Source organism: Winkia neuii subsp. neuii DSM 8576 (genome assembly GCF_000420405.1).
GTDB lineage: Bacteria > Actinomycetota > Actinomycetes > Actinomycetales > Actinomycetaceae > Winkia > Winkia neuii.
This window is the reverse complement of sequence record NZ_ATUW01000002.1, coordinates 1-57202: the sequence shown is the minus strand read 5'-3', so window position 1 is coordinate 57202 and position 57202 is coordinate 1. Positions and strand designations below refer to the sequence as shown.

General features: G+C 56.7%; 53 protein-coding genes, 3 tRNA genes and 1 pseudogene (1 of these 57 cut by a window edge). 43 read left to right on the top strand and 14 right to left on the bottom strand.

The window, feature by feature from the left end:
* Positions 1-455 (bottom strand): annotated as a pseudogene (gene aroA, locus G437_RS0102010) (3-phosphoshikimate 1-carboxyvinyltransferase) (its annotated part extends 712 nt beyond the left edge of the window); the annotation flags it as partial.
* 90 nt (positions 456-545) lie between these two features.
* Complete coding sequence (locus tag G437_RS0102005) at positions 546-1040, bottom strand: DoxX family protein (protein WP_024330928.1); 495 nt, start codon at positions 1038-1040, stop codon at positions 546-548.
* Positions 1041-1176: 136 nt separating this feature from the next.
* On the opposite strand from G437_RS0102005, the gene G437_RS0102000 reads away from it, so the two are divergent.
* From G437_RS0102000 to G437_RS0101995, 4 genes are all read left to right on the top strand, one after another.
* Entirely contained in the window at positions 1177-1761 is a 585-nt protein-coding gene (locus tag G437_RS0102000) for a sigma-70 family RNA polymerase sigma factor (protein ID WP_024330927.1), read from the top strand.
* A 2-nt stretch (positions 1762-1763) separates the two neighbouring features.
* Positions 1764-2054: a mycothiol system anti-sigma-R factor gene (gene rsrA, locus G437_RS11640; RefSeq protein WP_081638879.1), complete on the top strand. Its 291-nt coding sequence runs from the start codon at positions 1764-1766 to the stop codon at positions 2052-2054.
* A 71-nt stretch (positions 2055-2125) separates the two neighbouring features.
* Entirely contained in the window at positions 2126-2197 is a 72-nt protein-coding gene (locus G437_RS11635) for a 50S ribosomal protein bL37 (RefSeq protein WP_391592316.1), read from the top strand.
* A 317-nt stretch (positions 2198-2514) separates the two neighbouring features.
* Positions 2515-3507 carry a bile acid:sodium symporter family protein gene (locus G437_RS0101995; protein ID WP_024330926.1) on the top strand — a complete coding sequence of 331 codons (993 nt, stop codon included), beginning with the start codon at positions 2515-2517 and terminating at the stop codon, positions 3505-3507.
* Between the two features lie 45 nt (positions 3508-3552).
* On the opposite strand, the gene G437_RS0101990 is transcribed toward G437_RS0101995, so the two are convergent.
* Together G437_RS0101990 and G437_RS0101985 are read right to left on the bottom strand one after the other, a co-directional pair.
* Positions 3553-4137, bottom strand: a complete 585-nt coding sequence (locus G437_RS0101990) for a GDSL-type esterase/lipase family protein (protein ID WP_024330925.1) — start codon at positions 4135-4137, stop codon at positions 3553-3555.
* A gap of 76 nt (positions 4138-4213) precedes the next feature.
* Positions 4214-7867, bottom strand: a complete 3654-nt coding sequence (locus G437_RS0101985) for a multifunctional oxoglutarate decarboxylase/oxoglutarate dehydrogenase thiamine pyrophosphate-binding subunit/dihydrolipoyllysine-residue succinyltransferase subunit (protein ID WP_024330924.1) — start codon at positions 7865-7867, stop codon at positions 4214-4216.
* A gap of 184 nt (positions 7868-8051) precedes the next feature.
* Here G437_RS0101985 and G437_RS0101980 point away from each other — a divergent pair, with 184 nt between their 5' ends.
* The 7 genes from G437_RS0101980 (at position 8052) to G437_RS0101950 (ending at position 13011) form a co-directional block, all read left to right on the top strand.
* Positions 8052-9368, top strand: coding sequence for a hemolysin family protein (locus tag G437_RS0101980; protein ID WP_024330923.1), 1317 nt, complete (start codon positions 8052-8054; stop codon positions 9366-9368).
* On the top strand, positions 9365-10402 hold the full coding sequence (locus tag G437_RS0101975; protein ID WP_024330922.1) for a hemolysin family protein: 1038 nt from the start codon (positions 9365-9367) through the stop codon (positions 10400-10402). Before G437_RS0101980 ends, G437_RS0101975 begins: the two co-directional genes overlap by 4 nt.
* Positions 10403-10494: 92 nt before the next feature.
* Positions 10495-11289 (top strand): M23 family metallopeptidase, encoded by a 795-nt coding sequence (locus G437_RS0101970; RefSeq protein WP_141739491.1) that lies wholly within the window; start codon positions 10495-10497, stop codon positions 11287-11289.
* Positions 11283-11993, top strand: a complete 711-nt coding sequence (locus tag G437_RS0101965) for a glycerophosphodiester phosphodiesterase family protein (protein WP_024330920.1) — start codon at positions 11283-11285, stop codon at positions 11991-11993. The genes G437_RS0101970 and G437_RS0101965 overlap by 7 nt, the downstream gene beginning before the upstream one ends.
* A complete protein-coding gene (locus tag G437_RS10440) occupies positions 11994-12407 on the top strand; it encodes a helix-turn-helix domain-containing protein (RefSeq protein WP_024330919.1) in 414 nt (137 codons plus the stop codon).
* A gap of 26 nt (positions 12408-12433) precedes the next feature.
* On the top strand, positions 12434-12883 hold the full coding sequence (locus G437_RS0101955) for a ribose-5-phosphate isomerase (protein ID WP_024330918.1): 450 nt from the start codon (positions 12434-12436) through the stop codon (positions 12881-12883).
* 55 nt (positions 12884-12938) lie between these two features.
* Positions 12939-13011, top strand: a tRNA-Arg gene (locus G437_RS0101950).
* A gap of 118 nt (positions 13012-13129) precedes the next feature.
* Here the strand turns inward: G437_RS0101950 and G437_RS0101945 are convergent.
* Entirely contained in the window at positions 13130-13948 is an 819-nt protein-coding gene (locus tag G437_RS0101945) for a formate/nitrite transporter family protein (RefSeq protein WP_231782339.1), read from the bottom strand.
* A gap of 117 nt (positions 13949-14065) precedes the next feature.
* On the opposite strand from G437_RS0101945, the gene argS reads away from it, so the two are divergent.
* From argS to G437_RS0101835, 22 genes are all read left to right on the top strand, one after another.
* Positions 14066-15748 (top strand): arginine--tRNA ligase, encoded by a 1683-nt coding sequence (argS, locus tag G437_RS0101940; protein WP_024330916.1) that lies wholly within the window; start codon positions 14066-14068, stop codon positions 15746-15748.
* 1 nt (position 15749) lies between these two features.
* The gene (gene lysA, locus G437_RS0101935; protein WP_024330915.1) at positions 15750-17129 is read left to right on the top strand and encodes a diaminopimelate decarboxylase; all 1380 of its coding nucleotides are present in this window, start codon (positions 15750-15752) and stop codon (positions 17127-17129) included.
* 23 nt (positions 17130-17152) lie between these two features.
* On the top strand, positions 17153-18433 hold the full coding sequence (locus G437_RS0101930) for a homoserine dehydrogenase (RefSeq protein WP_024330914.1): 1281 nt from the start codon (positions 17153-17155) through the stop codon (positions 18431-18433).
* 1 nt (position 18434) lies between these two features.
* On the top strand, positions 18435-19349 hold the full coding sequence (gene thrB, locus G437_RS0101925) for a homoserine kinase (protein ID WP_024330913.1): 915 nt from the start codon (positions 18435-18437) through the stop codon (positions 19347-19349).
* Between the two features lie 189 nt (positions 19350-19538).
* The gene (gene rho, locus G437_RS0101920; protein ID WP_231782348.1) at positions 19539-21194 is read left to right on the top strand and encodes a transcription termination factor Rho; all 1656 of its coding nucleotides are present in this window, start codon (positions 19539-19541) and stop codon (positions 21192-21194) included.
* Between the two features lie 115 nt (positions 21195-21309).
* Positions 21310-21522: a 50S ribosomal protein L31 gene (gene rpmE, locus G437_RS0101915; RefSeq protein ID WP_004806098.1), complete on the top strand. Its 213-nt coding sequence runs from the start codon at positions 21310-21312 to the stop codon at positions 21520-21522.
* 81 nt (positions 21523-21603) lie between these two features.
* Positions 21604-22695: a peptide chain release factor 1 gene (prfA, locus tag G437_RS0101910; protein WP_024330911.1), complete on the top strand. Its 1092-nt coding sequence runs from the start codon at positions 21604-21606 to the stop codon at positions 22693-22695.
* Positions 22692-24167: a peptide chain release factor N(5)-glutamine methyltransferase gene (gene prmC / locus G437_RS11555; RefSeq protein WP_024330910.1), complete on the top strand. Its 1476-nt coding sequence runs from the start codon at positions 22692-22694 to the stop codon at positions 24165-24167. The genes prfA and prmC overlap by 4 nt, the downstream gene beginning before the upstream one ends.
* A complete protein-coding gene (locus tag G437_RS0101900; RefSeq protein ID WP_024330909.1) occupies positions 24164-25276 on the top strand; it encodes an MraY family glycosyltransferase in 1113 nt (370 codons plus the stop codon). Before prmC ends, G437_RS0101900 begins: the two co-directional genes overlap by 4 nt.
* The gene (locus G437_RS0101895) at positions 25276-25707 is read left to right on the top strand and encodes a Cg1360 family ATP-synthase-associated protein (protein WP_024330908.1); all 432 of its coding nucleotides are present in this window, start codon (positions 25276-25278) and stop codon (positions 25705-25707) included. The genes G437_RS0101900 and G437_RS0101895 overlap by 1 nt, the downstream gene beginning before the upstream one ends.
* 97 nt (positions 25708-25804) lie before the next feature.
* Entirely contained in the window at positions 25805-26614 is an 810-nt protein-coding gene (gene atpB / locus G437_RS0101890) for a F0F1 ATP synthase subunit A (protein ID WP_024330907.1), read from the top strand.
* Positions 26615-26665: 51 nt separating this feature from the next.
* Positions 26666-26887, top strand: a complete 222-nt coding sequence (gene atpE, locus G437_RS0101885; protein ID WP_024330906.1) for an ATP synthase F0 subunit C — start codon at positions 26666-26668, stop codon at positions 26885-26887.
* Between the two features lie 2 nt (positions 26888-26889).
* The gene (locus G437_RS0101880) at positions 26890-27450 is read left to right on the top strand and encodes a F0F1 ATP synthase subunit B (protein WP_024330905.1); all 561 of its coding nucleotides are present in this window, start codon (positions 26890-26892) and stop codon (positions 27448-27450) included.
* On the top strand, positions 27450-28268 hold the full coding sequence (locus tag G437_RS0101875) for a F0F1 ATP synthase subunit delta (protein ID WP_024330904.1): 819 nt from the start codon (positions 27450-27452) through the stop codon (positions 28266-28268). Before G437_RS0101880 ends, G437_RS0101875 begins: the two co-directional genes overlap by 1 nt.
* A 23-nt stretch (positions 28269-28291) precedes the next feature.
* Positions 28292-29923 (top strand): F0F1 ATP synthase subunit alpha, encoded by a 1632-nt coding sequence (gene atpA / locus G437_RS0101870; protein WP_024330903.1) that lies wholly within the window; start codon positions 28292-28294, stop codon positions 29921-29923.
* Entirely contained in the window at positions 29924-30850 is a 927-nt protein-coding gene (locus G437_RS0101865; protein WP_029769166.1) for a F0F1 ATP synthase subunit gamma, read from the top strand.
* 15 nt (positions 30851-30865) lie between these two features.
* Positions 30866-32317, top strand: coding sequence for a F0F1 ATP synthase subunit beta (gene atpD, locus G437_RS0101860; RefSeq protein WP_024330902.1), 1452 nt, complete (start codon positions 30866-30868; stop codon positions 32315-32317).
* The gene (locus G437_RS0101855) at positions 32318-32572 is read left to right on the top strand and encodes an ATP synthase subunit epsilon (protein WP_024330901.1); all 255 of its coding nucleotides are present in this window, start codon (positions 32318-32320) and stop codon (positions 32570-32572) included.
* A 23-nt stretch (positions 32573-32595) separates the two neighbouring features.
* Positions 32596-33012 carry a DUF2550 family protein gene (locus tag G437_RS0101850; RefSeq protein ID WP_024330900.1) on the top strand — a complete coding sequence of 139 codons (417 nt, stop codon included), beginning with the start codon at positions 32596-32598 and terminating at the stop codon, positions 33010-33012.
* Between the two features lie 7 nt (positions 33013-33019).
* Entirely contained in the window at positions 33020-33718 is a 699-nt protein-coding gene (gene nucS / locus G437_RS0101845; RefSeq protein ID WP_024330899.1) for an endonuclease NucS, read from the top strand.
* Positions 33719-33727: 9 nt separating this feature from the next.
* Entirely contained in the window at positions 33728-34903 is a 1176-nt protein-coding gene (locus G437_RS0101840; RefSeq protein ID WP_024330898.1) for an N-acetylglucosamine-6-phosphate deacetylase, read from the top strand.
* 5 nt (positions 34904-34908) lie between these two features.
* Positions 34909-35673, top strand: a complete 765-nt coding sequence (locus G437_RS0101835) for an alpha/beta fold hydrolase (RefSeq protein WP_024330897.1) — start codon at positions 34909-34911, stop codon at positions 35671-35673.
* Here G437_RS0101835 and G437_RS0101830 read toward each other — a convergent pair.
* Positions 35670-36962, bottom strand: a complete 1293-nt coding sequence (locus tag G437_RS0101830; RefSeq protein WP_034490160.1) for a coiled-coil domain-containing protein — start codon at positions 36960-36962, stop codon at positions 35670-35672. The genes G437_RS0101835 and G437_RS0101830 overlap by 4 nt on opposite strands.
* 436 nt (positions 36963-37398) lie before the next feature.
* Here G437_RS0101830 and G437_RS0101825 point away from each other — a divergent pair, with 436 nt between their 5' ends.
* Genes G437_RS0101825 through G437_RS0101815 form a run of 3 tightly spaced genes read left to right on the top strand, consistent with a single transcriptional unit; the run spans position 37399 to position 40231 of the window.
* A complete protein-coding gene (locus tag G437_RS0101825) occupies positions 37399-38397 on the top strand; it encodes a hypothetical protein (RefSeq protein ID WP_024330895.1) in 999 nt (332 codons plus the stop codon).
* The gene (locus G437_RS0101820) at positions 38397-39398 is read left to right on the top strand and encodes a DUF8094 domain-containing protein (RefSeq protein ID WP_024330894.1); all 1002 of its coding nucleotides are present in this window, start codon (positions 38397-38399) and stop codon (positions 39396-39398) included. Before G437_RS0101825 ends, G437_RS0101820 begins: the two co-directional genes overlap by 1 nt.
* Entirely contained in the window at positions 39398-40231 is an 834-nt protein-coding gene (locus tag G437_RS0101815) for a tetratricopeptide repeat protein (RefSeq protein ID WP_024330893.1), read from the top strand. Before G437_RS0101820 ends, G437_RS0101815 begins: the two co-directional genes overlap by 1 nt.
* Before the next feature lie 43 nt (positions 40232-40274).
* On the opposite strand, the gene glgB is transcribed toward G437_RS0101815, so the two are convergent.
* The 6 genes from glgB to glgX form a co-directional block, all read right to left on the bottom strand.
* A complete protein-coding gene (gene glgB / locus G437_RS0101810; RefSeq protein ID WP_024330892.1) occupies positions 40275-42458 on the bottom strand; it encodes a 1,4-alpha-glucan branching protein GlgB in 2184 nt (727 codons plus the stop codon).
* 53 nt (positions 42459-42511) lie between these two features.
* Positions 42512-43705 (bottom strand): phosphotransferase, encoded by a 1194-nt coding sequence (locus G437_RS0101805; RefSeq protein ID WP_024330891.1) that lies wholly within the window; start codon positions 43703-43705, stop codon positions 42512-42514.
* On the bottom strand, positions 43698-45395 hold the full coding sequence (treS, locus tag G437_RS0101800) for a maltose alpha-D-glucosyltransferase (protein ID WP_024330890.1): 1698 nt from the start codon (positions 45393-45395) through the stop codon (positions 43698-43700). The genes G437_RS0101805 and treS overlap by 8 nt, the downstream gene beginning before the upstream one ends.
* A complete protein-coding gene (locus tag G437_RS0101795) occupies positions 45392-47491 on the bottom strand; it encodes a maltotransferase domain-containing protein (RefSeq protein WP_024330889.1) in 2100 nt (699 codons plus the stop codon). Before G437_RS0101795 ends, treS begins: the two co-directional genes overlap by 4 nt.
* A gap of 139 nt (positions 47492-47630) precedes the next feature.
* On the bottom strand, positions 47631-48731 hold the full coding sequence (gene trpS / locus G437_RS0101790; protein ID WP_024330888.1) for a tryptophan--tRNA ligase: 1101 nt from the start codon (positions 48729-48731) through the stop codon (positions 47631-47633).
* Positions 48732-48740: 9 nt separating this feature from the next.
* Positions 48741-50987 carry a glycogen debranching protein GlgX gene (gene glgX, locus G437_RS0101785; RefSeq protein WP_024330887.1) on the bottom strand — a complete coding sequence of 749 codons (2247 nt, stop codon included), beginning with the start codon at positions 50985-50987 and terminating at the stop codon, positions 48741-48743.
* Between the two features lie 171 nt (positions 50988-51158).
* Here glgX and G437_RS0101780 point away from each other — a divergent pair, with 171 nt between their 5' ends.
* The 7 genes from G437_RS0101780 to G437_RS0101750 all read left to right on the top strand — a co-directional run bounded on the left by G437_RS0101780 (position 51159) and on the right by G437_RS0101750 (position 56596).
* Positions 51159-51944 (top strand): electron transfer flavoprotein subunit beta/FixA family protein, encoded by a 786-nt coding sequence (locus tag G437_RS0101780; protein WP_024330886.1) that lies wholly within the window; start codon positions 51159-51161, stop codon positions 51942-51944.
* A gap of 4 nt (positions 51945-51948) precedes the next feature.
* Positions 51949-52926: an electron transfer flavoprotein subunit alpha/FixB family protein gene (locus G437_RS0101775; protein ID WP_024330885.1), complete on the top strand. Its 978-nt coding sequence runs from the start codon at positions 51949-51951 to the stop codon at positions 52924-52926.
* Positions 52926-54068, top strand: a complete 1143-nt coding sequence (locus G437_RS0101770; RefSeq protein ID WP_024330884.1) for a cysteine desulfurase family protein — start codon at positions 52926-52928, stop codon at positions 54066-54068. The genes G437_RS0101775 and G437_RS0101770 overlap by 1 nt, the downstream gene beginning before the upstream one ends.
* Positions 54065-55156 carry a tRNA 2-thiouridine(34) synthase MnmA gene (gene mnmA, locus G437_RS0101765; protein WP_024330883.1) on the top strand — a complete coding sequence of 364 codons (1092 nt, stop codon included), beginning with the start codon at positions 54065-54067 and terminating at the stop codon, positions 55154-55156. Before G437_RS0101770 ends, mnmA begins: the two co-directional genes overlap by 4 nt.
* A 70-nt stretch (positions 55157-55226) precedes the next feature.
* A tRNA-Leu gene (locus tag G437_RS0101760) sits at positions 55227-55311 on the top strand.
* A 236-nt stretch (positions 55312-55547) separates the two neighbouring features.
* A complete protein-coding gene (locus G437_RS0101755) occupies positions 55548-56135 on the top strand; it encodes a flavin reductase family protein (protein ID WP_024330882.1) in 588 nt (195 codons plus the stop codon).
* Positions 56126-56596, top strand: coding sequence for a peroxiredoxin (locus G437_RS0101750; protein ID WP_024330881.1), 471 nt, complete (start codon positions 56126-56128; stop codon positions 56594-56596). Before G437_RS0101755 ends, G437_RS0101750 begins: the two co-directional genes overlap by 10 nt.
* Here G437_RS0101750 and G437_RS11295 read toward each other — a convergent pair.
* Complete coding sequence (locus tag G437_RS11295) at positions 56593-57057, bottom strand: MerR family transcriptional regulator (RefSeq protein WP_060797940.1); 465 nt, start codon at positions 57055-57057, stop codon at positions 56593-56595. The genes G437_RS0101750 and G437_RS11295 overlap by 4 nt on opposite strands.
* Before the next feature lie 52 nt (positions 57058-57109).
* Positions 57110-57182 (bottom strand) — tRNA-Lys (locus G437_RS0101745).
* Positions 57183-57202 lie beyond the last annotated feature (20 nt).

Genomic DNA, 57202 nt, shown 5'->3' with positions numbered 1-57202 from the left:
GGGGCTCCTACGGCGGGGCTGGCAAGTAAGAGCGCCGACAGGAACTGGCTGGTTGCCGACGAATCCACGCTAACTGGGCCGTGGAGCGGACCTCCTTCGAAGCGTAGGGGCAGCTGGTCGGGTTGTCCCAAAGAAGTAATCTTGGCGCCCATCTGGCGAAGGGCCCGCACGAGCCCGGCCATAGGGCGCACCCTCGCTCCCGAATCTCCGTCCAGTACGCAACTGCCAGAAGCTGCCGCAGCGAGAGGAGCGACAAAACGCATCACGGTTCCTGCCAGGCCACAATCGATTGTGCCTGTTGATTCCAGAGGCCCGCCCCTCACGGTCCAAGTTGTTCCGGAGCGGACGATGCTTGCCCCGAGCTGGCTCAGCGCGGCAGCCATCAACTCGCTGTCACGGCAAACAAGTGCCCCAGTCAAAACAGTTTCCTGCTCCGATAGGGCTGCTAGCACTAGATGGCGGGCAGTAAGAGATTTAGAACCGGGAATGCTAATAGTGCCTGAAACCGGCTTTTTAGCTAAAGGAGCTACCCACCAATCAGTCAATTAATCCCCAATCTGTGCTATCTGCTGCGCGGCGGCGTTGGCCTCGGCCTCGCGCAGAGCCTTGTAATTTTGGTAGCGCCACCCCAGCGAAGGGGCGCCCTCGCGGTCATATGCGGCCAGAATCAGCCCGCCGGTCAAGCCTAGCCGGGTCACAGCCATCGAGAGGTTGTGCTTCCGTTTGGCGGACGGGGCAAGCAACACCGGGTAGTTGACGGCGGTAATAGGAAGATTTGCCAGAGCGAGCACTAGGGCGCAGGTGCGCGGCTTAATCCCGAACACCAGGCCTAGTCCAGCCGCGGTAGTTACAGCCCCGGCAACGCGGGTTGCCATGCGGGCATCAGAATCTAAAACTGGCGGGACTCCCCATTTTTCAAGCTTGGGTGCAAGCGCGCGGAAGCGATTTACATGTTCGTCGGTATGAACGAGGGCGTCCACACCGTCGGTAACGAAAACAGTAGAGATTAGACTGCGGGCGAAGGTACGTAAAATGCTCATAAAACATTGGTACCGCACCCGCTGTCTTTTCGCTAGCGTATGGGCCAAAAAATGGGTGGGAATAAATGCGAGGGCGTGTACGTTCACTACTTATTGAAGCAGATTTGAGCTAGGGGCTGCGATAGGCTGGCAGGTGATGACACAAACAACTAAGAGGGCACCTGTAGAGACTCTGGCGCGTAGGCGCCAGCGTTTTGAGACGGATGCTCTTCCTCACCTTGACGAGCTCTATCGAGGGGCCTTGCGGTTTACTAGAAATCCGGCAGATGCCGAAGACCTGGTTCAAGATGCCATGGTCAAGGCGTACGCGTCTTTCGACCAGTACCGTCCTGGCACAAACCTGCGGGCATGGCTGTTCCGAATTCTGCGGAACACCTACATAAACAAATATCGCAAGCAAGCCAGGCGGCCACCTACAACCGATTCGGGTGCGGTAGAGGATTGGCAGTTGGCAAAAGCAGCGAGCCACGATTCTGTGGGGCTGCGCTCTGCCGAGGTACAGGCGTTGGCGAACATGCCCGAGGGGACGGTGCGTGATGCCCTCATGGATCTACCTGAGGACTATCGCATGGCCGTGTTCCTAGCTGACGTCGAGGGGTTTTCTTACAAAGAAATCGCCCAGATTATGGAGACCCCTGAGGGGACAGTAATGTCCCGGCTGCACCGGGGCCGAGCACGCCTGCGCAAGGCACTGGCGAACTACGTAGCGGAAGGGGAGTAAAAGTGAGTTGTGGCTGTGACAATGACGACTGTCGCTGTGACGAAGTGATGGCGAAGCTATATGAATTCGTGGACGAAACACTAACTGCGGCGCAAATCCATAAATTAGCGGCCCATATTAGCGCTTGTCCGCATTGCGCGGGTCGCGCTCAGGCCGAACGCGACTTTAGAGCACTGATGGCACGGCAATGCTGCGAGTGCGCTCCGCCTAGCCTGCGGGGGCGAATCGTGCAAACGATAGCCGCTTCTGACGGTGAAAATGGGATGTCTATTACTATTTCGCAATCCTATTAGATGTTTGGCTTGGGTTTCCGACCTCGATATGCGAAACTGGGTTGGTTGTCGACCCGGAAGGAGTGTGTCCCATGTCTAAGCGTGGACGCAAACGTAAGGATCGCAGGTTCAAGCCTGCCAACCATGGCAAACGCCCTCAGTAATTGAGTTTTAGAGCCCCGCAGAATGTGGGGCTCTTTTTTTGTGTAATTTTGGGTATTGCTCCGGTGCTAGCCACCAGTTTTGGCTGCGAGCACCAATTATGACGTTATTGTCTGCTGAATTTATTAGAAATTTTCCTTTTATGAGGCCGCCTTATACGCCTTTGGTGGGATGATGAAAGGCGGTTGAAGTGGGCTAATCTATATTGTGGTTCAGATAGTGGACAAATATTCTCGTTTTCTGGGCTGGAACTTAAAGTTTTCACAACGTTTGCGCCTAGCAAACGCAATTCTCAGAAATATGCAGAATAGGAGTGAAAATGTCTGCTACGAAACAAGCAGTAGCACCGCAGACTAATGCGCAGAGCAATAAACAAGATCGCGCAGCTTACATTGCTGCCCTAGGATTTCCTATTCTGGTAATTATTGGCGGCGTAGTTGGCTATGCAACCCCCTCACTGGTACTCCCGCTCAAAGAATGGGTAAATCTTCTACTCGGCCTAGTCATGTTCGGCATGGGGCTAACCCTGAAACCCGCGGACTTTGCGTTGGTTGTCAAACGCCCGCTGCCCGTCCTACTCGGGGTCGTAGCCCAGTACGTTGTGATGCCGTTTCTGGCGGTAGTGCTAGTGCACACCCTTTCCCTTTCCCCCGAAGTTGCCGCCGGCGTAGTTCTGGTCGGCTGTGCCCCGGGTGGCACCTCTTCAAACGTGGTTTCGTACCTCGCTCGCGGCGACGTGGCACTGTCTGTAACCATGACCTCGGTTTCGACCCTACTTGCCCCCGTCCTCACCCCCCTTCTGACCCTATGGCTTGCCGGTCAGTACATGCCGGTTAGTGCCCCGGCAATGGCCCTGTCCATCGTCAAGGTCGTGCTTGTGCCCGTAGTTGGGGGCCTGATTCTGCGCGCCTTCTTCGCCTCCGCAGTAAAACAGGTGGAACCGGCATTGCCCTGGGTGTCGGTGGTTGCCATCTCGATCATTGCCTCGACGGTAGTGGCGGCCTCAGCAGAAAAAATTGCGTCCTCGGCAGCTATTGTCTTCGTTGCAGTTGTACTGCACAATTGCCTAGGATACGTACTCGGCTACCTGGCCGGTAGGGTCGCAGGAGTGAACAGGGCGGCCCAGCGTACCACCGCTATCGAAGTGGGCATGCAAAACTCTGGCCTGGCTGCCACACTCGCCATGAAATACATGAGCCCCACCGCAGCCCTACCGGCAGCAGTCTTCTCGGTATGGCACAACCTTTCCGGAGCCGTGGTAGCTGCGCTGTGCAGGACTTTGGACAAGCGGCGCCTAACTAACGCGCGCTAAAGGACTTAAGTTAGAAAAATGCCACCCGCCCGGGTGGCATTTTTCCTATTCCAGCCCCAACCAGGAAGCAAAACCTGCGTGCAAAACCAGCCAGGCAAGTAGGCCATAACCGACTTGCGCGGGCAGCCCTGAGGCGGATTGGTTCACCTCCGAAAGCCAGCCATCGTGCGAGCTAAGAGGAATGAACGTATCTACGTAGGTTACCGAGCGCCGCGAGCACACATCGGAAAGTGCATGGTTTAGCTTTGCCAGTCCCGTAGCGTCGATACCCGGAAGGGGAGGAGGGCCAACAACAAACGCCGGCATATTTGCCCCCGCTGCCTTGTCTAATATGTTCGCCAGGGAAAGCCTAGACCGCGGAGAAGTTAGCCCTGCGGGAATATCTGCCCCTCCGAAACCGACTACCAGCCTGTTAATCGAGCCCTTGGGGCAGCGCCTTGCGGCCTCCTCTTCCCATCTAGCAGACAATTCCGTAGAGGTCTCCCGAGGTACCGCCAAAGTGTAAGTCTGCATGAACTTACTCGCCTCTGTACGGGCCATAACCCGGCCCACCCAGCCCAGAGCGCGCGGATCGCCAGCTCCGGCCACAAGTTCGTCGCCAATCACAATCAAGTTCTGAGGAGTGTCCACCCCTATATTCTACCGATCAAAACGGCAATGCCCGGCAAGAAACTACCCTGCCGGGCATCGCGCATTAGCTAGCTACTTACCGCCTAAAAGCACTTTCTACAAGCTGCCTGTTTTGTTCGGCATGCTTCTTGGCAGTACCCGCCGAGGGCGCAGCCGAGCTCGGGCGCGAGACGACAGTCAGTTTCCTTCCGCCAGTGCCAGCCTCCTCTAGATTCATTGCCAAGAAAGGCCAGGCCCCCATATTTTTGGGTTCGTCTTGGACCCACACCAGCTCGGCCTTGACTGGGAAAGGAGAGAGAGCCTGCGCCAGTGCCTCTTGATCCAGCGGATAGTATTGTTCCAGACGCACAATAGCTGTCCTGGTATCGCCCCTCTTGGCGCGCTCCCTGATCAGGTCGTAATACACCCTGCCGGACGTTAGCAAGATCCGCTCCACATTTTGCGCGTTCCGCAAAACCGTCGCTTCGGCCTCGCCTATGACTTCCTGGAAGTGCCCCTTAGTGAAATCCTCTACTGAGGAAGTGGCAGCAGCTAGGCGCAACAGTTGCTTTGGCGTGAACACAATCAAAGGCTTGCGAGGACGCACGTAGGCCTGCATGCGTAGCAGATGGAAGTGCTGGGCAGGGGTAGATGGCTGCACGATGCGCATGTTGTTTTGCGCAGCGAGTTGCAAATACCGTTCGATCCGTGCCGAAGAGTGATCCGGGCCCTGCCCCTCGTAACCGTGAGGCAGCAGCATCACCAGCGAGGCATGCTGGCCCCATTTTTGTTCTGCAGAGGAGACGAACTCGTCTACTACTAGCTGGGCTCCATTGACGAAGTCACCGAACTGAGCCTCCCACAAAACTAGGGCTGCAGGGCGTTCTACCGAGTAGCCGTATTCGAAAGCTAAGGGGCCATATTCCGACAGAGAAGAATCGAAAATAGAAAGCATCTTCTGGTCGGGAGTCAGATAGTCTAACGGGGTCCATTCGCGCCCGGTGTCGTGGTCGTGTAAAACCGCGTGACGCTGCACAAACGTGCCCCGTCTGCAGTCTTCTCCCGACATGCGAACAGGGGTACCTTCTATAAGGAGGGATCCAAAAGCAAGCAATTCCCCAAAGCCCCAGTCGATCTGACCTTCCCGAGTCATCTTGTAACGGCGTTCCATAAGCTGCTTCATCTTGGGGTGGGGAGTGAAATCGTCGGGGAGATGCAAGTAGGCATCGCCAATGCGCTCGATTACCTGTCTGGGCACAGCAGTGTCCCAGCCGACCATCATGCCGGCGCCTGGGCGTTGCGACTCGGGTACCTCCAAAGCCGCAGGGGCCCACCCGTGTTCGCGCGTCTCTTTTAAGATCACATTCATCTCGTTGTTATATTCAGCAAGTGAAGCGCGGGCCTCCTGCTCGGTGATGTCGCCACGCCCAATCAGGTTCTGGGTGTAGACCGAGCGGGTCGAGGGCAGCTGCTTTATCAAGTTGTACATTATCGGCTGAGTCATCGACGGGTCGTCGCCCTCGTTATGGCCCCTGCGGCGATAGCAGACCATGTCGATGATTACGTCTTTGTGGAACTGCTGCCTAAACGCATAGGCAAGTTTGGCTGCCCGTACCACCTCTTCAGGGTCGTCGCCGTTTACGTGGAAGACGGGAATCTGCAGACCCCTAGCCATATCGGTGCAATAACGAGTTGACCTGCCCGAAGCCGGCCCAGTGGTGAAGCCAATCTGGTTATTTACAATGATGTGCAAGGTACCGCCAACGCGGTAGGCGGGTAGCTGGGACATGTTGAGTACCTCGTAGACCACACCCTGGCCAACAAAGGCAGCGTCGCCGTGGATCAAAATGGGGAGCACGGGGTAGTCGTCGCCGGCCCCCAGCTTGTCGAGCTTAGCTCTACAGATCCCCTCGAGTACTCCGTCAGCTGCCTCAAGGTGGGATGGGTTTGCCGCCATAGTTACGCGAATGGCAACTCCGTCCTCGACTGAGAACACGCCCTCGGTACCCAGGTGGTATTTGACGTCGCCGCTGCCCTGAACGGTGCGTGGATCCTGATTGCCCTCAAATTCCGAGAATATTTGCCCGTACGACTTGCCGCCAATGTTGGCCAAAACATTTAGGCGGCCACGGTGGGCCATGCCGATGACGGCGTCCGAGAGACCCTCGCGTGCCGCCATAGTGAGCGCCGTGTCGAGCAACGGGATGAGGGACTCGCCGCCCTCTAGCGAAAATCGCTTTTGTCCCACGTACTTAGTTTGCAAGAAGGTTTCGAAGGCCTCTGCTCGGGAAAGGGTGGAAAGGATATGACGTTGTTCTTCCTTAGAGGGCTTCTCGTAGGGAGTTTCGATTTGGCGTTGCAGCCAAACCCGCTGGGCAGGATCTTGAATGTGCATATACTCGATCCCCATCGAGCGGGTATAAGTATCGCGCAGACGGCCCAATATTTCGCGTAGGGTCATTTTGTCAGCCCCGCCGAATCCCCCCGTGGGGAACGGGCGATCTAGATCCCAAACCGTAAGGCCGTAGTTAGCCAAAGACAGATCTGGGTGGCGGCGCTGCCGGTAGGCAAGCGGGTCGGTGTCGGCTGCCAAATGCCCACGCGACCGATAGGCGTGAATCAGCTCAGCAATACGGGCGGGCTTGCCCTTCTCGGTTTCGAGGGAATACTCGTAATCTCGTTGGAACACGAACGGTTCATAGGGGACCTCCATAGCCTGGAAGACCCTCTCGTAGAAACCATCAGCACCGGTGAGCTTCTGTTCTACCAAACGCAAGAATTCGCCCGAACCGGCCCCCTGTATCACCCGGTGGTCGTAGGTGGAAGTCATATACATGACCTTGCCCACTCCCATGCGCGCCAGCACAGCATCTGAGGCGCCTGCCCATTCGGCAGGATAGGTGGTGGCGCCCACCCCAATGATGGTTCCCTGCCCGGCCATTAGTCGCGGTACAGAATGGGTGGTACCGAGTGTTCCCGGATTCGTGAGCGTCATCGAAGCGCCCTGGAAATCGGCAGGAGACAGCTTGCCCTCGCGCGTCTTCTTTACCAGCGCCTCGTAGGCGTCTACAAACTGGCGGAAGTCAAGCATGTCGGCCTCGTGGATAACAGGCACCATAAGCGAGCGGGTGCCGTCTTTCTTCGGAAGGTCGATTGCCAGGCCGAAGCCCACGTGACCATAGCGACGCACGTGCGGTTTGCCGTCGACCTCCTCGTAGCGGACGTTCATAGCGGGCATCTTCGTAAGTGCTTCTACCACCGCGTAGCCTATTAGGTGGGTGAAAGAAACCTTTCCGCCGCGAGTGCGCGAAAGGTGGTTATTAATTACAGCCCTGTTCTCAATCAGTACTTTTGCCGGAATTTGCCGTGCCGAAGTGGCAGTTGGAACCTGCAGGGAGGCCTCCATGTTTTTCACTACGGCTCCGGCAACGCCGCGCAGTCGTTCAACTTGGTCTGTACCAGCTTGGGTCCCCAAAAGCGCGCCGTTTCCTTTCAAGGCGTTGGCAGCGTAGGGAGAGGTTGGGGGCTCAACTTTGGAAAGCGGTAAAGGTGGCAGATCGGAACGGGTTGTGTCTGTTGCATGTGAGGGGGGATTATCTTCGGAGCCTAGGGAGCCCTTGTCTAACGCGTCGACGGCTTTGAAATATTCCTGCCAATCGGAAGGCACGGAACTGGGATCTGAATCGTATTGCTTTCGCATCTGGGCTATTACGTCGCTGGTAGCGGCCTGCTCGTTGTGCTCTTCCGGCATGTGACACCTCGATGTGGACTTTAAGGAAACCTCTCGTAGATAAGACTAGGCAATGAAAGAAGAATTCACAGCATTTCCTCTCGATTTCGAGACGCTTTTAGCGGGTTTTGGAATGTCATTGCGCCCGCGTGCCCACTACAATGGAAAATCATGTGCATAAAAGGATTGGACGGACTACTTCCACATGCTCTATGACCTCTTGATGATTGGAGTGGGGGTGGTCCTGACAGTAGGGACCGCGCTCTTTGTTTGCTCCGAATTTTCGTTAGTGGCGCTAGATCCGGCAACCGTCGACCGCAGGGCGGCAGCTGGTGACAAACGGGCTGGTAGCGTTTCAAAAACTCTGCACCATTTGTCCACCCATCTTTCGGGAGCGCAGGTGGGGATTACCCTCACCACTATTTTGCTTGGTTACACCACTCAGACGGCCGTAGCGGACATGGTCGAGCGCTCACTGCGCTCGGCGGGCCTCACGGTAGCGCTCTCGACCACAGCTGGCGTGGTAGTGGCGATTGTTCTTGTAAACGCTTTTTCAATGGTTTTTGGCGAGCTTGTTCCCAAGAATTTGGCGCTCGCGGAGACCTTGCAGGTGGCAGGCATTGTTTCTCCGCTGCAGCGGGCTTTCACCTTTGTTTTTCGCCCCCTTATTTGGCTGCTGAACGGTTCGGCGAACGTAGTTTTGCGGGCGGTGGGGGTCGAGCCCATGGAGCAGATGTCCTCGGCGAGGTCGGCCTCAGAGCTGGCAGCAATGGTTCGGCACAGTGCCGAGGAAGGAACACTCGATACCTCCACGGCTTCGATGTTCACTAAGTCTGTGCGCATGGGGCGGCTTACCGCTGCAGACATTATGGTAGATCGAGGGCGAATTGATTCTTTGGATGCTACCGATTCAGTGGAAGACTTGCTTGAACTCGCGCGCAAAACGGGGCGGTCCCGCTTTCCGGTAATAGGCGAAGACAGTGACGATATTTTAGGTATTGCCCACCTGCGTAGGGCCGCTGCGGTCCCATTTTCTAGGCGGGGTGAAGTGCCGGTTACCAGCCAATCGATCATGTTCGAGGCATTGCGGGTGCCCGAAACTGTTCAGTTAGCTCCCCTGATGGTGCAGTTGCGCGAAGAGGGCCTGCAGATGGCTATCGTAGTTGACGAATACGGAGGCACCTCCGGGTTGGTGACCTTGGAGGACATTGTCGAAGAAATAGTCGGCGAGATAGCAGACGAACACGATCCCAAACGCCGGGGCATTAGAATTGCGGGTTCTGACGGCTGGTATGCGGCGGGTGGGCTGCGGCCAGACGAATTGCACGACTACACGAAGATCAGGGTGCCAGACGACGGCCCCTACGACACCCTCGGGGGGCTCATAATGTATCGTCTGGGGGCAATACCTGCTGAAGGGGATTACGTGGACGTGAACCGGGTACGTCTGCAGGTTACAAAAATGGACGGTCGACGCGTCGAGCAGGTGCTCGTTACCCAGCTTCCCGGGGAGGGCGAATGAGTATCGGTACTGGCATGGTAATTGCCGCAATACTACTTTTGGTGAATGCTTTCTTTGTGGGCGCAGAATTTGCTGTCACGTCTTCGCGAAAATCCCAGATTGACCCCCTGGTCGAAGAGGGGAGGGCAGGAGCCAAGGCAGCGCAGTGGGCTCTGGAGCACGTCTCGCTAATGCTGGCCGTGTGCCAGTTGGGGGTAACGCTGGCTTCTACTGCGCTCGGGGCCGTAGCGGAGCCGGCTATCGCCAGGGCGGTGCACCCGCTGCTCTCCCGTTTTGGTTTTGCGGCAGCTACCTCGCACCTAGTGGCAGTGGTTGTAGCCCTGTTGGTCGTGTTGTACCTGCACGTGGTGGTAGGCGAGATGATTCCCAAGAATCTGTCGGTGTCTGCTCCCGCGAAGATGGTGTTGATCATGGCTCCGGTTTTGGTCAAATTGGCGCGCTTGGTTCGCCCCATCGTCGAGGGGATGGATCATTTTGCAAACTGGGTAATTAAGCTGTGCGGAGTTGAGCCCAAACACGAGGTGGCCGCTACCTTCACTGCCGAGGAAGTGGCTACTATCGTGGAGCTGTCTGAGGCCGAGGGGAAGTTGCATGACGACCTAGGCCTGCTTTCTGGAACGTTGGAATTCTCGGAGGAGCTAGTGGGTTCCGTAATGGTGCCGCCGCAGCGGCTGGTTACGCTGCCTGTCGACGTTACACCTGCAGCCTTCGAGAAGGTCGTTTCGCAGACCGGTTTTTCTCGGTTCCCTCTAGTCAATGAGCAGGGCGAATATGTGGGTTACCTGCATCTAAAAGATGTTTTGAATGCCGATTCGCGTCCTGAGCGAGAGCGCCCTATACCTAGTTGGTGGGTTAGGGCTTTACCTACCGCCTCCCCCCAGGACGAGGTCGAAGACGCGTTGCGAATTATGCAGCGCACCGGGGTGCATCTTGCTAAAGTTGCAGATCACGGCCAGATTGTGGGGGTGATCTTCCTAGAGGACATATTGGAAGAATTGGTTGGGGAAGTACGAGACGTAATCCAGCGCCAATAGAACTGTCTGTAGAATGCCTAACATTTCGATGCCTTCGTGTAATATAAACGTTATTGTTTCGTGATGTGACAGTTTCGAGCGAAAGGGAAACAGTGGAAAGTCGGATTGAGCGCAGGAAGGCTCAAAGGCGCCGCAGGCATCCGCAGGGGATGGGACGCAGACTTGCGGTTCTAGGTGCCCTGGGAGCAATCACTGTGGCAGCCCCGCTTTCGGGTTTTGTTGGCGCCGACATGTCAATTGCCATGCCTAAGGAAGCCGGCTACCACGCAGGTGACACCTGGGCGAAAGTGCGTTCAAACGTTTCCGCAGTCGAGTCGACTTCCCAACTTACCGCAGTTGCCGCGCCCGTCTCTGTGGCCAGGGTCCGCACCAGTAAAGATATAGGGCGCTGCAGTGCCAAATATGCCAGTTCAGGGGAACGTTCGGTGTATGCCACTTCTGACTCGATCGTGGAGCCTCTGCCGGCTAATTCCTATTCGATAGCTTCTCCTTTTGGCTATCGCACTCATCCGCTATTTCATACTTCGAAGCTGCACGAGGGTACTGACATGTCTGCCCCCTCAGGCACTCCCGTCTACGCTACTGCACCCGGCATAGTGAAGACTGCCTCCGAGATTGAAGGCGGTGGTTACACCGTCGAGATAGAGCACAAACTCGAAAACGGCGAGACTTTCTCCTCCGGTTATATGCACCTTTTGGCTGGGTCCATATTGGTGAAGGTGGGGCAGAAGGTCGAAGCTGGGCAGATGGTTGCCCAGGTGGGGTCCACCGGTAACTCCACAGGTCCGCACTTGCACTTCGAGATTCGTCCGGTCAAGGATCCTATAGACCCGTTGCCCTGGTTGAAAGAGCATCACGCAGTTCCGGTGGGCCAGGACGCGTGCTAAGGGCGTTTGCTCACCGCGGCGGGGCTAAAGAGGGCGAAGAAAATACGGCGCAGGCCTTTGCTAGAGCGGTCGACCTGGGGTACAAGAGGCTCGAGACAGATGCGCACCTCAGTAGAGACGGCCAGGTGGTGCTCCACCACGATCCGAACTTGCGTCGTACTTACGGCGTTGACGCGAATATTGCCGATTTAGATTGGGCCGATCTGGCTGATTTCCGTATGCCGCAAGGGGGCCGGCTGCTGCGCTTTGCCGAGGCGCTAGAACGCTTTGACAATGTGGAGTTCAATGTTGACGCGAAGGTGGAACCGGTTGCGCTGCCTGCTTTGGCTGTAGCGCGCGGCCAGCTCGAGAGGGTTCGCTTTGTGTCATTTTCGTCTGCAACTGTAAAGCGGTTGAGGCGTGCAGGAGCTATAAAAACCGCCCTCACCATGCCCGAAATTGCCCGCCTTCGTCTGGGGCTGGGCGTGAACGTGGGGCGAATCGCCGATGCGGTGCAGATTCCGCCCTCGTACGGGCCGGTCAAATTAGCCACCCCAACGTTTATTGCCCGCGCCCACGAGGCCGGATTGTTTGTGGATGTATGGACGGTTGACGATTCAGAAACTATATTGAAAATGATTGACGCTGGGGTCGATGGATTAATGACAGATTCGCCCTCGCTTCTGAAGAAACTATTGGTCCAAAGGGACTTGTGGGAGGGCTAAATGCCTTGGATCAGAAAGCCGGTTGACAAGAAGCTTGTCACGGCGGCTAAACGGGCGCGCGCAGCCGAGGAGGTTGCCCACATTGATTATTTGCGCGCAGTTCAAAATGCTGTTGGGCAAATGAACCAAACCCAGCTCGCTGAGGAGCTGGGGGTGTCGCAGTCTTCCGTTTCTCAAGTGCTGCGTTCTGCTAAACGCCTCCCTTCCCCAAGGGCGGGCTGTTGTTCAGGTTCCCCCGATGAGGCGGTAAAGCGCTTCGTAGCGGGGGGATTGTCTCGCAAAGAATTGGCTGGCGAACTCAAGCGGTGGGTTACTTTGGGGGCTGACGTGAGGGCGGCTTTAGAGCGGGCCTGCGCAGAGCAGGCCATTTCTGAGCACCTGCGCAAGGGGCTCGAGGAGGAGGCGATCCACTGAAGAATTCTTGGTGATAGTGTCTAGCCATGAGGATTCACATTGCATCGGACCACGCTGGGTTCGAACTCAAAGAAGCGTTGAAAACCCACTTTTGCGATCGCGGTTTCGAGGTAGTGGACCACGGTCCGCTGGCCTATGATCCTGCAGACGACTATCCACCCACGTGCCAAGCCTGCGCTGAAGCTGTTTTGGCTGACGAAGGCTCTCTTGGTTTCGTTCTGGGGGGATCGGGCAATGGCGAACAGATCGCAGCCAACCAGGTAAAGGGCATCAGGGCGGCGCTGTGTTGGTCTGAAGAAACGGCTCAGTTGGCTAGATTGCACAACAATGCGCAGGTTGCCGGAATTGGAGCGCGCATGCACTCGCAGGAACAGGCCATAAAGATAGCAGACACCTTCGTCGACACTGCCTTCACTGGGGAAGAGCGCCATGCTCGACGGATCGGGCTACTCGAAGATTACGATCGCAAACATTAGCTCATCAGCGGATTTCTGTTTAGCGGCCTAGCGCTGGTACAGTATTAGGCCGTAGGCCCCGATAGCTCAGTGGATAGAGCGTCTGCCTCCGGAGCAGAAGGTCGCAGGTTCGAATCCTGTTCGGGGCGCTTCGAAAGCCGTGGAATAACACGGAAAAGTAGTGCATAAACAGTTGCGTGACACAGTAGAACAAAAGTTTGAGTGAAAAAGGCGGCCCGCGGGCCGCCTTTTTCACTAAGGTTCACGCTACTTTTTTGGTGCGTTTACTATCCAGTAGAACAGGCCTACGAATACGCCCCCGCCAAGCATGTTGCCGATTGTTACAGGGATGAGGTTGACCAGAAGGAAGTTGCCGAGCGTTAGCTCCCCGCCTGCGCCAAGTATTAACCCGTAGGGGATCATGAACATGTTCGCTACCGAGTGTTCGAAGCCTGCGGCCACAAACAGGGAAATTGGCCCCACTATGGCCAAGATCTTGTCTGCCACTGTTTTGCCCGCGAAGGTCATCCAGATGGCCAGACAAACTAGTAGGTTGCAGCCAATTCCCAACACGAAGCATTCCAGGGGAGTGTGCGAGACCTTAGCTGTGGCGGTCGAGACGATAATTTGCCCGAAGGCGCCCTTGCCGCCGGATTGGAGATTGCCGAAGTAGGCTAGGGCTACAACGAGCAGTGCCCCTACGAAATTGCCCGCATAGACAATTGCCCAGTGCTTTAGAAGTTTTGCCCACGAGAGCTTGCCCGAGGCTTTGGCGATAAGAGTCATTGTTGTCGACGTAAAGAGGTCTGCCCCGGTCATTACGACCATCATTAGACCTACAGAAAAGACTAGACCGCCCATCAGCTTTGCCACTCCGAGAGGCAGCGCGCTAGCCCCCATCTGTACGGTGGCGAAGAAGATGAATCCGAGCCCAATGTAGGCTCCGGCTGCGATGGCTAGTAGGAACGTGTGTGATGGTTTCGAGTTGGCCACGTTTGCCTTTCCACTCATGGCGCGGGTAGCTGCCGCGAGTGTTTCGGGTGGGGTAGCCATGGAAGTTGACGGGGAATTCAGTTGTGTACTCACCTGGCAAGTGTATGCGATAAATTACCAATCACGGTATTTGGTCCTAGGACTTTAGTCGCGGGCAGCTGGGCTGATCGCGATTGCGTGCTGGTGGCAATTAGCAGGTATTCTAAGGGCGTGACTCCAGAAGAACTTTCAGAACTTATTCACAACTGCCTAGCCGGAGCGGCAAAACGGGGCGATATTGCACTCACTGCCGAAGAAATCCCGGCTGTAAAGGTAGAGCGTCCTCGAAATCGTGAGCACGGGGATTGGGCAACCAACGTGGCAATGCAGCTGGCGAAGAAGGCCCAGACTAATCCGCGTGCACTAGCAACGTTGCTGTCCGGTGAACTGGAAACCGTCGACGGCATTAGCAGTGTCGAGGTTGCCGGGCCAGGGTTTCTAAATATCAGGCTCTCGGCAGCGTCTGCGGGCCAGTTGGCTCAAACAATTTTGGAGCAGGGGCCTGCCTACGGGCGCAATCAGAGCCAAAAGGGCGCAAAGGTGAATCTAGAATTTGTCTCTGCTAACCCCACCGGCCCTATTCATATAGGTGGAGCACGGTGGGCTGCTGTGGGCGATGCTATGGCTCGTGTTCTGGAAGCTGCGGGCGCGCAAGTGACGCGCGAATATTACTTCAATGATCACGGTAACCAGATAAATAATTTCTCGGCTTCCCTTCTGGCCGCCGCCAAGGGGCGTCCCACTCCCCAGGATGGCTACGGCGGCAAGTACATTGGCGAGGTCGCAGAGCAGGTAATTGCCCAGGTTTTAGAAGAGGGCGGCGCAGATCCGCGCGAACTACCTGACGAGCAGGCCCAGGAGGTGTTCCGTGAAAAGGGCGTTAAGGCCATGTTTGCCGAGATTCAGGAATCTCTGCATGAATTCCGCACCGATTTCGACGTCTTTTTCCACGAGCAGACCCTGCATGAGTCCGGTGCTGTTGACGAGGCTATTGACAGGCTTCGCCATGCTGGAGTTATTTTCGAAAGTGAGGGCGCCCTCTGGCTGCGCTCTACTGAATTTGGCGATGACAAGGACCGGGTGCTTATAAAGTCCGACGGTAATGCTGCTTATTTCTCGGGCGACGTAGCCTACTATTTGAACAAGCGCAATCGCGGTTTCGACCAGTGCATTTACATGCTGGGAGCTGATCACCACGGTTACATCGGGCGCATGTATGCCATGGCGCGTGCCTTCGGGGACGAAGCTGGTCCTGGTAAGAACATGGAGATCTTGATTGGGCAGCTTGTCAATCTGGTCCGCGGTGGCAAGCCGGTGCGCATGTCAAAGCGTGCTGGAACCGTAGTTACTCTCGAAGACCTTGTCGAGGCTGTGGGAGTGGATGCGGCGCGCTATTCGTTGATTCGCTCGTCTGTAGATACCACGTTGGAGCTGGATCTGGACGTGGTTGCCTCTAACACCAATGAAAATCCTGTTTACTACGTGCAGTATGCGCACGCTCGCACTTGTGCTGTAGCACGCAATGCGAAGGAACACGGGGTGCGTCGCGAGGACGGGTTTGCCCCGCAGGCATTGGACTCTACCGCTGACGGTGAACTGCTGGGAACGCTAGCGCGTTATCCCGAGATTGTGGCGCAGGCAGCGAGCTTGCGTGAACCGCATAGGGTGGCCCGCTATTTGGAGGAGCTCGCTGGTGCCTACCATGCCTGGTACGGTCAGTGCCGCGTGACCCCGCGCGGAGACTCCCCAGTTGAAGCCTCTCACGTAGCTAGGCTCTGGCTAAATGACGCCGTGGGGCAGGTTTTGCGCAACGGTTTGGATCTGCTAGGCGTTCAGGCACCTGAAAGGATGTGAAATGGCCCAGGTGGCGAACCACTATGCTGGCGATCCCTCCCAGCGGCCTGACCTGTGGCCCTGGAGCGCGCAGCGGAAGCAGGGAGTGCTTCAAATAGGCGGTGTGCCTTTGCCGCAAATAGGACGTGAATATGCCAGTCCCGCCTATGTGTGGGATATCGACGATTTCGCCGGCAGATGTCAGGTGTGGGCTTCGGCCATGGCCGAGTCGTTTTGGGAAGGCTATGGGTTCGCCGGAGCCACGGTCAATTATGCTGGTAAGGCCTTCCTTTGTGCCGAGGCAGTGCGCGTTGCTACAAATGCCGGGCTAGGCATTGACACCGCCTCCCTCGGGGAGCTCACATTGGCCCTAAAGGCGGGGGCTCCAGCCTCGGGACTTGGTTTGCACGGCAACAACAAGTCTGAAGCGGAAATTGAGTTAGCGGTTCGCTCCGGAATCGACAGGATTATTGTCGATTCTCCCTTCGAGGTCGCCAAAGTAGAAGGCGTTGCCGCTCGTTTGCATAAGCGGGCTAGGGTAATGATTCGTTTGGTCACCGGAGTCCATGCGGGTGGGCACGAATATATTTCTACAGCTCACGAGGATCAGAAATTCGGGGTTTCTATAGCTACTGGGCAGGCTGAAGCGGTAGCCGATGCTATTGCGCATGCAAAACATCTGGAATTGGTCGGCTTGCACTCTCACATCGGCTCTCAAATTTTGGATCTGAATGCTTTCGTAGAGTCCGCCGGGAAAGTAATGGCCTTCCGCGCCAAGTTGTTGGCAAAGGGAATGAAGGTTCCCGAGGTCGACCTAGGGGGAGGTTACGCCATCAGCTACAACGCTGCAGACCCAATCCCGCCCACCGCCCAGGAGGTTAGTTGCGCCCTAGCCGAGGCTGTGAAGTTGGCCTGCGCGCAGGCAAGTACCGATATTCCTCGAATTTCAATCGAACCTGGGCGTGCTATTGCCGGGCCTAGCCAGGTAATGATTTACAGGGTGGGGACAATCAAAGATGTCACTTATGCGCCTGGTAAGTCCCGCCGCTATGTGTCTGTGGACGGGGGAATGAGCGACAATATTCGCCCTGCCCTCTACGGAGCCGATTACACTGCAGTGCTGGCCAATCGTCCTTCGGAGGGCGAGTCAACGCTGTGCCGAGTGGTTGGAAAACACTGCGAATCGGGCGACGTAGTGGTTCACAACGTCTATTTGCCGGCAGATCTTACCGAGGGCGACATTCTGGCCGTGCCTGCCGTGGGCGCCTACGGGCGGGTTATGGCTTCAAATTACAACATGGTTCCCCGCCCTGGCGTGGTTGGAATAAAAGATGGAAAATGGCGCGAAGTCATAAGGCGCGAGACGGTAGCGGACCTACTTTTATTAGATAAGTCGTTGTAGGTTACTTTTGTTGCGGGGGTAAAATGGGTAGAGAAGTTGTGAAAATTGGGGTTCTCGGCTGCGGTACCGTTGGTACCCAGGTTGTGCGATTGCTACAGGAACGAGGTCGTGACCTGGAGGCTCGCGCTGGGGCTCCGTTGCAGGTCGTTGGCATATGTGTGTCGAATTTGCAGGCTCCGCGCGACGGCGCCGTAGACCGCAAGCTTCTCACTACAGACGCGAACGCGGTAATTGACAGCGCTGACCTAGTGATCGAACTGATTGGGGGGATTGAGCCGCCGCGCACCCTTGTAAAGCGGGCTTTGAGCCAAGGGAAAACGGTGGTTACGGGCAACAAGGCGCTGCTAGCTGCCCACGGTCCGGAACTGTACGAGTTGGCCGCCGCTAAAGGGGCCAACTTGTACTACGAAGCGGCAGTAGCAGGCGCGGTGCCCGTCGTCTATGGGTTGCGCGAGTCGCTGCTTGGGGATCGGATCAATCGCGTCGTCGGTATTGTAAACGGCACTACTAATTACATGCTCGATCAGATGGATGCCGGGCTCACGTACGAACAGGCGCTGGCTAAGGCCCAAGAGCTGGGGTACGCCGAAGCAGATCCTACTGCCGATGTAGACGGTCTCGATGCAGCTGCGAAGTGTGCCATCTTGGCCTCTCTGGCTTTTCACACCCGGGTTTCTCTGGACGACGTCCCTACTTGCGGGATCCGTAATATTTCCCAGCAGGATTCGTTGGATGCAGCCTTTTTTGGCGAGCGCATAAAGCTTGTTGCAGTGGCCGAACGCGTGATGGCCGCAGATGGGGAGGCAATTTCGCTAGGGGTTTATCCGGCACTGGTTTCTAAAGATTCTCCTTTGGCTACCATTAACGGGGCTTTCAACGCTATTGTGGTCGAGGCCGAAGCCGCAGGTACCCTGATGTTTACTGGCCAGGGGGCAGGTGGGGTGCAAACTGCTTCCGCAGTGCTCTCCGATGTCGTGGCAGGTGCCTCACATATCGCCCACGGGGGAAGTGCGCCCGGCGAAAACTCCTACGCTAACCTGCCTTTGTTGCCCGCTTCGAAGGCACTGCGCCGCTATAGGCTGCGCATTGTGGTAGAGGACGAAATTGGTACGCTGGCACGGCTGGCGCAGGTCTTCGCTGACGAGGGCGTGTCGATTTCGGCGGTTCACCAAAGCCCAACAGAAAATCAAATTTCGGTGGTGCTGTCTACCCACTTAGCCTCGGGGGAGGCGATCTTTAGAGTGCGCCAAAAGCTCGAGAAATTGGGTTCGCACGTGGCTTCTACCTTGGTTGTCGAGGGTTAGCATGCGCCTAGCAAATGATTCGGTGCGAGTGCGCGTTCCTGCCACCACTGCGAATCTAGGCCCCGGTTACGATTCGCTGGGCATGGCCTTGGACATGCACGACGAGATTAGTGCGCGGGCAGTGGTCGGAAAAACTCACGTCCGAGTATCAGGCCAAGGCGAGGGGCAGGTGGCCGAGGGGGAAGATAACCTGGTGGTGCAGGCGTTGCGGGTAGCGCTCGAGGCCGCCGGGGCGCCGCAGGTGGGCCTCGAGCTGGAGTGCGTGAATACCATTCCGCACGGGCGGGGGCTGGGATCCTCCGCCTCGGCAATAGTGGCGGGCATGGCTTTGGCTAGAGCGTTTTTGGCTGAGCCTGAGGCATTAGACGATAAGAAGATATTGCAACTGGCAACTGAACTCGAGGGCCATCCCGACAACGTTGCCCCCGCCATCTTTGGGGGTGGAACTGTTTCCTGGCTGGAAGGTGAAACTGCCCAGGCGGCCCCTTTGCAAATAGCAGATAATTTGGTGTGTACCTGTTTTATCCCTGGTTTTAGACTCTCTACAGCTAAGGCCCGCCGGGTACTGCCAAAAATGGTTCCCCACGCAGATGCGGCTTTCCAGGCGGGAAGGGCAGCGCTACTGGTGAGGGCTCTAGCTGGACGGGAAGAACTGCTCTTTGCAGGTACGGAAGAGCGGCTTCATCAAGACTATAGGGAAAAGGTAATGCCTGCCTCTGTGGGGCTGGTACGCTGGCTGCGCGCGGAGGGCTATCCGGCCGTCATCTCTGGGGCCGGTCCCACCGTGTTGGTTTTGGGAACGGTCTCTCCTGGCGTACGCAGGCAGGGCCGAGCAGGCCGCTGGGACGTGCACGAGTTGGCAGTGGACCGGGAGGGCGTAAAGATTGTGGGGAGCGCCTCTTCGCATCACAGCTAAACTTTTGCTATTGTTGTCCTATCGCGGGATGCCGCGTTTCGGGCACTAAGTAAGCCTCTAGCTAATCCAATCTTCTTCTTTTCACGCAATAGCGCGCCTGGATTACGCTTTCCCAACAACAGTTATTGAAGGAATTTCGTGAGCACTAATAATGATTTGAGCTCTAAGCGGCTACCTGAGCTGCAGGCCATGGCTGCTTCCCTCGGCCTAAAGGGAACATCTCGGATGCGTAAATCGGATCTTATTGAAAAGATCCAAAATGCTTCGGCTTCTAATCGCAGCGGATCAGAATCTGAGCCGAAAGCACAAAAAGCGGCCGGGGCGGGCCAGGCAGAAGAAACAGCTTCCAGCCGCGAGTCTAAGACAGAACGTTCTTCAGGTGCCGAGACTGGCTCTGAACGTCCTCGGCGTTCGCGCAGACGCCGGGCATCTTCGGAGGCTGGCGCCCCCAAGCTAGATGTGCGCCAGGAGCTTGCTCGCGAAGGTAAGTCTGAGACTCCCGCACACAAGTCAGAGCCTAAAAACGTCGACGAAATAAAGCTTCCTACCGGTGGCAAGCAGCACGAGGAGGAAGAGCACTCTGGGCGCCGTCGGCGGGGGCGCGACCGCAAGCGCAATAGGCACGATAATTCGAACAATTCGCACGGTCACTCTAATGCGCACAATTCGAATAACTCGGGTAACTCCAATTCTGATTTGCGTGAAGATGATGTGTTAATTCCTATTGCCGGAATCTTGGACGTACGCGACAATCACGCTTTTGTGCGCACCTCCGGGTATCTGCCGGGGCCAAATGACGTGTACCTGTCGCTCGGACAGGTGCGCCGTTGGGGGCTGCGTTCGGGCGACGCTATTCAGGGTGCCGTGCGTCAGCCTCGCGAAGGCGAACGCCGCCGCCAGAAGTACAACGCCTTGGTCCGCTTGGACAGTGCCAACGGACTCACTGTCGAACAGACTAGCGAGCGCCCTCAGTTCAAAGATCTGACTCCGCTGTACCCCGATTCGCAACTGCGTTTGGAGACTTCTCCAAAGGCGATTACGCCGCGCATCATTGATCTGGTCAGCCCCATTGGGAAGGGCCAGCGCGGGTTGATTGTTTCGCCGCCCAAGGCCGGTAAGACCATTATTTTGCAGCAGATCGCGAACGCTATTTCGATCAACAATCCGGAAGCTCACCTGATGGTGGTGCTGGTTGACGAACGTCCGGAAGAAGTTACGGACATGCAGCGCACGGTGAAGGGAGAAGTTATTGCCTCTACCTTTGATCGTCCCGCTTCTGATCACACGATTGTGGCGGAGCTTGCAATTGAGCGTGCTAAGCGCCTGGTCGAGCTCGGCAAGGACGTAGTGGTGCTACTCGATTCGATCACCCGCTTGGGCCGTGCCTATAACTTGGCGGCACCGGCCTCCGGGCGCATACTTTCCGGCGGTGTAGATGCTTCCGCGCTCTACCCCCCAAAGAAGTTCTTCGGGGCGGCTAGAAACGTCGAAAATGGCGGTTCGCTGACCATTTTGGCCACCGCCCTAGTCGAGACCGGCTCCAAGATGGACGAGGTCATCTTCGAAGAGTTCAAGGGCACTGGCAACATGGAGTTGCGACTGTCGAGGGCGCTCGCGGATAGGCGTATTTTCCCGGCAGTTGACGTCAATTCTTCGGGTACTCGCCGCGAAGAGATGCTGCTCCGTCCCGAAGAGATGAAGATCTTGTGGAAACTGCGTCGAATTCTTGGTTCCCTGGACACTCAAGAGGCCACAGAGCTGGTGCTCGGCAAATTGCGGGACACTTCCTCGAACGCGGAGTTCTTACTCACAATCGGCAAGATGAGCACGTCAGGGGACAAGTAGTAACTTCTAGTGAGTACTCTCACCTAGGTTAGTGCCAAATCTTGTGGCATAATCTTTCTGTTCCGGTTCACCGCGAAGCGGACCCGGCGACCTCGAATTCCTTAAGGAGATTATTATGAAACAGGGAATCCACCCTGACTACCACCCAGTAACCGTGACCTGCACCTGCGGCAACGAGTTCCAGACTCGCTCCACCATTTCGGGCGATTCGATGCGTGTTGACGTGTGCAGCGCCTGCCACCCGTTCTACACTGGCAAGCAGAAGATCATGGATACCGGTGGTCGTGTTGCTCGCTTCGAGAAGCGCTACGGCAAGCGCAAGAAGTAAATAGGTCTTGTGGGCGCCGGTCGGGTCTTCCCGGCCGGCGCTTCCTTTGTAGTCGGCACAGCTATTTGTAGGAAAGCGATAATGAGCGCAAGTTTTGAGGCAGGGGAGAAGATTTTTGCCGATCTGGCAGAAGTCGAAAAGAAGATGTCGGATCCGCAGGTGTTGTCGGATCAGGTGCAGGCCCGCAAGGTGGGTCGGCGCTACTCGGAGCTAAAGCGGCAGGCTGAGGCAATTCGTTCCTGGCAGCAGCTCAGCGAGGATTTAGAGGCCGCCCAAGAACTTGCTGAAGTGGATTCCGAATTTGCGAACGAGGCCGAACGTCTTACCGCACAGGTCGACAAGGCACACCAGAAAATGCTCTCCGTGCTTGCTCCTCGCGATCCCGAGGATGCCTCGGATGTAATCATGGAAATCAAGGCTGGTGCGGGTGGCGAGGAGTCGGCGCTGTTTGCAGGGGATTTGTTGCGCATGTATCAGCGTTACAGCGAGAAGCGCGGTTGGACCTTCAAGGTCATGGACATGAACCAGACTGATTTGGGCGGGGTAAAGGACGCTCAAATCTCTATCCGCGCGAAGGGCAATCCCTCCCCTGAAGAGGGGGTGTGGGCTTCCATGAAGTACGAGGGCGGGGTTCACCGGGTTCAGCGCGTTCCTGTCACCGAGACTCAAGGCCGCATTCATACCTCGGCTGCGGGCGTCTATGTTATGCCCGAAGTTGAGGACGAGGGCGAGGTAGAAATCGGCCCCAACGACATTCGCGTTGACGTATTTCGTTCGTCTGGTCCCGGGGGCCAGTCTGTCAACACCACCGACTCGGCTGTTCGCATTACCCACTTGCCTACGGGAATTGTGGTGTCGATGCAGAATGAAAAATCGCAGATTCAAAACCGCGAGGCAGCAATGCGCGTGCTGCGTTCTAGGTTGGCCGAGGAAGAGCGTCGTAAACGCGAGGCCGAAGAGGCTGAAGCCCGCCATTCCCAGGTGCGCACGGTAGATAGGTCAGAGCGCATCCGCACCTACAACTTCCCTGAAAATCGCATTGCGGACCACCGCACGGGTTACAAGGCGTTTAACCTCGATATTGTGCTGGGTGGGGAGCTACAGCCTGTGATCGATTCTGCCATCAAGTTGGACGAAGAACACCAGTTGGCCAAGGCTACCGGGCAGGAATGAGTTCGCCTAGGGGAGCTATAAAACAGGGGGCTTACGTTCTAGCCGAGGCGGGCGTTGCCTCTCCTACTCCTGATGCTCGCGAGTTGATGGAGGCGGTTGTCGGAGACCTGTTTTCTGCCCCGAGCAAGCTGAGTGCTTCCCAGGAGGAGGAATATTTCACTCTAATTGGGAAGCGGGCCAGCCGGGTGCCTCTGCAGTATTTGACGGGAAAAATGTACTTTCGCCGGCGCACCTTGAAAGCCCTTCCCGGTGTATTTGTCGTGCGTCCGGAAACCGAAATGGTAGCTGAGGAGGCCATTCAGGCGGCGCGTGCCGTGGCAGTGAAAGCTAAATACCGGCCGGGGTGCGTGCGCGTGGTGGACCTGTGTACGGGCTCCGGAGCTATCGCCGGGGCTGTGGCTGATGAAATTCCCTCGGCTAGGGTCTGGGCGGTGGAAAAGGATTCTAAGGCGGTGGAACTGGCGCGCGCCAACTTGGAAGACTTATCTGTCAATCTGATTCAGGGGGACGCTACGAGTGCCGATACGCTCGCCGCCCTCGATGGAAGCGTCGACGTGGTGGTGTCAAATCCCCCCTATGTGCCGGCCGGGCAGGTGAGCCAGGCCGAGGCCCTCTATGACCCCGAGATGGCGCTCTACGGGGGCGGGGAAGACGGATTAGCTGTTCCCCTCCAAATAATAAAGAGGGCGAGGGTCCTGCTGCGTCCGGGGGGAACACTTGTTATGGAACACGCCGAAAGCCAGTCGCAAAAGCTAAGAGCGGCCTGCCGGGAGGCTGGTTTTGTCGAGGTCAGTACCGGTCGAGATCTAGCGGGCAGGCAACGCTACGTGCTTGCGCGCTTGCCTAGAATAGGGGCCATGAGTATTTATTCGGCACCGGAAGCTAGTGAGCCCTTGAAGGCGGCTGTGGCTGACGGCGAGTTAGTTGTTATCCCCACCGACACGGTATACGGTATTGGAGCTGATCCTCGCAGCAGTCGAGCGGTAGAAAAGCTTTTAGCAGCCAAGAATAGAAGCGGGCAGATGCCTCCGCCAATTCTCTTGGCGAAACCTGAGCAGTGGCGGCTCGTTGCTTCAACGATGAGCCCCAAAATGGAGGCGCTCGCTAAGGCCTTCTGGCCGGGTGCGTTGACATTGATTTTGCCCGCGGGTGAGGGGCTAGGTTGGGACAGTCAGGCCAAAGGAGGAACAGTGGCCGTTCGCGTACCGGGCTTAGACGCGGCGCGAGTGTTACTAGAAGGCACCGGCCCACTGGCAGTAACTTCCGCAAATATTCACGGTGACGATCCTGCGCAAAATGTTTCGGATGCCGTGAAGTATTTTGGCGATACTGTTGCGGTGTACGTGGACGCTGGTTCCACACCGGGGCCAGTGCCTTCTACCATCGTGGCTGAAGAAGGCGAACACATGCGTATCCTTCGCCAGGGAGTAATTCCTGCTAGTGACTTAGCGCGCGTTTGGGAGAGTGCGTGAAGCTCTATCTCCTTCTTGCCCTCGTCGCCGGGGCAGTGACCTACTTGCTAACGCCCGTTGTTCGGCAGCTGGCGTTGGCTGCCCATGCGCTGACTCCGGTGCGCGACCGAGATGTACACACGGTACCCACCCCCAGGCTGGGCGGAGTGGCCATGTTGGGGGGATTCGCGGTAGCTATGACGGTAGCTGCGCACGTGCCGTATTTTGCCCGCCTGTTTTCTGACCCCCAGCCGTGGTCGCTGCTAGGTGGAGCTGCGGGAATCTGCGTGCTGGGATTCCTAGATGATCTGTGGGACCTGGAGTGGTGGACTAAAATGGCCGGCCAAATACTCATCGCAGGGGGGATGGCTTGGGGTGGTGTCCAGCTGGTAAGTTTTCCCATATTTGGGCTCACTATCGGGTCTTCCAAACTTTCTATAGCGGTTACCGTAATAGTGGTAGTCGCCTGCATAAATGCGGTGAATTTCGTCGATGGTCTGGATGGTTTGGCTGCGGGATGCATAGCCATAGGGGCCACGGGATTTTTTATCTATTCTTACATGCTGGTGCGTTTTACCAATGCCCAGTCATACGCGTCGCTGGCGGCCGCCGTAGTAATAATGTTGGTGGGGATATGCGCTGGGTTTCTACCCCATAATTTCCACCCGGCAACCATTTTTATGGGTGACACGGGAGCGATGTTACTTGGGCTGCTGTCCGCCGGGGTCTCAATTTTAGTTACGGGACAGGTAGATCCGGCTATGTTTGCCGGTTCGGAAATGCTGCCTGCACTATTGCCTCTGATCTTGCCGGTCGCGGTATTGATACTGCCCCTAACTGACATGACTATGGCCGTATTTAGGCGTATGAGAGCGGGCCACTCGCCGTTCCACCCGGACCGCATGCACCTGCACCACAGGCTGCTCAATTTAGGTTATTCAGTGGTTACGGCTGTCCTTGTCATGTATATGTGGGCGGCATATGTGGCGCTTGGGGCTGCAGCTTTGGTGGTTTTCGATCCAATACACGTGGGTATTGGGCTACTGGTCGGGGCTGTGGTGGTTGTAGGTATTAGCGTCTTTTCAATCCCCAGGGTAAAAAATAGGATTCTTCGGAAGGGAGACAACTGATGGATCAAGTTGCACGCGCTATGGCTTCGGCCCGGAAAGCTGTGGCGGTTTCTTACTTGGTCGTAGCCGCCGGAGCCGTAATTGTAGGCGCCTTGGCGCGAGGTAAAACGGGGGTTATCTCCGCGGTGGTCGCGGCGGCGCTGGGGGCGGTATTGTGTCTGGCAACTGTTATAGTGAATCACTACGGTGTCAAGTATCCAAACTACGTAGTAGCTGCGCTCGCAGGCGGATTTTTACTAAAACTGGCAGCGCTCATTACCGGGTTTTTATTGACGAGGCATTTTGGCTCGCTCGACACTTTCGTAGTGGGGCTCACACTTGCAGTTATGATAGTCGTCACAATGTTTGCTGAAACGTTAGCTCTGGTTCGGGCACGAGTCAGTGCGGTTACTCCGAAACCACAGCTAGAGCGCAGTTTTGAAAGTTGCTGACGGCAGATGAACGCTCAGTGAGCGCATGTTGTACGCTATGTCAGGTGATGGCTATGTTTAGGTCAACGGCTCCACTAAGGAAGCAGGAGGTGCCCTGGTGCTAAAAGCGCTAGCGGTTGGGAATGCGTTAGTTCAAACCGGCGGGGAGTTCCATACCCCGTCGTTGGATGATTTTTTCCCACCAATTTTCGCATTCGAAGGAACGCCATTCGCGCTCAACCGCGTCATGCTGATTAGGCTCATCATGCTCGCTGTCATGGTCGTGCTATTTCTGGCCTACACGTATAGGGCGAAGCTGGTTCCCTCAAGGGGCCAGGCAACAATGGAGCTGCTCTTCGACTTTGTGCGCACTTCCATCTCTGAGCAGGCCATGGGAAAGAAGATGGCCGCCAAGTATTCGGGCGTTGTAGCCGTAGTCTTTTTTACCGCCCTCTTTATGAACTTTGCCGGAATTATCCCCGGATTGAATTTGGCTGGTACCTCCGTTGCAGGTTTGCCTATTCTCATGGCCATACTGTCCTGGGTTGCGTTCATTTATGCCGGCATTCGCGAGCAGGGGGTAGGGGGATTCTTCAAATCGGCGCTTTTCCCGCCGGGAGTTCCCAAGCCAATTTATCTGATTCTCACCCCGATTGAAGCACTGTCGACCTTTGTGATCCGCCCGTTCACACTCTTTGTTCGTTTGATGGCGAATATGATCTCGGGGCACTTCATGCTGGCGCTCTGCTTGGCAGGTACCAACTTCCTGCTTTTGTACACTCAGGGCCCGCTCAGGGGAGTGGGGGTTGCCACCTTCCTAGGGGCAATATTTGTGACCTTGTTCGAAATGCTGGTTGCCTTCCTCCAGGCCTACATTTTCGCAATCCTCACCGCTGTATACATCGATCTTTCGGTGCACTCGCACTGATAACCGGCTGCATCCGCATCCGGAAACCAAATAAAGAAAAGGAAAATACCAATGACTGGTAGCGCAGCAGTACTAGCAACCATCGGTTACGGCCTGGCCACACTTGGCCCTGGCATCGGCATCGGCTTGCTCGTGGCAAAGACTCAGGAATCTATTGCTCGTCAGCCCGAGGTTGCCGGCAGGCTAACCACCAACATGTTTATTGGCGTCGCCTTTGTTGAGGCGCTAGGTCTGCTAGGTCTAGTTGCAGGCATTCTGTGGGCTAACGCATAAACATGTATTCCGCAGTACTACAGGTTGCTGCAGAGGCTCAACGCAACCCACTTCTTCCTGAACTGTTCGATATTTTCTGGTCGGCAGTGGTCTTGATCGTGGTTGCGCTAGTTCTGGGCAAATTCGCATTGCCAACCTTCAACAAGATGGTTGACGAGCGCGCCCGCAAGATCGAAGAAGGCTTGAAACTAGCTGAAGAAGCTAAGAAACAGGTAGCCGACGCCGATCAACAGGCTCGTAGCGAACTGCGCGAGGCGCGCAAAGAAGCTCAGGAGATTCGCGATCAGGCCCGCGCAGATGGCAAAGACATAGTTGCGCGTGCCCGTGAAGAGGCGAAGCAAGAAGCGGAGCGTGTGCTCTCGACAGCAAAGCGAGAAATTGAAGCAGAACGGCAATCGGCGCAGCTTTCTCTCCGGACAGACGTGGGCCTGCTTGCCTCCCAACTTGCCGAGAAAATCGTTGGCGAGCAACTGACCGATCGCGAGCTTTCGGCCCGCGTCATCGATCGGTTCTTGGACGATCTGGAGGCAAACCCGGCGCCGGAAGGAGCTGAGTCTAAGTAATGCGTGCATCGAGTGCGGCAGCGCGTGAGGCGGGGCGCAAAGTCCTCAAGGAGGGCACGGCCTCTGCCTGGCAGACCATAGGTGAGGTGTCGGCTGATCTTTTCGCTGCGGCGGATTTGGTTAGAGCTAATCCCTCCCTCGCCAGGGCAATGACTGATCCTGCTCGTAGTGGCGAGGACAAGGCTAAACTGGCCAACGATGTCTTCGGCTCCTCACTGCAGCCTCTGGCCTTAGAAGTTCTAACTGCTTTGACTGGTGGGCGTTGGTCGCAAGAATCCGATCTCGCGCTCGCGTTGGAAGACATTGCGGTAGACGGCCAGCTATATTCGGCTGCAAGTAAGAACAACCTGGAACGGGTTGGTCGGGATCTTTTTGCCGTTACCCAACTGCTCGGCGAGAGGCGCGATTTGCGTAACGCGCTATCCGACTCAGCTGTGCAGCGAGCACCGCAGAGGGCTCGCCTTGCTCAGTCTGTATTTCGCGACGCGCTTTGCCCACAGGCCCTCCAGCTAGTTGAGAGGGCAACGATGTATCCGCGGGGAGGGTCGCTACTGTCCACACTGCGGCGCGATCTGGAACGAGCCTCAAGTTTGCGGGAGCGAAAACTCGTAACCGTCGAGGCTCCGCAGGAACTGTCGGAGTCCCAACTCAACCGACTTCGCCAGATTTTGTGCAAGCGTTACGGCAAGGACGTTGAGCTCAACGTCTCGATCGTTCCTTCCTTGCTCGGTGGACTCCGTGTCCACACGTCCTCCCATATCACCGACGGCACAGTCCGTAAGGCCCTGGCCCGTACGCGCGAACGTTTGGCCGGCTAACACAATACAAAGTAAGGATTCCCATGGCTGAACTTTCCATCGCCCCCGAGAAAATTCGGGAAGCGTTGAACAGCTTTGTTGACAGCTACGAACCAAGTAAAGCTAATACCGAAGAAGTAGGTCACGTCATCTCCACCGCAGACGGCATCGCCCGCGTGGAGGGATTGCCCGGGACCATGGCAAACGAGCTCCTTCGTTTCGAAGACGGCACCTTGGGCCTGGCTATGAACCTGGATGTACGCGAAATTGGTTGCGTTGTTCTAGGCGACTTTGGCGGCATCGAAGAGGGGCAGCAGGTATACCGCACCGGCGAAGTTTTGTCCGTCGGCGTTGGCGATGGCTACCTCGGCCGCGTTGTGGACCCGATGGGGGCACCAATTGACGGCCTCGGCGAAATCACTGATATTGAGGGTCGCCGTGCACTGGAGTTGCAGGCTCCCGGCGTAATGATGCGCAAGTCAGTCCATGAGCCGCTGCAAACTGGTCTAAAGGCAATCGACTCAATGATCCCTATCGGTCGCGGACAGAGGCAGCTAATTATTGGCGACCGGCAGACCGGTAAGACCGCAATCGCGATCGATACTATTTTGAACCAGCGCGATAACTGGCTAAGTGGTGATCCCCAGAAGCAGGTGCGTTGCATCTATGTAGCAATCGGGCAAAAGGGCTCTACTATCGCCTCGGTGCGTTCCACACTCGAAGAAGCAGGTGCGCTAGAATACACCACGATCGTGGCCTCCCCGGCATCGGACCCGGCTGGCTTTAAATACCTTGCCCCCTACACCGGTTCGGCCATTGGCCAGCACTGGATGTACTCGGGCAAGCACGTGCTGATTGTATTCGACGACCTGTCGAAGCAGGCTGAAGCCTACCGTGCGGTTTCGCTGTTGCTGCGGCGTCCGCCAGGGCGCGAAGCCTACCCGGGCGACGTGTTCTACTTGCACTCCCGCCTGCTTGAGCGTTGCGCAAAGTTGTCCGACGAGCTCGGGGGCGGTTCTATGACGGGCTTGCCTCTAATCGAAACCAAGGCGAACGATGTTTCTGCCTACATTCCTACAAACGTAATTTCTATTACCGACGGGCAGATCTTCCTGCAGTCGGACCTGTTTAACTCCAACCAGCGTCCGGCGGTAGACGTGGGTATTTCGGTTTCCCGCGTCGGCGGCGATGCCCAGATCAAGGCAATGAAGAAGGTCGCCGGTACTCTGAAGCTAACCTTGGCCCAGTACCGTAGCCAGGCGGCGTTTGCGATGTTTGCCTCCGACCTCGACGAGGCTACTCGCCAGCAGCTTACCCGCGGTGAGCGCCTGATGGAGTTGTTGAAGCAGCCGCAGTCTTCACCGGTGAAAGTCGAAGATCAGGTAGCTGTAATTTGGGCTGGTACCCACGGCTACTTGGATGATCTTCCGGTTTCCGCTGTCAAGGGCTTTGAGGCCGGATTGATTGACCACCTGCGTTCGCACACCAAGGTTCTTCAGACTATCGCTTCCACTGGGTTACTGGAGGAAGATACCGAAGCTGAGCTGAAGGCCGGGGTTGAGCAGTTCCACTCGACTTTTGCTGCAAACTTTGACTCCGCTCACGTGGATGGCGCAGATAACAAAGTCGAGGCCGAACATACACAAGAGCAGATTACGCGCGGAAAGCGGTCCTAAATGGGCGGCAAGCAACGCGTCTATAAGCACAAGATCAACTCCACTGCCACCTTGAAAAAGGTTTTCAGGGCGATGGAGCTGATCGCTGCTTCTCGTATTGGCAAGGCCCGTCAGAACGCTGCGGAAGCGGAACCGTTTTCGCGTGCGGTGACCAAGGCAGTAATGGCGGTGTCAGTACACTCGGATATGGACCACCCATTGACCCGTCCTCGTACGGACACTAAGAAGGTGGCCGTAATCGCGATAACTTCCGACCGCGGTATGGCGGGCGCATATTCGGCGAACATTCTTCGGGAAACTGAAAAACTCCTCAAGAAGCTCGCTGAAGAAGGCAAAGAACCGGTGCTGTACACTTCCGGACGGCGTGCGCAATCCTACTTCCGGTTCCGCGAACGGCCCATTGCCAAGTCCTGGACCGGGGTCTCGGACAATCCGGACGAGGAAACCATTCACGATATCGCCACTACGTTGCAGCAGGCCTTTTTGGCTAGCCCGGAAGACGGCGGGGTAGGCGAGGTCTACATGGTCTTTACTCGTTTCAAGTCCATGGTGTCGCAGGTTCCCGAGGTGCGTAAGATGCTCCCGCTCAAGGTAGTCGACTCCGAAGAGCTCATCGACCTCGACGCCGAAAAGATGTGGAACAAGTACACCGAGGGGCAGGCAATGCCCCTGTATGAGTTCGAACCATCGGCGGACGAGCTGCTCAACTACGTTTTGCCTATGTACGTAGAGGTTCGGATTCGCCACGCACTGCTGCAGGCCGCGGCCTCTGAACTGGCATCCAGGCAGACCGCGATGCACACGGCCTCCGACAATGCCGAGGAACTCATCAACGACTACACCAGGCTTGCAAATGCTGCAAGGCAGACCGAAATCACCCAAGAGATTACCGAAATCGTGTCCGGTGCCGACGCACTGGCAAGTTAGAGGGAATAAGTAAAAATGACTGAAACTGAAGAAAAAGTCCCGGGCGTCGGCCGCATTGCGCGCGTTACGGGCGCAATTGTCGACATCGAGTTCCCGCCGGATGCGATACCCGATATGTATAACGCTCTAAAGGTGGAAGTTGACCTATCGGGGCAGGGCGAGGGCGAGAACGTCCAGCAGATGACCTTGGAAGTTGCTCAGCACCTAGGCGATAACCTGGTTCGTGCGATTGCGCTCAAGCCTACGGATGGACTCGTGCGTGGCGCCAAGGTCATAGACACGGGTGAGTCAATCACGGTTCCCGTAGGTGACGTCACTCGTGGCCACGTCTTCAACGTGATCGGGGAGTGCCTGAATCTAGAAAAGGGCGAGAGCCTCGAGGTAACTGAACGCTGGCCGATTCACCGGCAGCCTCCAAAGTTCGAAGAACTCGAACCCAAGACTCAGATGTTCGAGACGGGCATCAAGGTTATCGACCTGCTAACTCCGTACGTTCAGGGTGGCAAGATCGGTCTGTTCGGAGGCGCGGGCGTAGGAAAGACCGTGCTTATTCAGGAAATGATTCAGCGTGTAGCCCAGGACCACGGCGGTGTGTCCGTGTTCGCCGGTGTTGGTGAACGTACTCGCGAGGGCAACGACCTGATTCACGAGATGGATGAGGCCGGAGTGTTCGACAAGACGGCACTCGTGTTCGGCCAGATGGACGAGCCGCCAGGAGTACGTCTCCGCATTGCACTGACCGGCCTTACGATGGCGGAATACTTCCGCGACGTGAAGAACCAGGACGTGTTGCTGTTCATCGACAACATCTTCCGTTTCACCCAGGCGGGCTCCGAGGTTTCCACCCTGCTTGGCCGCATGCCCTCGGCAGTGGGCTACCAGCCCAACCTGGCCGACGAAATGGGCCAGTTGCAAGAGCGCATTACTTCTGCGGGGGGGCACTCGATTACTTCCCTGCAGGCAATTTACGTTCCCGCCGACGACTACACTGACCCGGCCCCAGCCACAACCTTCGCCCACTTGGACGCGACCACCGAACTTTCGCGTGAAGTCGCCTCTCGTGGCCTGTACCCAGCAGTAGATCCGCTGGCGTCGTCCTCGCGAATTCTGGATCCGCGCTACGTTGGCGAGGAACACTACGAAGTGGCCACCAGGGTCAAGTCGATTCTGCAGAAGAACAAGGAATTGCAGGACATCATCTCGATCTTGGGCGTAGACGAACTGTCGGAAGAGGACAAGGTCACTGTGGCCAGGGCTCGCCGCATTGAGCAGTTCCTTTCGCAGAATACCTACATGGCCGAGAAGTTCACCGGCGTTGAAGGCTCCACCGTACCGCTGTCCGAAACCGTTGAGGCTTTCAAACGAATCTGCGACGGCGTATACGACAAGGTGCCCGAACAGGCTTTCTTCAATATCGGTGGCATCGACGACCTAGAACGCAACTGGCACGAAATGCAGAAGGCATAAATGTTAGACGTAAACGTAGTTTCGCGCTCTGAGTCAATATGGTCCGGCAGCGCCTCCTCGGTAACCGTCCCCTCCGCCGACGGCGAAGTGGGTATCTTGCCGGGGCGGCAACCGCTGCTGGCAGCCATGACAAGGGGAACGGTTCGGGTAAAGGACGGCGAGGCAGTCAAAGCCGAGGTAAAGGTCCTTCGGGGCCTGCTTTCGGTGGACTCCGACATGGTAACCGTCCTTATAGACGAATTGGATAACAACTAGCTAGAACAGCTAACATATAGTGCATGACGACAAATAATGCTTTGACAATCCTCATCGCGGTTATTGCGGGTGTTGGATTGGTCTTCGTTGTCGTCGTTGCACTTTATGCTTTCCGCATGTCACGCGTTATGCATTCTGCATCTTTTGACTGCGATTACCGGCCGGACATCACCTCGGGGTGGACGGCCGGTTTTGCTGTCTATGAACGCGATTCGTTGGATTGGTACAGGCTCGTTTCGTTTCGGCACAAGCCAGACCTTTCGTGGACTCGCCGTTCGATGCTGCTCGAGCGTCCAGTCCGCATCGGAAAGCGCGATGGTAAAGAAGTTTTTTTGACAAATGTGCGCGCTGACGGCCACAAGTTCGATCTGGCAATGGGCCGGGACGACCTAAACGGGCTCGTGTCCTGGTCCGAGGCCGCGCCTCCGCGAGCACAGTAGGAATTTCATGCGACTTGTTGTTGCGACATGCTCTGTCGACTACTCGGGGCGCCTCGACGCCCATTTGCCCATGGCCACTCGGCTGCTTATGGTCAAGGCCGACGGGTCGGTGCTGGTACATTCTGACGGCGGCTCGTATAAGCCTTTGAACTGGATGGGGGCCCCTTGCAATCTGCATGAGGTGGATCCTGATGCGGACCAGGTGGCGGCCGGCATTACGAAGGTGTGGGACGTACGTGCAAAGAAGACTGACGATCGGCTAGTCGTTCGTATCGGGCAGGTGTTTCACGACGTGCAGGAAACGTTTGGGGTGGACCCTGGCCTTACCAAAGACGGTGTTGAGGCGCACCTGCAGGAGTTGTTAGCCGCACAGGTACCAGACATTTTAGGCGAAGGCTGGCGCCTAGTACGACGGGAATACCCCACTGCAATTGGGCCGGTGGACTTGCTAGTGCGCGACCCTGAGGGGAAGGCGTGGGCTATCGAGGTCAAACGCGTTGGGGGCATCGATGGGGTTGAACAGCTCACAAGATATTTGGAACTACTTGGGCGCGATCCAAAACTTTCCGGCATAGGTGGCATTTTTGCCGCCCAACAAATACGTCCGCAGGCTAAGGTACTTGCGGAAGATCGCGGCATAACAACTATGCTGCTTGACTACGCGGCTATGCGCGGCAGCGACGACGCAGAGGCCAGGTTGTTTTAGAGAGGGAAAATGGTTGCCTTCAAAGGAGAAGTAGTTACCCCGGAAGGGATCAGGTCTGATTCGGTAGTTGAAGTTAGTGAGGGAAAAATTAGCTGGATTGGCCCTGCCTCCAGCTACTCCGAACAGATTGCCGAGAGCGTTGGGTATATTCTTCCTGGACTCGTCGATGTACACTGCCATGGCGGGGGAGGAGCTTCCTTCCCCGATGCGAAGGATGTAGATGAGGCCAGAACAGCAGCGTTCGAGCACCTGCGCTCTGGTACCACGACTCTAGTTGGATCTCTAGTCACCCAAGATAAGCCGGTCCTGCTAAAGCAGGCAGGCATTTTGGCTCGCCTATGCGAAGAGGGCGTGCTTGCGGGCATCCATTTTGAAGGACCTTTTGTCTCTGAAGGGCACTGTGGGGCACAGGATCCGCGTTACATTTTGTCCCCTGATGCTGCTTTCACCCGGGAGTTACTCCAGGCTTGCAATGGGTGGGCTGCAACAATGACCCTAGCTCCCGAGAAAGAGGGGGTACTTGGAGGAAATGGAGTAGCCGAAGCGCTGTTAGAGGGTGGGGCTTTGCCCTCGTATGGCCACACCGATGCGACTTCTGGCGAGTTTGCCCAGGCCATCGACCAAACCTACAGGGAAATGGGAGCTCGGAAAACGCGTTCCCCTCTGCCCACAGTTACACACTTGTTCAACGGCATGGCTCCCATGCACCATCGCCGTCCCGGTCCGGTGCCCGAGGCATTGGCAGCTGCAAAGGAAGGCAAAGTAGTACTTGAGATCATCTGCGACGGGGTCCACGTGTCGCCCTCGTTGGTAAGAGCCGTCTATGAATTAGTGGGCCGGGAGGCAATTACCTTTGTAACAGACGCGATGGCAGCAGCGGGCATGCCAGATGGGCAATATCGGCTCGGGCCTCAGGAAGTCAGGGTAGAATCCGGCAAAGCCTACCTTGCCGAGGGGGATTCTCTTGCCGGGGGGACGTCGCACCTGCTCGACTGTGTAAAGGTGGCAACTGTGGCCGGAATCCCTCTTGCAGATGCGGTCTACTGCGCCTCATCTTCGGGAGCAAAAATTTTGGGGCGCGAAGATATCGGTGTCCTAGAGGTAGGAAAGAGGGCGGACCTAGTTCTTACAGATTCGGACTTGGCTCCGCTCCAGGTAATAAAGGACGGGCGAGGGCTAAACTAGTGCCCATGAGCACTATTCACACGTACGGCCCCGGTTCGGATACAGCAATAGTATTGCTGCCTGCCTTTCCGTTTGATTCTAGGCTATGGGAGGCTGTCGCCTCTCAGCTCGAGGGATTGCCCGTTGTGACAGTGGATCCGCCCGGCTTTGCTGGCGAGGCGGTTCCTGTAACGCCTTCGCTGGAGGCGTATGCCTCTTCCGTGGCAGACAAATTGGCCGGGCGGGGCATCAGGCGCATCCTGGTGGCAGGGTGCTCTATGGGGGGATACACCGCCTTGACCATGGCGGAACGCTACCCGAAGTTGGTGGCAGCTATAGGTCTGATAGGAACTCATGCGGGCCCCGACAGCGCTCAGGCGCGGGCTGGGCGTACCGAAGCAGCTGTGCGAGCTCTGGCGGGCTCTGACATGCCGGAGCGAGCCGAAGGAACTAAGAAGCTGCTGGGGGCGTCCTCGCAAAAGGACGACGAACTTGTGCAGATCTTGCGTTCGTGGGCCGCGGAGGCTCCTGCCGAAGCCGTAGCGTGGTGCCAACGGGCCATGGCAGGGCGGCCGGGCCGTTTGCATGTACTAGCGCGTGCAAATATAGACGGAATCGTTGTGCGCGGGGTAGAAGATCCCGTTACCAGCGCCGACCAGGCCGAAGCCATGGCTAAGGCGCTACAGACCCAGGTCATAGAGGTGCCCAGGTGCGGCCACCTCGTACCAATTGAAGCTCCTTCAATAGTGGCGCGCCACCTGGGCGACTTATATGAGCACGTGTTCCGCTAGTCTTCAGTTTGCTGGGCTGACGGAAGATCCGCCGAGCTAGCCTCGCCCTCGTCTAACGCGAGTGGTTTGGACTGCATCGGGGTAATGCCTTCGAGGGCGGAAGCCGTTTCGGTAGTTAGGAGGCCTCGCAGTTCCTCGAGGTAGGCAGCAACCGAATTGCGCTGCTGAGTGAGTTTTTCGACCGTGCGCTGAGCAGAAGCCCGTTCCGACTGGGCTTCGACGCGAGCGGACTCGCGCAGTTGCTCAGCCTCGGCTTCGGCTGAGGCTATGATCGACTCGGCAGAACGACGCGCCTCTTCCTGGCGGCGACGTACTACAGCGTCGGTGTCGGTAAGGAGACGCTCAGCACGCTGCAGAGTATCGCCCAAATGCTTCTCGGCTTCGGCAACCTGTGCCTTAGCAGCAGCAACCATCTTGGCGGTCTCGTCGTAGGCCTGCTGGTGGGCGGCAGCGTCGGCCTCTTTCGCCTCGGCACGGGCTTGAGCAATTTCCGTTTCCGCCTCCTGGCGGTTCTGTTCGATCTGGTTGCGCAGATTTTCAGCTTCTACACGTGCCTCCCGCAGCACCGCATCCGCCTCGTTTTTGGCATCCGTGAGTAGACGTTCAGCCTCGAGTTTTGCTGCTTCGCGGGCCTGGTTGGTTTCCGAGAGAGCTGAATCGCGTAGCGACTGGGCCTCGGTAGAGGCATCGTTGCGCATTTGCGAGGATTCCTGTTCAGCCTTGACCCGCATTTCCACGTAGTCTTTCTCGGCTTGAGCGCGCTGCAATTCGGTTTCGCGCTGGGTGGTGGCCCGCAGGTCAGCAACCTCGGTGTTGACCTCGGCACGCAAAGAAGAGGCTTCGCGTTCGGCGGCGGCGACCAGCTCGTCAGCACGGTGTTGGGCATTGGTGAGTACGGTCTCGGCCTCGGTAGCCGCACGAGTGGTGCGTTCTTCTGCTTCGCGGCGCGCCTCAGAAAGCATGCCGGCGGCTTCTGCTTCGGCGCGCTGGGTCATGCGGGAGGTATTGTCGCGGGTTTTCTGCAGTAGCGCCTCAGCATCGGCGTTCGCTTTGCCCACGATGGCGGTTGACTGTTCTTCAGCTGAACGCAGCAATTGTTCGATGCGAGCCCCCACGCCTTCATAGGAACCGCGGTCAATGTCGCGCACCTGCGCTTTGGCGTCGGAGAGCTGTTCTGACAGATCTTCGCTGCGGGCCTCCGCTGCTGCGAGCCGTTCACGGAGCTCGGATAGTTCTGCGTTCAGGTTCTGTAACTGCGTATCCACTTGCACGCGGTCATAGCCGCGCATAACAATTGGAAAATCAGTCTGCTCTTCCACGTGTTCCTCCTCGCGCGTGCCGCGCGTAAGCGCCCGGGGGCATCGTTACAAAAATCGTTCCTATTGTCGCACTATTTTCTATTTGCAACCAAGTTCCACGCCGAGAATTTGGGACTTTGGCGTTTGGCTGCACAGTTTTGTTTGCGACGAACAGCGGTAGCAATATCCGGATAAGCTGCCTGGCAATCCCGCAGGTGGGGCTGAGCCGCGGTCCAACAGTTTCGCCACTTGCAACATTTGGCAATTTCGTTGTCCCTGCGACTCCGCCCACGTATGCCTCTAATTTGGACCGCGGATGGCCTATTTCTGCTAAAAGGTGGGGATAGTCGTACGTGTCGAGCAAAAGAACGTATTCTTAAACGTAACAATGTCAAATGTGCCGAACTGGTGCTGAAAGAGGGGAACCGTGCTAGCAATTCTTCGCCGGAACATTATCGCGCTCATTTTGGGCGTCATAGGTCTATGCTTACTCCTTGCCGGCATTGCCAGCGCCACTATATGGAAGCCCAGCCCTACAGTTACTGCCACCACCACGGTGCAGAGACTCGGTGTCACCCGCCCGGGCGTGCTAGAGCTAATCGCTAAAGACGTAGACATTAAAGTCAAGGGCAAGGGGAACGTAGCAATAATGGTAGGGCGAGCCCGCGACGTAAATGGGTGGGTAGGCCAGGCTAGCCACACTCAGATAAACGGGCTCAAGACCTTTACTAAGCTGGATACTAAAGAGGTGGCGGGCAAATCCGAAGAGCTGCCCGACCCCACCCAGTCCGACATGTGGCTGCAAAGCGATTCGGCCGCAGGTTCTGCCCATCTGAAGTGGCAAAACAAGGAGGGCTCATTCTCCGGGTTGATCTACTCTGCCGAAGGTCCGGCCACGGTGCAGTTGGCCTGGCACAGAACGGTTTCCACCCCGTGGCTTTGGCCATTAGTTATAGCAGGCATAGTCGTTCTTCTACTGGCGGCCCTGGCGGCGTGGGGCACCCATCGAGCCTATTTGAAGCGTTCCGGGCGTAGCAAAGGCGAACCCGAAACCGATACTGTCTCTATTAACGTCGGTTCCAGAAAGATTGAAGCTCCCGGCCGGAAGGCGTTGCGCCAGGCCCGCGAGCGCGGAGAATCCGAGATTGTGGTAGACGGGGTCTCGTTCCCTACCGGGTTGATCCCGGTGGTGAAAGAGGGGCCTGCGGCCGAGGAATCGGGCGAGGACAAAGACGAAGTAGCTGCTGGTGGGAGCAAGTCGGAAGCTAGAGCTGGTTCCTCGCCAGCTTTGGCATTGGACTCAGATTCTGACGCTAAAGCTCAAGCCGAGGGCGTGCCGGTGGTAGATCTGGCTAACCACTTTCCCGCCGGCTCCACAAAGGTGGACCTAACGAAACTCAAAGAAACTAAGAAGGAGCAAAAATAATGCGTAAGACGCTCCTGACAACAACGCTGGTGGGGATGTTGGTACTCTCTGCCAGTGCTTGCTCGCCCTCGAGTCCGCCGTCCGTTTCGGCTCCAAAGGAAGTAGATGCGCCCGCTCTAAATGCCACCCAGGTGCGAAACGTGGTGGCGAAGGTACAAGAAACGCTCGCCAAGGCAGACCAAAAGAAAGACAAGAAACTCTTGGCCCAAAGGGTGTATGGCACCGCATTGAATGTGCGCTCTGCCCAATACGATGCTTCTAAGAACGGGGCCCCACCCGCCCTAGATATGGCCCCCTCCGCGATTACAGTGTCTAAGTCGAAGGAATGGCCGCGGGCGGTTCTAGACCAGGCAATTAATGAAAAATCCGCCGCTATATTCTTACTGCGCCAAGAAGACGCCCGTGCCAATTACAAGCTCTATTCGTGGGTTAGGCTCTTCCCCGGCGTAACAGTACCCGAAACCATGGGAGCTAATAAGGGTAGTGTGCTATTGCCTACCGACACCAAGGACCTGGCTATTGCGCCGAAGGACTTGGCGGGGGAGTATTCCAAGGTGGTAGTAAACCCGAAGGACGGTGCTGCAAAGAAGTACGAAGCCGACCCGTACGCTGCGGCTGTGCGAAAAGATTTAGAAGAGCTACGTCATCAGATTGGCGAGAACGGGCAGGCAAACGTCTCTCTTTCCGCTGCTCCCGAGGTTGAGCCCATGGCAGTCTCGCTACCTAATGGGGGAGCGCTTGTAGCGCTTAGCTTAAAACAGCAGACCGATGTGAAAGTTACCAAGGCGCGTGGCAGCATAAAGTTTGAAGGACGCGTTGCGGACCTGTTGGGAGGGGAAGGCAAAGTGCCGGGAGCAGCTAACTGGACTACCTCTGTGATGGCTTTGTTCGTAGTTCCCCCCAAAGGCTCTAAGGACAAGATTCAAGCGATTGGCGCAGACTCCGCGATTGTTGCTGCAACTCGCGACGACGGAGCTGCCCCGCAGGCAGGAGACAGATAATGGCAGATCAGTACGGTGCAGTTCAGCTAGGTGAAAAAACCGGTGGAGACAAAACCGCTCCGGCAGTCGGCCCGGGTCTGATTGTTGAACTCACTGAGCAGAATCTACAAGAAAGCCTAAAACTATCGCAGCAAGTGCTGATTGTAGTTAGCTTCTGGGCTGACTGGTCCGACGCCTCCAAGCAGGTTACGGCCGACCTAGAGGACATCGCTCGGCAGATGTCTGGAGCATTCCAGCTTGCCAAGGCTTCTACTGATACGGCCCCCAGGGTGGCCGGGGCGTTCCAGGTGCAATCGGTGCCTGCGGTATTCGCATTGCTGGGCGGGCGGCCAATGCCGTTGTTCCAGGGAGCGCAACCAAAGGACAAGCTTACCGAGCTGATGAAGCAGCTAGTGCAGGCTGCCCGCCAGCAAGGTGTCACGGGCACGGTGAATGCCTCAGCCGCAGCAGAACCCAAACCAGTTTCCCCAGCACAGCAGGAAATTGACGCTGCCCTAGACGAGGGCGACCTGGAACGCGCAGAAAAGCTCCTTGCCAAGGAAGCTACTAATCACCCCGCAGATAAGGATCTGAAGACGCAGCTGGCTGGGGTGCAGTTGCAGCTACGTCTGAAGCAAGAAGAGGACGCCTCTGATTCTGATCCGCTAGTCTTGGCAGATCGGTTCGTGTCCCAGCGAAACGAGAAGGCTGCCTTCGACGTGCTACTTGCCGCCATGAAAGACCCGGATCAGCGTGAAAATGCGCGTGCACGGCTAGTGGAACTTTTTAAGGTGGCATCCGATACTAGCGCGGTGAGCGAGGCTCGCCGACAAATGTCTGCGATCTTGTTTTAAAGATTTTGCCCGCGCCAGGAAATACCTGCGCGGGCAAAATATTCTAAAGCTGGGTTGGGCGCAGCAATAGGGCTCCAAGTGGGGGGACGCGCAACTCGATGGAGTAGGGGCGGCCCATCCACGGTATAGGTTCGGCTACGACCTCGCCTAGATTGGTTACTCCGCTGCCGCCGTAAGCCTTAGAATCGGTGTTTATCACTTCTTCGTACCGGCCGGCGAAAGGAACCCCTACCCGGTATCCCTCGTGTGGATTTCCGGCAAAGTTGACTAGGCAAATAAGGAATTTCCAGCTCCCATCTTTGTCTTGGCCCTTGCGGATATACGAGATGGTGTTGAGGTCAGCATCGGCGGCCTCAATCCACTCAAAACCGGCGTGGGTATCGTTTGCCAGTGCTGCCTCACCTTTGTAGAGATCATTCAGATCGGCAATCAACTTGGCTATCCCGCCGTGCAAGGAATCGTCGCCGAGCCACCAATCAATGGAGGCATCGGCATCCCATTCGCGTTCTTGGCCAAATTCATCACCCATGAAAATTAGCTGCTTGCCAGGATGGGACCACTGGTAGGCGTAAAGTGCCCGCAGCCCTGCTGCCTTGCGCCAGTTGTCGCCAGGCATCTTGTTCCACAAAGAACCTTTGCCGTGGACAACTTCATCGTGGGAGAGCGGCAGCACGTAGTTCTCGGAAAATGCGTATACCAGCGAAAAGGTTAGCTCTCCGTGGTGGAAGCGCCGGTTGATGGGATCTTCGGCCAGGTAGCGCAAAGTGTCGTTCATCCACCCCATATTCCACTTGAGACCAAAACCGAGCCCGCCGGCATCGGTGGGGGCTGTCACCCCCGGCCAGGCAGTGGATTCCTCGGCAATCATCACGATTCCAGGATTGTTCTTGTAGGCGGTAGCGTTGGCCTCCTGTAGAAACGAGATCGCCTCCAAGTTCTCGCGACCGCCGTAGATATTTGGCCTCCAGGCGCCCTCCTGGCGCGAATAGTCCAAGTAGAGCATGGAAGCCACCGCGTCGACTCTGAGACCGTCAATATGGAACTCGCTAAGCCAGTACAAAGCGTTAGCGACCAGGAAATTGCGTACCTCGCGCCGGCCGTAGTTGAAGACTAGGGTACCCCAGTCTGGGTGCTCACCCCGCAGCGGATCGGGATCCTCGTACAACTTAGTGCCGTCGAAGTTTGCAAGAGCCCACTCATCTTTAGGGAAATGTGCAGGAACCCAGTCGAGTAGAACCCCGAGACCTGCCTGATGAAGTTTGTCTACTAGATACCGAAAGTCGTCGGGGGTGCCAAAGCGGGCGGTAGGGGCATAATAGGAGGTTTGCTGGTATCCCCAAGAACCCCCAAACGGATGCTCGGCAACCGGCATAAATTCGACGTGAGTAAAGCCCAGTTTGGTCACGTGCTCTACCAGATGATCGGCGAGCTCACGGTATTGCAGCCCCTGCATCCAAGATCCCAGGTGAACCTCGTACACCGACATCGGCGAAGAATGCGGGTCGTGACGGTAGCGGTATTCCATCCAATCCCCGTCGCCCCAAACATGGAACTGGTCAGTTACCACAGAAGCCGTAGCTGGGGGTACCTCAGTGGCTCTAGCCATGGGGTCCGCCTTCTGGAACCAGTCGCCTTGCGGGCCGCAGATTTCGAATTTGTAGCGGGCCCCCACCTCTACCCCCGGAATGAACAACTCCCAAATGCCCGAAGATCCCAGCGAACGCATAGCGGAACCGGACCCATCCCAAAAGTTGAAATCCCCAACTACGCGCACTGCCCGCGCATTCGGGGCCCAAACTGCGAAGGACACGCCCTGTACCTGCCCCAAATCGCCTTGGTAGGTACGCACGTGAGCCCCTAAGACCTCCCAGAGGCGCTCATGACGCCCCTCGCCAATGAGGTGAAGATCTAGATCGCCCAGAGTAGGCATAAACCTATACGGGTCGTCGACTGTCGAGGAATGGTCCCCGTAAGTAACCCGCAGTCGATAGTCTGGAATGTCCTCGCGCTCGAGGAACGCCACCCATACGCCGTCTTGTTCGTGGGTGGCTGGGAACGTGCCGTCTGCTGTTACCACCTCGACGGCATCGGCCAAATGGCGCACAGTCCTAATAGTTACGCCCCCTTCGCCCAGATGGGCCCCCAAGACCGCGTGCGGAGAATGGAAGCGGGCGTGGGCCACGTCCGAGAGGGTTTGCGGATCTACGAAGACAGGTTTTGCGTTCATGTGTTAAGCCTTACACGAGAGGGCGCGCAAAATGTACATTTTGGAGGGCGAAGTTACCTTAGAAGCAGGCGTTTTAATCCTTCCAAGGGAACATGCACCCAGGAAGGTCGGTGTTGCGCCTCATAGGCGACCTCATACAAGGCTTTGTCAATCTCGAGGGCGCGCAATACCTCACGCACAAGGGAATGGTTTGACCTGTATCCGTAAAGAAAGGCCTGCCGGTGCAGTTCAAGCCAGCCACTGGGGGCGCTTGCCATACTGGCGGCGTATGCAAATGAGCGCAACATGCCGGCAACATCGCGTTCGGGCATGTCGGGAAGGTTTCTCTGGCTCAGAGGGCGGAGCGGCTCGCCCTCGAAATCGATAATGGAAAAACCCTGCTGGTTATAGAGAGTTTGACCCAGATGAAAATCGCCGTGTACCCGCTGCACTTTAGCTACAAGTGGCGCAAACTCTGCGAGCAGCTCGTCTAAATTGGCAAGCTCTGGTAGGGCGCGTGCCGCGCTGGCGTAGGAAGAACGTAGCCGAGCAGGCAGGTCGATTTGCTGCGTGGCCTCCCCGAAAGCTTCCGCCAGCAGTTGATGCATCTGACCGGTGGAAGCGCCCAAGGCACAAGCTGCCTCGGACAAATCCGCCCCCACCCGGGCAGCCTCTGTAAACATCTGGAAACCGTCTTTGGCATCCGGCACCAGAGCGGTCGCGACCGAGCTCGTGTAGACCTCGCCACGGCGAACCACCTGCGAAAGAGCACGCACGTGCGGCACCCCCACAAAGCCCGCCTTGGACAACGCCAGGGGGAGGGCGACCTCAGGTTGACTACCGGGGGAGAGCACTCGGAAAAACTTCACCACTGCCGGCCACCTTCGCGCGGGAATCAGCACCGAGGTATTGGACTGTTCCCCGCCGAGGGCGCTAGCCCTCTGAATACCGTCTAACCAATCGGTGTAAAGCTGGTCGGCAAGGGTCGGATCAGTAGGGCTAAGCCCACCTGCCTTTGCCATGCGCGCTAGCCAGCCTCGCAAAAATATGGGCGAAGCACAGCCGTCGGATACTCCGTGGCCCGCAAAGGTGGCTTCGGCTCCCTCAACGAGTGGAACTTGTAGGGTAACCCCGCCATAATCTAGCGCAACCAGCCACCACCCAGGCCCTTCGGAAAGAACATGTGGCTGTGGTTCCAGGCCCTTCAGGCGGCCCGGAAACCAGCGCTTGGCGGAAGCCCAGTCAGCTAAAGATACCGGTTCAGTCATTTCCCTGCTCCTGTTTTAGCCGCAGCCAGTAGAAAGTGTGCCTGCCCAAAGTTAACGTGAGTTCGTCGTTGGTATCGACCTTAGGGAAGGGATTGCCAGCATACATGTCTACCGTGGACCACCCGGCCATGCCGGGCAGCCACAGATTTACCGCTCGAGGGGCAGAAGCAAGGTTGTACACGCACAAAATAGTGTCAGCTTCGTCGCGCCTGGTGAAGGCCAATACGGCCTCGTCAGAGGTGTGGACCAAAGTCATCTGGCCCAACCCAAACGCAGGGTATGCCTTGCGGATGGCAAGAGTGCGCCGCAGCCAATTTAGGAGCGAAGTGGGCCTGCCCCAGGCCTCCTCGACGTTGACGGCCCGATAATCCCAGGCAGGAGTGTCAATCAAAGGCAACCTGAAAGTTTTGGGGTCAGCTTCAGAAAAACCCGCCCCTTCGGAAGCATCCCACTGCATGGGGGTGCGTACCCCGTCGCGGTCCTGCAACCAGATATTGTCGCCCATCGCAATCTCGTCGCCGTAGTACAGGAAAGGCGATCCAGGTAGCGCCAAGAGTAAAGCGTGGGCTAATTCAATTCGCCTTCGGGAAGACCCCAGCAAAGAGGCGAGCCTGCGTCGAATGCCTACATTCGCCCTCATACGGTCCTGCGGAGCATACCAACCGTACATTGCCTGGCGTTCTTGGTCAGTGACCATCTCGAGCGTTAATTCGTCGTGGTTGCGCAGGAACGTACCCCACTGCCCCCCGGAGGGAAGCGGAGGCAGCTGGGCCAAAATTTGCTCTACCCCTTTGGACGTCTCTTGCTGCATAGCTGCAAAGAGGCGCGGCATGATGGGGAAGTGAAAACAAATGTGACATTCCGGGTTGGAATCGGTGCCGAAATAGTCCACCACCTGCTCGGGCGGCTGGTTTGCTTCGGCAATCATAATTACGCCCGGAAATTCTTCGTCGATCATCTGGCGGAGGTCGGCAATAAACTCGTGCGTTTCGGGTAGGTTCTCACAATTTGTGCCGTCCTCTTCGTACAGGTAGGGGATGGCGTCTAGACGAATCCCATCTACTCCCATTGCACACCAGTACCGAACAACCTCGCGCATCGATTCGCGGACGTGGGGATTCTCGAAATTCAAGTCGGGCTGATGGGAAAAGAAGCGGTGCCAGTAGTATTGCCCGCGTACTTCGTCATAAGTCCAATTCGAATGCTCCGTGTCTACAAAGATGATGCGAGCATCCAAATACTCGTCAGGCTCGTCCCGCCACACGTAGTAGTCCCCATAGAAGCCCTGGGGGTCGCTTCTAGAGGCTTCAAACCACGGGTGCTTAGAGGAGGTATGATTCATGACCATATCGATCACAATGCGAATTCCGAGGGCGTGGGCATCTTCGAGCAGTGCCTCAAAGTCTTCGAGGGTACCGTATTTGGGGTCGATACCCGTGTAGTCGGAAATGTCGTAGCCGCCGTCGAGCCCCGGAGAGGGATAGAACGGGGGAATCCACAAACAATCGATCCCTAGCCACGAAAGATAACCGAGCCTAGAGCGCAGACCCTGAAAATCACCGATCCCGTCGGCGTTGGAGTCGGCATAAGAACCTAGCAACACCTCGTAAAAAACGGCGTTGCGGTGCCAATTAGTGTCCTCGGCGAGCGGGCGTACAGGTTCTGGATCTAACGGTTCGGGAAGATTCACAGTGCCTCCACGCTGAAGATATGAGCGACTTTGCCTTCAGGCCACAGATCGACGAAGTTTCTGCTACCCCACTCGTAGGTACGTCCGTCCAACTCGTCGCGGACGCGCATCACCGGACGGTCGCCCTCGGCAGGTGGCAGCGCTAATCCCAAAGCAGGTACATTCACGTCTACCATGCCCTGGGTCGAATTATGTGGATCTAGGTTAACCACCACCAAGACTGTGTCGGCCTCGCCCGTTGGCGACTCTTCGGCGCCAACGTGCTTAGAAAACGCGAGCAGATTCGGGCTCGAAGTGGTGTGGAACTTGATATTGCGCAGCCGTGTCAACGCCGGATGTGCCCTGCGGATTCTATTGAGCTGGCGCAGCAGCGGCGCAATTCCAAGTGCCTCTGCACCCTCAAAATCGCGGTTCTTGTACTCGTACTTTTCGTTGTCGTTATTTTCTTCGTATCCCGGTCGCGGCACGTTTTCAAGACATTCGTAGCCCGAATATATGCCATAGGAGGGCGAACCGGTCGCAGCCAGTACCGCCCGGATGGCGTAAATCGCGGCACCGCCCGTCCACATCTGCGGGGTCAAAATATCGTGAGTGGTAGGCCAAAATGTGGGGCGCAAAATGTGGGCGGTCTCGTTTGCCAGTTCCTCAAAATAAGATTGCAATTCCTCTTTCGTGGTTCGCCAAGCAAAGTAGGTGTAGGACTGGTGGAAACCGATGCCGCCCAGAGTGCGCATCATAGCTGGACGGGTGAAAGCTTCCGCCAAGAAAATTACCTCGGGGTGCTCGGCGTGCATCTGCGCTAAAAACCTCTGCCAAAATGCCAACGGTTTTGTGTGGGGATTGTCGACCCTAAAGATACTGACCCCGTGCTCTATCCACTTCTCGGCTACCTCGTAGACGGCCTGGTATATGCCCTGCGGATCATTGTCAAAGTTCAGTGGGTATATGTCCTGATACTTTTTGGGCGGATTCTCGGCATAGGCAATAGACCCGTCAGCCCGGGTAGAAAACCATTCGGGGTGCTCGCGCACCCAGGGGTGGTCAGGGCTGGCCTGCAGAGCGAAATCCATCGCTACTTCGAGGCCGACTTCCTTCGCCCTCTTCACGAAATAGTCAAAATCTTCCATGGTGCCCAGATCCGGATGAATGGAGCCATGACCGCCCTGGTCACTGCCGATGGCATAGGGCGATCCCGGATCGGACGGCAGGGCAGTTAGAGAATTGTTTTTGCCCTTGCGGAACGCAGTGCCAATGGGATGAATTGGAGTTATGTAAATAACGTCAAAGCCTAGATCGGCCACCCTATCCAGAATCTTCGCAGCCGAGCGTAGCGTGCCTGAATGCCACTGCTCGCCGTCAAAGCTTGCTCCAATGGAGCGGGGAAAAATCTCGTACCAGGCTCCGACGAGGGCGCGCTCGCGGTCGACCTGCAGCGGGTAGGACCTGGATCTGCCCGCCAGATCGCGCAGCGGATATTTGCGCATTATGTGGCGAATTCGCGAATGCAACCCGGCTGACAAGCGAGTTTGGGCAGGAGCTGATGTGTCGCGAAGTGCCTCTATTGCCTCTGCTACAGATTTGGCGTTCGCCTCATTTAGCGGTTTCTGAGTGGGATTGCCAAATGCCTTGCCCGCTATGGCCCGCTCTAGCAGGCGGGCTCCCTCTTCGAGCATCAGATCGGTGTCGATTCCCGCCGCCACTTTTATAGAAGCGTCGTGCGACCAGGTGGCGTACGGGTCAGCCCAGGTTTCGATGTGAAAAGTCCAGTCGCCAACAGCGTCTGGGCGCAGCCAGGCTTCGTATCGGTCGAGCCCGGGAGCAATGTCTACCATCCGCACGCGCATGGCCTCGGCCCCGCCCGGGCGAAGCAATACTGCCTCGGCCGCATATTGGTCGTGTCCCTCGCGGAATACGGTTGCACGCACGGGGAAAGACTCGCCCTCAACCGCCTTGGCAGGCCAAAGCCCGTCTTCTAAGGAGGGGAAAATCTCGGTGACCGGAATTCGGGCTATTTGACCGCCTTTGGGATTTTTTAACTTTTTCTTAGTTACCTGAGGACGGGGGGCAGAAGAATCTGGAATTAGTCGCTCAGACATGGTCTCGCCTTTCAAAATAGCTCGTCTACATAGTCTATTGAAAAGCGAGCATCTTTGCGGGATCTAGCGCAGGTTCTACTGCCCCAAGCCAAAACGCAAAAGCTGACAGAAAAGCAGTGCCGACCTTGGGCTGGCAGGCCTAATAGTCCATCTGCATTGCCTTGCGCACCTCGGCCAAGGTGGCATTGGCGACCTCGTTTGCCCGCTCGTTGCCGCGGCGCAATATTTCGAGTAGGTAGGCCGGGTCCTTTTCGAGTTCTGCTCGTTTCGCACGCAGGGGGGCCAGGAATTCGTTGAGCGACTCGGTGACGACTTTCTTTAGTGTGCCCCCACCTCCGTCTCCGATCTGGTTGGCAAGCTCTTGCGGGCTTTGCCCACTGGCAAGTGAGGCTAAAAGCAGCAAATTGGCCACCTCTGGACGATTTTGCGGATCGTAGGTTATATGCCTATCTGCATCCGTTTTTGCCTTCTTGATGCGTTTTGCGGTTTCGTCAGCACTCATGCGCAGCTCAATGGTGTTGCCACGCGACTTGGACATCTTGGTCCCGTCGAGACCGAGCAGGAGGGGAACGTCGGAAAGCAAAGCATCTGGACGGGGGAAGACGGGATGCTCTTTAGTTGCCCTGCCATAGCGTTTGTCGAAGCGGTTGGCAATCTGCCGGGTCTGTTCCAGGTGGGGAAGCTGGTCCTTCCCAACCGGCACAACGTTCGCCTTGCAGAACAGAATATCGGCGGCCTGGTGTACCGGATAAGTGAGCATCAACCCCGACATGGCGCGCCCGTTAGTGGCTTCAAGTTCAGCTTTTACAGTGGGGTTGCGATGCAGTTCAGATTCGGTCACAAGCGACAAGAAGGGCAGAAGTAGCTGGTTTAGAGCAGGAACCTGCGAGTGGTTGAAAATTACCGACTTTTCGGGATCGATGCCCGCAGCAATGTAGTCGGTAAGCAAAGACATAACCCGTTCCTTCAACGGTCCCACTCCGTCGCGGTCAGTGATTACCTGGTAGTCGGCGATCAGCACCCAGGTCTCGACACCGCGGTTTTGCAATTTCACGCGGTTTTGCAAGGTGCCGAAGTAGTGTCCCAAGTGCAAGTGCCCGGTGGGGCGGTCACCGGTCAAAACGCGAAAACGCGAGGGGTCTTCGTCGATGGCTTTATCTATTTGTGCCGAACGCTTTAGCGAATGCGCTAGCGAGGCCTCGTCAGTAGAAGTTTCGAGTAGGTCTTCTGCGTTTGTCATGGCTCCACTTTAGCGCGAAATATATATCTGCATTGAAAGGCTTGCAAGTACTGTCTTCGCAGAGGGCGACTCGACCTCGGGAACCTCGTTGTCTAGGTCTACCAGCGAACGTGGCTTGGAAACCGTAGAATCCCACATCAGGCGCCAGAAGCTGCCTCTGCCGTTAGGTAGCGTGAAGGTTATGTCCTGGTCTAAACCGTTGAAACACACCAACACGTCGTTGCTGTTGTAGGGGCGCCCAGAGCGCAGCATTTGAAAGGCCCTGCCAGCAGGGTCATGCCAGGTGTGTTCTGTCATTGCCAGGGCCTGGTGGTCGTACCAGGCCAGATCGGCGATGGGGTCGCCTTCTAAATTACTGCCCGTGAGGAAACTTGCGGGGCGCATAGCAGGGTACCTTTTGCGCAAAGAAATGAGGTGGGTTACTGTCTCTTGGAGTTCTTGCTGCCAAGAGGCTAAATCCCAGTTCAGCCACGATATTTCGTTGTCTTGACAGTAGGCGTTGTTGTTTCCTTTTTGGGTCCTGCCAAACTCGTCTCCGGCGACCAACATGGGAGTCCCTGCCGAAACGAAAAGAGTGCCCAGCAAGTTGCGCATTGTTTTGAGGCGATCTTCCATTAAAGCGATGACTTGGGAGCCGCCATTTGAACTGGCGCGAATATCTGCTGTAGGTAGTGAGATGGGGGCTTCCAACCCGTGATTCCACGACAAATTATTCTCGGTACCGTCGCGATTTTCTTCGAGGTTTGCCTCGTTGTGCTTTTGGTTGAAAGAAACTAAATCCGCCAGAGTGAAGCCGTCGTGGGCACAAATGAAGTTGACCGAAGCGCGCGTACCTAGATTCTGGGCTGGGTTGTCGCGATAGTAGAGGTCGGCAGAACCGGACAGGCGGGTTGCTAGGTCGTGAGGTGCGCTACCGCGGGAGGTTCGTGACGCCTGGGCCCCGGCATCGGCAACCCAGAATGTGCGCACGCAGTCGCGAAAACGGTCGTTCCAGGTGGAGAAGGGACGCAAAAAGTTTCCCGTTTGCCACCCGCCGTAACCGACGTCCCACGGTTCGGCAATCATCTTGATTCCTGCCAAGACTGGGTCGGTAGCAAGCGCCGCCAAAATTGGATGCGTAGGGCTAAAATGGGGGCCAAAACGGCCGATTGTCACCGCCAGGTCAAAACGAAAACCATCCACCCCCATCTGACTCACCCAGTAGCGCAGAGAATCTAAAATCAGTTGTTGAACGCGGCTGGAGGAAGCATCTAACGAATTTCCGCATCCTGTGACGTCCGAGAACTTGTCCCCATGCTCGAAAAGGTAGTACTCGGCCTCGTCAAGGCCGCGCAGCGAAAGGGACTGGCCCCCCAGGCCTCCTTCGCAAGTGTGGTTGTAGACCACATCCAAAATGACCTCTATACCCGCCTCGTGAAGTATCGAGATCATGCCCCGTACTTCGTCAACAACTGCACCTGGGCCTGCTTCTCGCGAAGCCGCGGTCGCTAGAGAGGGCTCAGGGGCGAAATAGGACAGGGGAGAATATCCCCAATAGTTCGTCAAGCCACGCTCGGCTAAGAATGGTTCGTCGAATTTTGCATTGATCGGTAGCAGCTCCAAGGCCGTAATCCCGAGTTTTTTTAAGTAACCGATAGTGGCTGGGTGGGCGAGGCCCGCGTAGGTGCCGCGCAGATGTGCCGGTACACCGGGAAGATTTTCAGTGAGCCCGCGCACGTGCGCTTCGTAGATTACGGTATCTTCCCACTTGGTGGCTGGACGTGCAGCCACTTCAAATGACGGACCGGTGATGACGCCGCGCACTGTGTAGGGGGCAGAATTTTCTGGGTTCGGGCGCAGCGGTTGGAGGGGGTAAAGTTCCGCATCGGTTTGGTGGGCATGAACCGCAGAATTCAGCTCAATTTTCCCGGTAATGGCTTTGGCATACGGATCGAGCAAAAGTTTGTTTGGGTTGTACACCATGGCCTTTTCGGGTTCCCAGGGCCCCCAGGCGCGAAATCCGTAGGCGGTGCCCGGGCCGATGCCCGCAACGTGGCCTGAAAATACTCCCTCGTGGGGGCCGTGCAAACGCAGCCTGGTTTCAGCCGCATTTGGATCGTAGGAGGCGAAAGTACAAAATTCCACAGCGCTGGCATGGGGAGCAACGACGGCAATGTCAACGCCGTTTGACACCGGGGTTACCCCGAGGGCGGGCGGATTGCTAACGGCGGGAAGGGCCAGGGGGGAAGTCGGCGCGGCTGTAGTGTTGCTACTCATTACTGCATGTTCTCATATAAGCGGGGCGTGCAAAGTCAATAAGGAGGGCTTGATTTGCCACAGTTTGGGTTCTTCTAGTCTGCTAAGAGGCGAACTGGAAGGTTATTTCGTTATCGGCTAATTGCTTAAGTCATATCGTCATTGGGGCTTGGTTTGTGGCACGCTGGAGGCATGAAGATTGTCGTATGCGTAAAACATGTGCCTGACGTGGAATCAGACCGCAGGCTAGAAAACGGCGTTTTGGTTCGGGGCGAGGATGACGTACTAAACGAACTGGACGAAAACGCCATCGAGGCGGGCGTGTCGGCCGTCGAGAAGTTTGGGGGCGAGGTAATAGCACTGACCATGGGCCCTGCCGACGCCGAGGACGCGATTGTGCGGGCGCTCACTCTTGGGGCCGATTCTGGTATTCGCATTACTGACGAGGCGCTGGCAGGTTCGGATGCGCTGGCAACCGCCGAGGTGCTTGCCAGTGCTATTGAAAAGATTGGCGGCGTGGATTTGGTGCTTACTGGTATGGCTTCGCTCGACGGGATGACCTCTATGCTGCCGGGCGCGCTGGCCACCCAGCTGAAGCTGCCGTCGCTGACTTTGGCACAGGAGATCGAAATAGGTGATTCCAGCGTGCGTATCCGCAAGGTGGCCGACGGCTTTGTGGACGTGCTGGAGGCTGCTCTGCCCGCGGTAGTTTCAGTTACTGACCAGGTAAATGAACCGCGTTTCCCCAACTTTGCAGACATGGCTGCAGCTCGTAAGAAGCCGGTAGAGGTTTGGCAGCTTGCAGACTTGGGGCTTGAAGGCGACGATCGGACCGGCATAGCTGGGGCAGGTACGAACGTTTTGCGTGCGCGCCAGGCTCCCGCCAAGGCTGCGGGGCAGATTGTTACAGATGCGGGCGAGGGCGGGCACCAGTTGGCCAAGTTCCTCATTGAGGCCGGTTTCGGCGGGCAGGAGTAGTAAGTTGAAGAAGTTTGAAGATCCAATCCTTGTAGTTGTCGACCATGTGGGCGACTTAGAAAATGGGTACGTGCTCACTCCGCCTTCGGAGCAGTTGCTTACCGCGGCTCGCAAGCTGACTGACGGGCAGATATACGCGGTTGCTCTGAATCCTTCCCCGCAACTCGATAGGCTTGCAGCTTACGGCGCAGACTATGTCTTTGTTCCGGATTTGGGTGGGCGTAGCCCCCGAGTTGCTGGGGTTGTTGCCGATGCTGCGACGGCCTGCATAAACGAGCTTCCCGAGGCCGCAGCGCTACTTACTGTGTCAAACTATCGCGGCCGCGAAGTTGCGTCTCACCTAGCTACTTTGATGGATGCAGGTTCAGCTGTCGATGTAACCCGCCTCAGCGTTCGCGAAGGGAAATTGGTAGCTGGCAAGTCTGTGCTGGCGGGCGCTTGGGAAACTATCTTTGCGGTGCGCCGCGGTACTCCGGTGATCGCGCTGCGCCCGTCGGCATTCGAAGCTGAGCCTGTGGAGGTGCCCGCGGAGGCTAAGCGCATCGACGTGGAAGTGAACTTCCGCGAGGCTTCTACGGCAGTGCGGGTCGTGTCTTCGGACGCGCGCGAGGGCGAAGGTCCCTCGCTGACCGAGGCTTCAGTCGTGGTCTGTGGCGGGCGCGGGACGAACGGCGATTTTTCCTTGGTGAACCAACTTGCGGATGCTCTGGGCGGGGCGGTTGGGGCCACTCGCGTAGCAGCTGACGAAGGTTGGGTAGACCGAGCCATTCAGATTGGACAGACAGGCGAGACTATCGCTCCGTCCTTGTACATCGGGCTCGGAGTGTCGGGGGCGGTGCATCACACCTGTGGGATCCAAGGGGCGGGAACTGTGGTTGCAGTTTGTGACGACCCGGATGCGCCGATTTTTGAAATGTGTGATTTTGGGGTAGTGGGTGACATGAACCAGATTGTTCCCCAGGCTCTGGAAGATCTGCGCTGATGCACGAAGTCTATTTGGACTACGCGGCAACGGCACCGCTGCGGCCAGGTGTGCACGAGGTGCTGGTGCAGGCTTACGCGAGGCCGCTAATTGCGAACCCCAATGCCTTGCATGTGGCGGGTAGAGCAGCCAAGGAATTGCTGGAGGATGCCCGCGAACGGATCGGGAAGTACTTAGGGGCTGAGCCGGCGGAGGTGATTTTCACCGGCGGGGGAACTGAGGCTGATGCCTTGGCGATACGCGGCTTGGCAGGCAAAGGCCCGATTGCAATTAGTTCGGTAGAGCACGAGGCGGTTGCTAAGAACGCCGCGGATGTCGCTAACAAGCTCGGTTGTGACTTGGTTATTTTGCCGGTGAAGTCTGACGGGGTAGTGGACGTGGCAAGAGCGGAAACCCTGTTGACCAATGCCATGCCCACTCTTGTTTCGGTGATGGCGGTAAATAACGAGAATGGTGCGATTCAGCCTCTAGCAGATTTGGCGCAGGTGCTAGAGTCGTTGCCGGAAAAACCGCTCTTCCATGCCGATGCTATCCAGGCCGCCGGGAGGTTGCCGCTCGACTTTGCTGCTAGCGGGTTAGACGCGATGTCCGTAGCTTCGCACAAGCTCGGGGGGCCGGCCGGCATTGGAGCACTCCTTTTGCGCAAGGGCCTTCCCCTCGACACGGATCGCAAGGGGGGCGGTCAAGAACGCGATATCCGTTCTGGGACACAAAATGTGGTAGGGGCAATGGGGTTCGCGAAGGCGCTTGAGGAAACTGTTGCGTGCCGTACTGAAGAAGAGCGGCGGAACACAGCATTTCGCGAGCAGATCCTGCGCTCTGCTGCCCAAATTCCAGGGGTTGAAGTTACTGCGGAGGGCGTGAGTGAAATCATCAATTTCACTTGTGAGGGATGCACCTCAGAGGGGTTGCTCTTCGGATTTGACCAGAGCAAAATATGCGTCAGTGCTGGTTCAGCCTGCAAAGCTGGAGTGGCCAGGCCATCTTCCGTATTGCAGGCGATGGGCCGCAGTGAGGTCGAGGCGAGCTCGTCGCTCAGGGTTTCACTGGGGTGGAACACTTCTGAGGCGGATGTGGCTGCATTTATTGCTGCCTTTCCTAAGGCAGTGCAAGTAGCGCGAAGGTTGGAAGGACGTAAATGAAGGTACTTGCTGCACTTTCTGGTGGGGTCGATTCGGCGGTTGCCTGTGCGCGTGCCGTGGAGGCAGGCCACGAGGTAACTGCTGTGCACATGGCTCTTTCTGCGTCTTCCCAAGCCACGCGCTGCGGCTCTCGCGGCTGTTGCACTATTGAGGATGCCGACGATGCGCGTCGTGCGGCCGCAAAATTGTCCATTCCTTTCTATATTTGGGATTTGGCCGAGGACTTCGAAGAAACGGTAGTGAGCGATTTTGTTTCCGAATACCGGGCCGGACGTACGCCGAACCCGTGTGTGCGCTGCAACGAGTTTGTGAAGTTCCGTGAACTGCTAGAGCGCGGTATTGCCCTCGGCTTCGACGCTGTGTGTACCGGCCACTATGCTCGTCTGGTGCAAGGGGCCCAAGGCCCTGAACTGCATAGGGCCAAGTGCGAGGAAAAGGATCAGTCCTACGTGCTAGCTGTTATGGGCCGGGAGGCACTCGACCACGTTATGTTCCCGCTGGGTGACGTGCCGTCGAAGGCGCTAGTGCGCGCCGAGGCTTCCGAGCGGGGGCTGATTATGGCTAACAAACCTGACTCATACGATATTTGTTTCATCCCAGATGGAAACACTAGAAATTTTTTGGCTTCTAAGCTAGGTGAAAAGGAAGGGCAAATAGTAGATTCCGAGGGCAAAGTACTGGGCAGTCACCGAGGCTACTACGGTTACACGGTGGGTCAGCGCAAGGGATTGGGCCTCACCGTTCCTGCTGAGGACGGCCGCCCTCGCTACGTGTTAGAAACTCGCCCCAAGTCAAACCAGGTTGTGGTGGGCCCAGCGGAATTGCTGTCGGTAGATCAGATCGAATGTACCGATGTTGTATCCATGGCAGAGCAGGTATACGGGCCCGGAGCAAAGATCCAGTTCCGCGCCCACGGGCTTCAGGTTCCAGCAACAATTTCTCGTTGTGAGGGCGGATTTGTGGCAGAGCTCGAAGAGGCTGTGCGGGCTGTAGCACCGGGGCAGTCGCTAGTTGTTTACCGGGGCAGTCAGGTAGTAGCCGAAGCCACAATTGTGAAGGCTCGCAGGCAGCAGAGGAATGTTGCCTAAGAATGTGGCGATAACCATTGCCTGTATTTTGGTTCCAGGGCCATAGCGCTGGTATGGTTATCTAGGTCTTGCGCGCGTGGCGGAATTGGCAGACGCGCTGGATTTAGGTTCCAGTGTCTTACGACGTGGGGGTTCAAGTCCCCCCGCGCGCACCAAAAATAACGCTCTGACCAGCAATAATACAAAAATGGTTAACAGCGTGACACAGTGCGTGACACAAAAGTCCTCCATAGCGCGCTTCTAGCCCGCACTTCAGAGGCCGTATATCTGGTAAGGCGATTCGTTAGTTCTTGACTGAAGAGTGTTTCTATCTCTTTCGTAAATCCTTGAGTTTGTCTTCGGGCCGTTTTGCGCCCTGGAAGGTAAACTTGGCCTCGGTAGGAAGGTAGATGTGTATAGAACTTTTGAGGCAAGTCAGTGTACGGCGAAAGACTTCTACAGGTTGTCTATGTCGCTAGTTGTCCCTCGTCCAATAGCCTGGATATCGACGTACAACCAGGCCGAGGGGGTAAATTTAGCTCCTTACGCGCTCTTTTCGGTGGCCTCTACAGAGCCGCTAATCGTGCAGTTTAGTTCGCGTAGGCCGAAGGACACCTACCACAATGCTCTGCGCGAGGGCGCTTTTGCCGTCAACTTTGCTAGTACAGACCAAAAAGAGCTGGTATCGCAAAGTTCTAAGGAACTTCCCCCCGACGTTTCAGAGGCACTTCAGCTAGGACTCAGCTGGCAGCCGGGGCAGGCGGTGAATGCGCCAATTTTGGAGGGAGTCCGAGCGAGTATGGAATGTACGGTGCATGGCACCTACCAGGTTGGGGGAGCAGTGCTGACTTTTGGGACTGTTCAAGCTATACACATAGCTGAAGAAATACTTGCTCGTGACGGTCTAGTAGACCCCGCTAAACTTGCTCCGTTAGCAAAGCTCGGCGGCCCCTGGTGGGGAGCCACCGTCGCTTTTCAGAAAGGAAAACCATGCGACTAGAAGTAGGCCAACTGGCCCCCGATTTCACATTAGAGTGCGCTGGTGGGGAAACGTTCCAACTGAAAACTGAACTCGAAAACTCCGAAAATGGGGTGATCGTGTATTTCTACCCGCGAGCTAACACCCCAGGCTGCACCACGGAAGCTTGCGATTTTCGCGACTCTCTCGCCTCCCTGCAAGGCGCTGGATACGAAGTTGTAGGCGTAAGCCCAGACAAAATCTCCGCCCTCGACAAATTTGCCGAAAAACAATCACTTTCTTTCCCGCTAGCCTCCGACCCAGACAAAGAAGTAATGAAGAAGTTTGGAGCTTTTGGAGAAAAGAAAAATTACGGCAAAGTGGTCCGCGGAGTCATTCGCTCAACCGTGGTGGTAGGCAAGGATCAGAAGGTGAAAGTGGCGATGTACAACGTGCGCGCAAAAGGGCACGTGGGCCGTTTGCGCAAGGAACTGGGGCTCTAGGCTTGTACCTGGGGCTCCCCTTTTGAAAGGGCCGCTCTGGCGCGAGCTAAGACGCCCTCTGCTTGACCATTAAAGATGGCTTTGCAAGGTGCCTCATCGCCACTAACCCACCACTGTGCCGCCTCGATAGGTCCCATCTTTTCGCGCAGAACTGCCTGCACTTTGGCGACATTTTTGTCCAGGGCGCGGTCGGGGCGCATCTGCCAAGTCGGGTAGTACCAGGTGCGTCCTAGCTGGATTGCAACTATTCTGTGCTCCTTGGCACCCTTGTGTATGCCCTGCCTAGAGATGCCGAGCCAATTCACAAGTTCCGGGGTGGGGCAACATGGTCCGGCTATTTCTACAAGAGGGGCAGGGGCATTGGCGAGGGCGAGCAGCAAGCGCAGTGCTTCGGCGGCACATTTGCCCGAAAGAGGGCTTTTCTGCACGAGCTCAGAGAGTTGTTTTTCTAGTGAAGCCACAAAATCAATCCAGTGTAGATAAAAAAATATCCCGGCCCTAGGCCGGGAAAAGTGCGCCATGAGGGAATCGAACCCCCAACCCGCTGATTAAGAGTCAGCTGCTCTGCCAATTGAGCTAATGGCGCGAGGAGGACCTTTGGTCGTG

What these genes read in the sequence shown, in the direction of transcription:
- G437_RS0102005 (WP_024330928.1), bottom strand. Translation starts at nt 1,040, where the DNA reads ATGAGCATTTTACGTACCTTCGCCCGCAGTCTAATCTCTACTGTTTTC.
- G437_RS0102000 (WP_024330927.1), top strand. Translation starts at nt 1,177, where the DNA reads ATGACACAAACAACTAAGAGGGCACCTGTAGAGACTCTGGCGCGTAGG.
- G437_RS0101995 (WP_024330926.1), top strand. Translation starts at nt 2,515, where the DNA reads ATGTCTGCTACGAAACAAGCAGTAGCACCGCAGACTAATGCGCAGAGC.
- G437_RS0101985 (WP_024330924.1), bottom strand. Translation starts at nt 7,867, where the DNA reads ATGCCGGAAGAGCACAACGAGCAGGCCGCTACCAGCGACGTAATAGCC.
- G437_RS0101980 (WP_024330923.1), top strand. Translation starts at nt 8,052, where the DNA reads ATGCTCTATGACCTCTTGATGATTGGAGTGGGGGTGGTCCTGACAGTA.
- G437_RS0101975 (WP_024330922.1), top strand. Translation starts at nt 9,365, where the DNA reads ATGAGTATCGGTACTGGCATGGTAATTGCCGCAATACTACTTTTGGTG.
- G437_RS10440 (WP_024330919.1), top strand. Translation starts at nt 11,994, where the DNA reads ATGCCTTGGATCAGAAAGCCGGTTGACAAGAAGCTTGTCACGGCGGCT.
- G437_RS0101955 (WP_024330918.1), top strand. Translation starts at nt 12,434, where the DNA reads ATGAGGATTCACATTGCATCGGACCACGCTGGGTTCGAACTCAAAGAA.
- lysA (WP_024330915.1), top strand. Translation starts at nt 15,750, where the DNA reads ATGGCCCAGGTGGCGAACCACTATGCTGGCGATCCCTCCCAGCGGCCT.
- G437_RS0101930 (WP_024330914.1), top strand. Translation starts at nt 17,153, where the DNA reads ATGGGTAGAGAAGTTGTGAAAATTGGGGTTCTCGGCTGCGGTACCGTT.
- thrB (WP_024330913.1), top strand. Translation starts at nt 18,435, where the DNA reads ATGCGCCTAGCAAATGATTCGGTGCGAGTGCGCGTTCCTGCCACCACT.
- rho (WP_231782348.1), top strand. Translation starts at nt 19,539, where the DNA reads ATGGCTGCTTCCCTCGGCCTAAAGGGAACATCTCGGATGCGTAAATCG.
- rpmE (WP_004806098.1), top strand. Translation starts at nt 21,310, where the DNA reads ATGAAACAGGGAATCCACCCTGACTACCACCCAGTAACCGTGACCTGC.
- prfA (WP_024330911.1), top strand. Translation starts at nt 21,604, where the DNA reads ATGAGCGCAAGTTTTGAGGCAGGGGAGAAGATTTTTGCCGATCTGGCA.
- prmC (WP_024330910.1), top strand. Translation starts at nt 22,692, where the DNA reads ATGAGTTCGCCTAGGGGAGCTATAAAACAGGGGGCTTACGTTCTAGCC.
- G437_RS0101895 (WP_024330908.1), top strand. Translation starts at nt 25,276, where the DNA reads ATGGATCAAGTTGCACGCGCTATGGCTTCGGCCCGGAAAGCTGTGGCG.
- atpE (WP_024330906.1), top strand. Translation starts at nt 26,666, where the DNA reads ATGACTGGTAGCGCAGCAGTACTAGCAACCATCGGTTACGGCCTGGCC.
- G437_RS0101880 (WP_024330905.1), top strand. Translation starts at nt 26,890, where the DNA reads ATGTATTCCGCAGTACTACAGGTTGCTGCAGAGGCTCAACGCAACCCA.
- G437_RS0101875 (WP_024330904.1), top strand. Translation starts at nt 27,450, where the DNA reads ATGCGTGCATCGAGTGCGGCAGCGCGTGAGGCGGGGCGCAAAGTCCTC.
- atpA (WP_024330903.1), top strand. Translation starts at nt 28,292, where the DNA reads ATGGCTGAACTTTCCATCGCCCCCGAGAAAATTCGGGAAGCGTTGAAC.
- G437_RS0101865 (WP_029769166.1), top strand. Translation starts at nt 29,924, where the DNA reads ATGGGCGGCAAGCAACGCGTCTATAAGCACAAGATCAACTCCACTGCC.
- atpD (WP_024330902.1), top strand. Translation starts at nt 30,866, where the DNA reads ATGACTGAAACTGAAGAAAAAGTCCCGGGCGTCGGCCGCATTGCGCGC.
- G437_RS0101855 (WP_024330901.1), top strand. Translation starts at nt 32,318, where the DNA reads ATGTTAGACGTAAACGTAGTTTCGCGCTCTGAGTCAATATGGTCCGGC.
- G437_RS0101850 (WP_024330900.1), top strand. Translation starts at nt 32,596, where the DNA reads ATGACGACAAATAATGCTTTGACAATCCTCATCGCGGTTATTGCGGGT.
- nucS (WP_024330899.1), top strand. Translation starts at nt 33,020, where the DNA reads ATGCGACTTGTTGTTGCGACATGCTCTGTCGACTACTCGGGGCGCCTC.
- G437_RS0101840 (WP_024330898.1), top strand. Translation starts at nt 33,728, where the DNA reads ATGGTTGCCTTCAAAGGAGAAGTAGTTACCCCGGAAGGGATCAGGTCT.
- G437_RS0101835 (WP_024330897.1), top strand. Translation starts at nt 34,909, where the DNA reads ATGAGCACTATTCACACGTACGGCCCCGGTTCGGATACAGCAATAGTA.
- G437_RS0101830 (WP_034490160.1), bottom strand. Translation starts at nt 36,962, where the DNA reads ATGCGCGGCTATGACCGCGTGCAAGTGGATACGCAGTTACAGAACCTG.
- G437_RS0101820 (WP_024330894.1), top strand. Translation starts at nt 38,397, where the DNA reads ATGCGTAAGACGCTCCTGACAACAACGCTGGTGGGGATGTTGGTACTC.
- G437_RS0101815 (WP_024330893.1), top strand. Translation starts at nt 39,398, where the DNA reads ATGGCAGATCAGTACGGTGCAGTTCAGCTAGGTGAAAAAACCGGTGGA.
- glgB (WP_024330892.1), bottom strand. Translation starts at nt 42,458, where the DNA reads ATGAACGCAAAACCTGTCTTCGTAGATCCGCAAACCCTCTCGGACGTG.
- G437_RS0101805 (WP_024330891.1), bottom strand. Translation starts at nt 43,705, where the DNA reads ATGACTGAACCGGTATCTTTAGCTGACTGGGCTTCCGCCAAGCGCTGG.
- G437_RS0101795 (WP_024330889.1), bottom strand. Translation starts at nt 47,491, where the DNA reads ATGTCTGAGCGACTAATTCCAGATTCTTCTGCCCCCCGTCCTCAGGTA.
- trpS (WP_024330888.1), bottom strand. Translation starts at nt 48,731, where the DNA reads ATGACAAACGCAGAAGACCTACTCGAAACTTCTACTGACGAGGCCTCG.
- glgX (WP_024330887.1), bottom strand. Translation starts at nt 50,987, where the DNA reads ATGAGTAGCAACACTACAGCCGCGCCGACTTCCCCCCTGGCCCTTCCC.
- G437_RS0101780 (WP_024330886.1), top strand. Translation starts at nt 51,159, where the DNA reads ATGAAGATTGTCGTATGCGTAAAACATGTGCCTGACGTGGAATCAGAC.
- G437_RS0101770 (WP_024330884.1), top strand. Translation starts at nt 52,926, where the DNA reads ATGCACGAAGTCTATTTGGACTACGCGGCAACGGCACCGCTGCGGCCA.
- mnmA (WP_024330883.1), top strand. Translation starts at nt 54,065, where the DNA reads ATGAAGGTACTTGCTGCACTTTCTGGTGGGGTCGATTCGGCGGTTGCC.
- G437_RS0101750 (WP_024330881.1), top strand. Translation starts at nt 56,126, where the DNA reads ATGCGACTAGAAGTAGGCCAACTGGCCCCCGATTTCACATTAGAGTGC.